This window comes from Bradyrhizobium manausense (assembly GCF_001440035.1).
Taxonomy (GTDB): domain Bacteria; phylum Pseudomonadota; class Alphaproteobacteria; order Rhizobiales; family Xanthobacteraceae; genus Bradyrhizobium; species Bradyrhizobium manausense.
Genome location: NZ_LJYG01000104.1, coordinates 54,495 through 112,165 on the forward strand (window position 1 = coordinate 54,495; position 57,671 = coordinate 112,165).

48 protein-coding genes and 5 pseudogenes (1 of these 53 only partly in view) are annotated in these 57,671 nt (G+C 64.5%); 21 read left to right on the plus strand and 32 right to left on the minus strand.

All coding sequences use genetic code 11. The annotated features are described in order from the left end of the window. From AOQ71_RS48625 to AOQ71_RS27410, 7 genes and pseudogenes are all read right to left on the minus strand, one after another. Positions 1–147: pseudogene (locus tag AOQ71_RS48625) on the minus strand (phenylacetic acid degradation operon negative regulatory protein PaaX); the annotation flags it as partial. 72 nt (positions 148–219) lie between these two features. Continuing rightward, positions 220–990, minus strand: a complete 771-nt coding sequence (locus tag AOQ71_RS27385) for an esterase/lipase family protein (protein WP_057753793.1) — start codon at positions 988–990, stop codon at positions 220–222. A 199-nt stretch (positions 991–1,189) separates the two neighbouring features. Continuing rightward, complete coding sequence (locus AOQ71_RS27390; protein WP_057753207.1) at positions 1,190–2,476, minus strand: DUF445 domain-containing protein; 1,287 nt, start codon at positions 2,474–2,476, stop codon at positions 1,190–1,192. A 189-nt stretch (positions 2,477–2,665) separates the two neighbouring features. Then, entirely contained in the window at positions 2,666–3,121 is a 456-nt protein-coding gene (locus tag AOQ71_RS27395) for a phasin (protein ID WP_057753209.1), read from the minus strand. 247 nt (positions 3,122–3,368) lie between these two features. Next, positions 3,369–3,962, minus strand: coding sequence for a GNAT family N-acetyltransferase (locus AOQ71_RS27400; protein ID WP_057753211.1), 594 nt, complete (start codon positions 3,960–3,962; stop codon positions 3,369–3,371). Further along, on the minus strand, positions 3,959–5,041 hold the full coding sequence (locus tag AOQ71_RS27405) for a PHA/PHB synthase family protein (RefSeq protein ID WP_057753213.1): 1,083 nt from the start codon (positions 5,039–5,041) through the stop codon (positions 3,959–3,961). Before AOQ71_RS27405 ends, AOQ71_RS27400 begins: the two co-directional genes overlap by 4 nt. Then, positions 5,038–5,418: a hypothetical protein gene (locus tag AOQ71_RS27410; protein ID WP_057753215.1), complete on the minus strand. Its 381-nt coding sequence runs from the start codon at positions 5,416–5,418 to the stop codon at positions 5,038–5,040. The genes AOQ71_RS27405 and AOQ71_RS27410 overlap by 4 nt, the downstream gene beginning before the upstream one ends. Before the next feature lie 126 nt (positions 5,419–5,544). Between AOQ71_RS27410 and AOQ71_RS27415 the strand changes: the two genes are divergently transcribed. After that, positions 5,545–6,504 carry an alpha/beta fold hydrolase gene (locus tag AOQ71_RS27415; RefSeq protein WP_083514521.1) on the plus strand — a complete coding sequence of 320 codons (960 nt, stop codon included), beginning with the start codon at positions 5,545–5,547 and terminating at the stop codon, positions 6,502–6,504. On the opposite strand, the gene AOQ71_RS27420 is transcribed toward AOQ71_RS27415, so the two are convergent. The 7 genes and pseudogenes from AOQ71_RS27420 to AOQ71_RS27445 all read right to left on the minus strand — a co-directional run bounded on the left by AOQ71_RS27420 (position 6,501) and on the right by AOQ71_RS27445 (position 14,246). Then, a complete protein-coding gene (locus AOQ71_RS27420) occupies positions 6,501–7,175 on the minus strand; it encodes a spermidine synthase (protein WP_057753217.1) in 675 nt (224 codons plus the stop codon). The two genes, AOQ71_RS27415 and AOQ71_RS27420, sit on opposite strands and share 4 nt — an antisense overlap. Before the next feature lie 30 nt (positions 7,176–7,205). Then, on the minus strand, positions 7,206–9,012 hold a 1,807-nt coding region (locus tag AOQ71_RS48630), incomplete at its 5' end, for a diflavin oxidoreductase (RefSeq protein ID WP_245317178.1). A 1-nt stretch (position 9,013) separates the two neighbouring features. Beyond that, positions 9,014–10,442: pseudogene (locus tag AOQ71_RS48635) on the minus strand (cytochrome P450); the annotation flags it as partial. Positions 10,443–10,594: 152 nt separating this feature from the next. Further along, positions 10,595–11,590, minus strand: a complete 996-nt coding sequence (locus tag AOQ71_RS27430) for an alpha/beta fold hydrolase (protein ID WP_057753797.1) — start codon at positions 11,588–11,590, stop codon at positions 10,595–10,597. A 10-nt stretch (positions 11,591–11,600) separates the two neighbouring features. After that, positions 11,601–13,151 (minus strand): WS/DGAT/MGAT family O-acyltransferase, encoded by a 1,551-nt coding sequence (locus tag AOQ71_RS27435; protein ID WP_057753221.1) that lies wholly within the window; start codon positions 13,149–13,151, stop codon positions 11,601–11,603. Between the two features lie 46 nt (positions 13,152–13,197). Then, the coding region (locus AOQ71_RS27440) for an esterase/lipase family protein (RefSeq protein WP_157083670.1) at positions 13,198–13,953 on the minus strand (756 nt) is incomplete at its 5' end. Between the two features lie 35 nt (positions 13,954–13,988). Continuing rightward, positions 13,989–14,246, minus strand: a complete 258-nt coding sequence (locus AOQ71_RS27445) for a DUF6489 family protein (RefSeq protein WP_057753225.1) — start codon at positions 14,244–14,246, stop codon at positions 13,989–13,991. A gap of 375 nt (positions 14,247–14,621) precedes the next feature. On the opposite strand from AOQ71_RS27445, the gene AOQ71_RS27450 reads away from it, so the two are divergent. From AOQ71_RS27450 to AOQ71_RS27505, 13 genes and pseudogenes are all read left to right on the plus strand, one after another. Then, positions 14,622–16,220, plus strand: coding sequence for an ABC transporter substrate-binding protein (locus AOQ71_RS27450; protein WP_057753227.1), 1,599 nt, complete (start codon positions 14,622–14,624; stop codon positions 16,218–16,220). A gap of 115 nt (positions 16,221–16,335) precedes the next feature. Beyond that, positions 16,336–17,316, plus strand: a complete 981-nt coding sequence (locus tag AOQ71_RS27455) for an ABC transporter permease (protein ID WP_057753229.1) — start codon at positions 16,336–16,338, stop codon at positions 17,314–17,316. 1 nt (position 17,317) lies between these two features. Next, positions 17,318–18,280: an ABC transporter permease gene (locus tag AOQ71_RS27460; protein WP_057753232.1), complete on the plus strand. Its 963-nt coding sequence runs from the start codon at positions 17,318–17,320 to the stop codon at positions 18,278–18,280. Positions 18,281–18,293: 13 nt separating this feature from the next. Beyond that, the gene (locus tag AOQ71_RS27465) at positions 18,294–19,280 is read left to right on the plus strand and encodes an ABC transporter ATP-binding protein (protein ID WP_057753234.1); all 987 of its coding nucleotides are present in this window, start codon (positions 18,294–18,296) and stop codon (positions 19,278–19,280) included. Next, positions 19,277–20,266: an ABC transporter ATP-binding protein gene (locus AOQ71_RS27470; RefSeq protein ID WP_057753236.1), complete on the plus strand. Its 990-nt coding sequence runs from the start codon at positions 19,277–19,279 to the stop codon at positions 20,264–20,266. Before AOQ71_RS27465 ends, AOQ71_RS27470 begins: the two co-directional genes overlap by 4 nt. 82 nt (positions 20,267–20,348) lie before the next feature. Continuing rightward, entirely contained in the window at positions 20,349–22,154 is a 1,806-nt protein-coding gene (locus tag AOQ71_RS27475; RefSeq protein ID WP_057753239.1) for a gamma-glutamyltransferase family protein, read from the plus strand. Between the two features lie 9 nt (positions 22,155–22,163). After that, positions 22,164–22,874 (plus strand): DUF1028 domain-containing protein, encoded by a 711-nt coding sequence (locus tag AOQ71_RS27480; RefSeq protein ID WP_057753241.1) that lies wholly within the window; start codon positions 22,164–22,166, stop codon positions 22,872–22,874. Continuing rightward, positions 22,871–23,854, plus strand: coding sequence for an ABC transporter ATP-binding protein (locus AOQ71_RS27485; protein ID WP_057753243.1), 984 nt, complete (start codon positions 22,871–22,873; stop codon positions 23,852–23,854). The genes AOQ71_RS27480 and AOQ71_RS27485 overlap by 4 nt, the downstream gene beginning before the upstream one ends. After that, positions 23,854–24,282: pseudogene (locus AOQ71_RS48640) on the plus strand (ATP-binding cassette domain-containing protein); the annotation flags it as partial. The gene AOQ71_RS27485 and the pseudogene AOQ71_RS48640, both read left to right, overlap by 1 nt. Position 24,283: 1 nt before the next feature. Next, positions 24,284–24,947: pseudogene (locus tag AOQ71_RS48645) on the plus strand (oligopeptide/dipeptide ABC transporter ATP-binding protein); the annotation flags it as partial. A 22-nt stretch (positions 24,948–24,969) separates the two neighbouring features. After that, positions 24,970–26,478: an ABC transporter substrate-binding protein gene (locus AOQ71_RS27495; protein WP_057753245.1), complete on the plus strand. Its 1,509-nt coding sequence runs from the start codon at positions 24,970–24,972 to the stop codon at positions 26,476–26,478. Between the two features lie 10 nt (positions 26,479–26,488). Continuing rightward, on the plus strand, positions 26,489–27,430 hold the full coding sequence (locus AOQ71_RS27500; protein ID WP_057753247.1) for an ABC transporter permease: 942 nt from the start codon (positions 26,489–26,491) through the stop codon (positions 27,428–27,430). 3 nt (positions 27,431–27,433) lie between these two features. Next, on the plus strand, positions 27,434–28,318 hold the full coding sequence (locus AOQ71_RS27505; RefSeq protein WP_057753248.1) for an ABC transporter permease: 885 nt from the start codon (positions 27,434–27,436) through the stop codon (positions 28,316–28,318). Here AOQ71_RS27505 and cnbZ read toward each other — a convergent pair. The 10 genes and pseudogenes from cnbZ to AOQ71_RS27555 all read right to left on the minus strand — a co-directional run bounded on the left by cnbZ (position 28,315) and on the right by AOQ71_RS27555 (position 40,751). Beyond that, complete coding sequence (cnbZ, locus tag AOQ71_RS27510; RefSeq protein WP_057753250.1) at positions 28,315–29,061, minus strand: 2-amino-5-chloromuconate deaminase CnbZ; 747 nt, start codon at positions 29,059–29,061, stop codon at positions 28,315–28,317. The genes AOQ71_RS27505 and cnbZ overlap by 4 nt on opposite strands. Positions 29,062–29,069: 8 nt before the next feature. After that, complete coding sequence (locus AOQ71_RS27515; RefSeq protein ID WP_057753251.1) at positions 29,070–30,320, minus strand: adenylate/guanylate cyclase domain-containing protein; 1,251 nt, start codon at positions 30,318–30,320, stop codon at positions 29,070–29,072. Further along, entirely contained in the window at positions 30,317–30,706 is a 390-nt protein-coding gene (locus AOQ71_RS27520; protein ID WP_057753253.1) for a response regulator, read from the minus strand. Before AOQ71_RS27520 ends, AOQ71_RS27515 begins: the two co-directional genes overlap by 4 nt. Beyond that, positions 30,703–33,270 carry a sensor histidine kinase gene (locus AOQ71_RS27525; protein ID WP_057753255.1) on the minus strand — a complete coding sequence of 856 codons (2,568 nt, stop codon included), beginning with the start codon at positions 33,268–33,270 and terminating at the stop codon, positions 30,703–30,705. Before AOQ71_RS27525 ends, AOQ71_RS27520 begins: the two co-directional genes overlap by 4 nt. 54 nt (positions 33,271–33,324) lie before the next feature. Beyond that, positions 33,325–34,305 carry an ABC transporter substrate-binding protein gene (locus AOQ71_RS27530; RefSeq protein WP_057753257.1) on the minus strand — a complete coding sequence of 327 codons (981 nt, stop codon included), beginning with the start codon at positions 34,303–34,305 and terminating at the stop codon, positions 33,325–33,327. Between the two features lie 114 nt (positions 34,306–34,419). Then, a complete protein-coding gene (locus tag AOQ71_RS27535; RefSeq protein WP_057753259.1) occupies positions 34,420–37,515 on the minus strand; it encodes a MexW/MexI family multidrug efflux RND transporter permease subunit in 3,096 nt (1,031 codons plus the stop codon). Between the two features lie 72 nt (positions 37,516–37,587). Continuing rightward, positions 37,588–38,781 (minus strand): efflux RND transporter periplasmic adaptor subunit, encoded by a 1,194-nt coding sequence (locus AOQ71_RS27540; RefSeq protein WP_057753261.1) that lies wholly within the window; start codon positions 38,779–38,781, stop codon positions 37,588–37,590. Between the two features lies 1 nt (position 38,782). Further along, entirely contained in the window at positions 38,783–39,484 is a 702-nt protein-coding gene (locus tag AOQ71_RS27545) for a TetR/AcrR family transcriptional regulator (protein ID WP_083514523.1), read from the minus strand. A 382-nt stretch (positions 39,485–39,866) separates the two neighbouring features. Further along, positions 39,867–40,212 (minus strand): annotated as a pseudogene (locus AOQ71_RS48655) (thiamine pyrophosphate-dependent enzyme); the annotation flags it as partial. After that, positions 40,209–40,751 (minus strand): phosphonopyruvate decarboxylase, encoded by a 543-nt coding sequence (locus AOQ71_RS27555; RefSeq protein WP_057753265.1) that lies wholly within the window; start codon positions 40,749–40,751, stop codon positions 40,209–40,211. The gene AOQ71_RS27555 and the pseudogene AOQ71_RS48655, both read right to left, overlap by 4 nt. Positions 40,752–40,856: 105 nt before the next feature. Between AOQ71_RS27555 and AOQ71_RS27560 the strand changes: the two genes are divergently transcribed. From AOQ71_RS27560 to AOQ71_RS27575, 4 genes are all read left to right on the plus strand, one after another. Beyond that, positions 40,857–42,089 (plus strand): cytochrome P450, encoded by a 1,233-nt coding sequence (locus AOQ71_RS27560; RefSeq protein ID WP_057753267.1) that lies wholly within the window; start codon positions 40,857–40,859, stop codon positions 42,087–42,089. 6 nt (positions 42,090–42,095) lie between these two features. Further along, positions 42,096–42,773, plus strand: coding sequence for a potassium channel family protein (locus AOQ71_RS27565; protein WP_057753270.1), 678 nt, complete (start codon positions 42,096–42,098; stop codon positions 42,771–42,773). A 166-nt stretch (positions 42,774–42,939) separates the two neighbouring features. Then, positions 42,940–44,154, plus strand: a complete 1,215-nt coding sequence (rocD, locus tag AOQ71_RS27570) for an ornithine--oxo-acid transaminase (protein ID WP_057753272.1) — start codon at positions 42,940–42,942, stop codon at positions 44,152–44,154. A gap of 475 nt (positions 44,155–44,629) precedes the next feature. Further along, positions 44,630–46,069: a Spy/CpxP family protein refolding chaperone gene (locus tag AOQ71_RS27575; RefSeq protein WP_057753275.1), complete on the plus strand. Its 1,440-nt coding sequence runs from the start codon at positions 44,630–44,632 to the stop codon at positions 46,067–46,069. 68 nt (positions 46,070–46,137) lie between these two features. On the opposite strand, the gene AOQ71_RS27580 is transcribed toward AOQ71_RS27575, so the two are convergent. From AOQ71_RS27580 to AOQ71_RS27605, 6 genes are all read right to left on the minus strand, one after another. After that, positions 46,138–46,560, minus strand: coding sequence for an SgcJ/EcaC family oxidoreductase (locus AOQ71_RS27580; protein WP_057753277.1), 423 nt, complete (start codon positions 46,558–46,560; stop codon positions 46,138–46,140). Positions 46,561–46,776: 216 nt separating this feature from the next. Continuing rightward, positions 46,777–47,640, minus strand: coding sequence for a sugar phosphate isomerase/epimerase family protein (locus AOQ71_RS27585; RefSeq protein WP_057753279.1), 864 nt, complete (start codon positions 47,638–47,640; stop codon positions 46,777–46,779). Next, a complete protein-coding gene (locus tag AOQ71_RS27590; protein ID WP_057753282.1) occupies positions 47,640–48,830 on the minus strand; it encodes a dihydrodipicolinate synthase family protein in 1,191 nt (396 codons plus the stop codon). Before AOQ71_RS27590 ends, AOQ71_RS27585 begins: the two co-directional genes overlap by 1 nt. A gap of 129 nt (positions 48,831–48,959) precedes the next feature. After that, positions 48,960–50,111 (minus strand): Gfo/Idh/MocA family protein, encoded by a 1,152-nt coding sequence (locus AOQ71_RS27595; RefSeq protein ID WP_057753284.1) that lies wholly within the window; start codon positions 50,109–50,111, stop codon positions 48,960–48,962. Positions 50,112–50,343: 232 nt separating this feature from the next. Next, the gene (locus tag AOQ71_RS27600) at positions 50,344–51,099 is read right to left on the minus strand and encodes a TetR/AcrR family transcriptional regulator (RefSeq protein ID WP_205668265.1); all 756 of its coding nucleotides are present in this window, start codon (positions 51,097–51,099) and stop codon (positions 50,344–50,346) included. Positions 51,100–51,254: 155 nt separating this feature from the next. Further along, the gene (locus AOQ71_RS27605; protein ID WP_057753286.1) at positions 51,255–52,103 is read right to left on the minus strand and encodes a VOC family protein; all 849 of its coding nucleotides are present in this window, start codon (positions 52,101–52,103) and stop codon (positions 51,255–51,257) included. A gap of 209 nt (positions 52,104–52,312) precedes the next feature. Between AOQ71_RS27605 and AOQ71_RS27610 the strand changes: the two genes are divergently transcribed. Beyond that, on the plus strand, positions 52,313–53,206 hold the full coding sequence (locus tag AOQ71_RS27610) for a sugar kinase (protein ID WP_057753288.1): 894 nt from the start codon (positions 52,313–52,315) through the stop codon (positions 53,204–53,206). Positions 53,207–53,216: 10 nt separating this feature from the next. Next, a complete protein-coding gene (rbsK, locus tag AOQ71_RS27615) occupies positions 53,217–54,122 on the plus strand; it encodes a ribokinase (RefSeq protein WP_057753290.1) in 906 nt (301 codons plus the stop codon). 96 nt (positions 54,123–54,218) lie between these two features. Here rbsK and AOQ71_RS27620 read toward each other — a convergent pair whose 3' ends face one another. After that, positions 54,219–55,439 (minus strand): NAD(P)/FAD-dependent oxidoreductase, encoded by a 1,221-nt coding sequence (locus tag AOQ71_RS27620; protein ID WP_057753292.1) that lies wholly within the window; start codon positions 55,437–55,439, stop codon positions 54,219–54,221. Positions 55,440–55,706: 267 nt separating this feature from the next. On the opposite strand from AOQ71_RS27620, the gene AOQ71_RS27625 reads away from it, so the two are divergent. After that, the gene (locus tag AOQ71_RS27625) at positions 55,707–56,501 is read left to right on the plus strand and encodes an enoyl-CoA hydratase/isomerase family protein (RefSeq protein WP_057753294.1); all 795 of its coding nucleotides are present in this window, start codon (positions 55,707–55,709) and stop codon (positions 56,499–56,501) included. Positions 56,502–56,504: 3 nt separating this feature from the next. Here the strand turns inward: AOQ71_RS27625 and AOQ71_RS27630 are convergent, their stop codons facing one another. Beyond that, positions 56,505–57,671, minus strand: partial view of a TRAP transporter large permease gene (locus AOQ71_RS27630; RefSeq protein ID WP_057753297.1) — the 3' portion only. It continues 174 nt past the right edge of the window; the window shows 1,167 of its 1,341 coding nt (coding positions 175–1,341); the start codon falls outside the window, past its right edge; the stop codon is at positions 56,505–56,507.

The window sequence follows — 57,671 nt, forward strand, 5'->3', positions numbered from 1 at the left end:
CCCCTCGAAGAACGCCAGCAGCGTGCCGAGCCACACCGAACCGCCGCGCGGCACAATGGCATCGCCAAACATGGTGATGACGATGGAGCCCGTCCGCGACGGCTCGCGCTTGAGCTGGTCGATGATACGAGAAAGCGGATGCGCCATGCGGCAGGCTTAGCGCGTTTGGTGCTATTCGCAAATTCCGGCCTCCCCCCGCAAGCGGGGAGAGGCGAAGAACTACCGATGCGGATCGGGGTAGACCACGCTGCGCCAGCCGCTGCGATCGAAGGGGCGCCATTGGCCTTCCTTCTGCGCGAGGCGGTCGGCCACCGCATAGACGACGGCGGGATGGTGGCCCATGCCGCAATGGCTGCTCTCGACCTCAATGCTCTCGGTCTGCGCGCCCGTCTTCTCCATGCAGCCCTGCCAGGCGCAGACGCCGTCGGTGCGGCTGAAGATGGCGGTGGTCGGGACCGGCGGCGGGGCGGCGAGGTCGCCGCCGAAGCGCGCGTCGACCTCGTCGGCGCGGCGGCCGCTGGCCCATTCATAGACGCGCCAGGCATTGGTCGATCGAGGATTGCCGGCGAAGGGGCTGCCGAGCGTGATCACCTGGCGCACACGGTCGGGCATCATCTTGGCGAGCTGGCGCGCATAGAGGCCGCCAAGGCTCCAGCCGACCAGGCTGATGTTGCGACCGTGCTTGTCGTTGAGCTCCTCGACCAGATCGACCATTGCATCCTGCACGCCCTCGCGCAGGCCGTAATTGCGGCCCTGGCGCCAGCCGCTCACGGCGTAGCCCTTGGCTGCCAGGAAGGTGCGTAGCGCGCGCGTGGACTCGTCGGACGCGACGAGGCCCGGCAGCACCAGCACCGGATGCCCGTCGCCGCGCGGCGCAAGGCTCAGCAGCGGCAACGCGCCGAGGAATGCGCCGAACTCGTGGATCGCCCGCCCTTCCAGAAACATCAGAGTACGGGACGGCGGACGCAGGGTCTGGGCGGTAGCGGTCATCATGGATCCCCTTGGGAAGAATTCCTGAACAGCCCGCCGGCCGTAAGCGGCAACGGACACGAATTCCAATACGCCGGCTTCTCGATCGTTCCGCAGCGCAACATGAATCAGCTAGGCGGCCGGTTCCCGATATTCAAGCGGGAGGGATGCCCGGCGACAATAGGCCGGCGCGTTAATGCTGTCAGGCGTGACGCAAAAGTCACAACAATCGAAGCAGGAATTCTCCGGAGTAGAGCGCAAGACCCGCGAGCCCGCCGATCAGCGAGCCGTTGAAACGGATGTATTGCAGGTCGCGGCCGATGTTGATTTCGATCAGCGAAATCAGCTGCGCCATGTCCCACGCCTTGACCTGATCGGAGATGAAGGTCGAGACGCCGCTCTTCTGGTCGGCGACGAAGCTGCGCAGCACCGTCACCAGGCCCCGGTTGATCTCGCCGCGTAGCTCGGCATCGCCGGCGAGCGCTTCGCCCGCCGAGACGAACATGCCGGCGAGATGATGCTGCAGCACCTGGGTCTCGCCGGATGCGCTGCGCTCGATGAAGGAGCGCGTGTTGGCCCAGACGGTGCGGGCGAGATCGGCAAGCTCGGGCCGCGCCAGGAAATCGCGCTTCAAGCCGTCAATGCGGTCGATATAGGCCCGGTCGGTGCCGAGCCGATCGACGAAGCTGAGCACCATGCGGTCGAACTCGCCGCGGAACGGATGCCTGGGATCGCTGCGCACCTCGTTGAAGAACGCGGTGGCGGAGGAGACGATCTTGTTCACGAGAAACTTGTCGGCGCGATAGAGCTTGAGCAGGGTCGGCAGTTCCGCGCGCACTTTCTCGCGGATCATCGCCATCGTTTCCTTCTGGTTCAGCGTCTCGTGCATCACGCGCAGGAGATCGTCGAACAGGATCTGGTGGCGTCCTTCTGCGACGAAGCCGCGCAGCGTTCCGGCCGCGAGCGGAGCGAGGTCGATCGCCTGCATTTGTGTCGACATGCGGCGGATGATGAAGGTCATCAGGCCGGAGCTTTCGGTCGCGGACACCGCCTCCGGCAGCAGCCGCAGCGCAAAGCGCGCGAGGTCATCGCTGCGCTTGCGGTCGCGCAGCCAGTCGGCGACGAAGGAGCCGAAATCGATCTCCTTCAGCTTGGCCTCGACGGGACCGGCCTCGAGGAAATGGACCTGAATGAACTCGCCGAGCTTGTCGGCGATGCGCGCCTGGTTGCTCTGGATGATCGCGGTGTGCGGAATCGGCAGGCCGAGTGGCCGCTTGAACAGCGCCACCACCGCATACCAGTCGGCGAGGCCGCCGATGGTCGCGGCCTCCGCAAAAGCGGCGATGAAGCCGAACACGGGATGCACCGGCAAGAGCCACTTCGCGACAATGAACAGCGCCAATGTCGAAGCCAGCACCAGCGTCGCCAGCGCCTTGACGCGGCGCAGCTCAGCCGCGCGTTCGGCATCGCCGGGGGAATCAAAAGAGAAACTGCTCGAGGGAGTCATCACTGCATCACAGTACTCGTCATTGCGAGCGAAGCGAAGCAATCCAGTCTGCCGCCGCGGAAAGACTCTGGATTGCTTCGCGGAGCCTGTCATCGGGCCGCGCGATGGCGGCAGCGCACAAACAAAAGGCCCGCCGAAGCGGGCCTCAAAACACAGTTTCAACTCAACGCAACAAACTCAACCACACAATCAGGCGGTCTTGCTATAAACCTTGGCGAAGTTGTCCTGAGCGGACTTCGCACCGTTGGCGGCGAGCTTGCCGAGATAGTCGGCGGTCGCCTTGGTGCGCGAGACGAACGCTTCGCCACGGGCGCGGAGCAGGCTCGACTGGATCTCGACGGCTTCGCTGAACGACTTGGCGGACGCGAGCTTGTCGATACCCGAGAAGAACGCCTCGGCGTCCTCGTAGATCGCCTGCTGGATGTTGCGGCTGATCTTGCCGGCTTCAGTGACGGACTCGGTCACCGCGTTCTCGACGGCGGCGGTCACGCGCTCGGAGCCAGCGAACACCTCGGCAGCACGGTCCTTGGCGGTGTTGGCGGTCTTCTTGACGAATTCGCGGGCAGCCTCGGGAACTTCCAGGTTCTGGATGTTCTTGAAAGCGTCTTTGAAGCCCTCGAAAGCGCTGTTGGTTTCGGTGGTCATGGGGGTTCTCTCCATCCTCATTAGGTCGAGCTATGGGCTCACCCCGTCCTCGATGGCCCGGGGCACTGGATATATGGCATTGTTAATTGTGCGACGCAATATCCATGTTGCAATGCGATATCACGAATTCGTGATCAGCCTAGTCCGGAGGCATTCCGATGCCTCCCCGTCCCGCCGCCCTACTGTGCATGGGGTTGTTTTGCGGTTTTGGTCGCCGGATGCCGCTCCTAGTGCTGGACCGCGCTCCTTAGTGCTGGACGGCGCCTGGCAGCCCATAGGCCTCCATCTGGGCCTGGACCTGCGCGATGTTGTGGCCGAGCACAACGATATCGTGGGTCTTGCCGTCGACATCCCGGACATGGTCCCGGAGCAACGCCTCAGCCTTGAAGCCGAGGCTTTCGAACAGCGCGATCGCCGCCTGCTGGTCGACCGTCATCTGGACCGAGAGCTTCTCCAGCCCCGCCCCGAGCGCGAGCGCGAAGGTCTCCTGCGACAGCGCCTTCCCCACCCCCTTCCCGCGCACGTCCTGCGACACCACCATGCGGATCTCGCCGACATGGGGCGACCAGGAATGCGGGTCGCGCACCAGGGTGCCGCAGCCGACGACCGTGCCACCCCTGACCGCGAGCAGGCTCTGAATGGCGCCGCGCTCGATCTCCTTGACCCAGGCCGACAGCACCTTCGGCTCGCTGATGTTGCGCGGCAGGAACAAGAGGTCATGGGTCGGCAGGCCTTTGCCGAAGGCGAGCACGGCGGCTTCATCGGCGGCCGACATCAGGCGGATCTCGATATCGCCGGCGTCGGTCTTGACGTGGCGCGGATAGGTACGCTGCTCACTCATGTCGATCGTGTCCCCAGCCAGGAATCCAGTTTCGGCCATAGCCGCTTGATGGCATTGGCGCCGGCGACCAGCGAGACGTGACCGCCTTTCAGCATCACCTCCTCCTTGTCCGCCGAGCCGATCTTCGCGATCAGATGTTTGGCCGCGTCATAGGGCACGATGTGATCGTGCTCGGCGACCGCGTGCAGGATCGGCACCTTGATGTTCGCGAGCTTCGCCGCGCGGCCGCCCACCGACATGGTGTCGTTGTAGAGCTTGTTGTCCCACATCAGGTCCTTGGTGATGGTGCGGAAATATTCGCCCGCCAGCGGCAGCGTGTCGGTCGCCCAGCGGTCGAACATCCGATACGACTTCACGAACTCGTCGTTCCAGATGTTTTCCCAGAGCTGGATCTGGCTCGCCGCGCGCGAGGCCGGACGCAGCATCTCGAACGACGACAGGATCATCTCCGGCGGGACGTTGCCGACGCTGTCGACGAGGCGGTCGACGTCGAAATAGCGGCGGTCGGAGAAATTGGAGAACAGCTTCATCTCGCGGAAGTCGATCGGCGTGGTGAAGCAGATCAGATTCTTCATCGGCCCGTCCGGAAAGATCGAGCCGTACAGCAGCGACAGCACGCCGCCGAAGCAATAGCCGATGACCGAGACGTCCTGCTCGCCGGAATCGGCCTGCACGCGGCGGACGCAATCCGGAATGAAGTCGAGGACATAATCCTCCATCCGCAGGCTTCGCTCCTCCGGCCGCGGCGCGCTCCAGTCCAGCATGTAGACGTCGTAGCCGCGCTTCAACAGGAACTCGATGAAACTCTGGCCAGGCACGAGGTCGAGGATGTAACCGCGATTGGTGGTCGCCATCACGATCAGCACCGGCACGCGGTAGATCTCGTCCGACATCGGCCGGTAGTGATAGAGGCTCATCGTGCCGCGCGAATGCAGCACGTCCTTCGGGGTCGATCCCAGCGTCGGACCAGAGGTCGAGAAATATTCGACGCCCTTGATGCTGCGCTGGATGGCGCGCTGCACCTCGGCCTGGATGCGCTCCGGGATGCTAGCGAAATCAAGTCCCGTCGGCGCGTTCATTTCGGCCCTCCGCCTTCGGATGGCGGACGTTTGGTACGCGGCGGCCGCGGCGCGGCATCGACCGGCGCTCCGCCCGACGCCGCCGACATCCGGCTGAGCATCGACTTGATCTCGCCGATCTGACCCTCGATGGCTTGCAGCCGCTCGGCGATGCCGGTCATCTGCTCGCGGCTCGGCAGGTTCATCGAGAGAAGATATTTCTCCATGAGATCGCCGAACTGCTTCTGAGCGCCCGCAGCAGCACCGCCGGCCCGATTCATGGCCTGCGAGAATTCAGGCGTCTCCATCGCCTTGGTGGCGAAGGAGTTGAAGCCCTTCTCCATCTCGCCGACCATCTTCTGCCACAGGGCGACAGGGTCGGTGATCTTGTCGGTCATCGGCGTCCTCCAGGTCACGAGGGCTTCTTGCGCCCCTCTTTTGCCGCCATACCACACCGTTGCGACGGGCCGGTCAACGGCTAAGCGACAGGCTGATGTCGTACGGCTTCTTTGCGGCGGCAAACCATGCGATACAATTCCGGCCTGCCACAGGGGAACAATCCGGTGAACGCTTCCGCCCATCAGCCGCCGCAGACCGTTCGCGCCAACGGCATCGACATCTGCTACGAGATTTTCGGCAACGACAATGCCGAGCCGCTTCTGCTGATCATGGGGCTCGGCGCGCAGATGATCCACTGGGACGATGGCTTCTGCGAGCAGCTTGCCGCGCGCGGCTTTCGCGTGATCCGCTTCGACAATCGCGACATCGGCAAGTCGAGCCATCTCACGGGCGGCAAGCGGCTGACGCCGCTCGAATTGATGAAGCTGCGCTTCCTCAGGATTCCCGTGGCCGCTCCTTACAAGCTGATCGACATGGCCAAGGACACGGTCGGGCTGATGGATGCGCTCGGCATCAAGGCTGCGCATCTGGTCGGAGCGTCCATGGGCGGCATGATCGCGCAGGAAGTGACGTTGTCGTTTCCCCAGCGCGTGCGCTCGTTGACGTCGATCATGTCGACGACGGGCAATCCGCGCGTGCCGCCGCCGACGCGGGAGGCTGCCGCGATGTTGATGGCGCCGCCCCCGCGCAGCAAGGAAGAGTTCATCACGCGCTTCGGCGAGACCTGGAAGATATTGCGGGCCGGCTCCTTTCCCGAGGAAGAAGCGCTCGATCCAGGTCGTGCCGAACGCGTCTTCGCCCGCGGGCTCAATCCCGCCGGCGTCGGCCGGCAACTCCGCGCCGTGCTGGCCTCCGGCAGCCGCAAGGAACGGCTGCATGGCGTGAAGACGCCGACGCTGGTGATCCATGGCTCCGTCGATCCGCTGGTGCGCCCCGAGGGCGGCAAGGACACGGCGGAGTCAATTCCGGGCGCAAAGCTGTTGATGATCGAGGGCATGGGCCACGCGCTGCCGATGCGGTTCTGGCCGGAGATCATCGGCGCGATCGACAAGCACGCGCATGGCGCCGCGACCAAAGCGGCTTAAGGCTTCTTCGCGATCCAGATCACGTGGCGCGCCCCGCCGCCTTTGCCGGTGGCGCGCACATTGATCTCGTTGACGTCGAAGTCGGCGCGGCCAAGTCGTTTGGTGAAAGCGGGATTGGGCCCCGATGACCAGACGGCGAGTACACCGCCGGGCCGCAGCGCCGCCTTTGCGGCCGTCAATCCGCTCGCACTGTACAGTGCATCGTTGCCCTTCCGCGTAAGCCCCTCCGGTCCGTTATCGACGTCGAGGAGAATGGCGTCGAAGGCCGAGCTCTTTGCTCGGATGATTTGGCCAACATCGATTTCGCGGATGCTCACCCTGGCATCATCGAGACTGTCGCCGAAGACCTCCGCCATCGGACCGCGCGCCCACGCCACCACCGCTGGCACCAGTTCGGAGACCACGATCTTCGCTTTGGCTCCAAGCACGGCCAGCGCCGCGCGCAGCGTAAAGCCCATACCGAGGCCGCCGATGAGGACGACGGGTCTTGTCACCTTCTCGATCTGCTTCGCTGCGAGCGTTGCGAGGGCGGCTTCGGAGCCCGACAGGCGGTTGTTCATCAGCTCGTTGGTGCCGAGCTTGATCGAAAACTCCTTGCCCCGCCGCATCAGGCGGAGCTCCTCGTCCGATCCGGGGATTTTGGCGGTGTCGATCTTTTCCCAGGGAATCATGGGAGACGTTTAGCACGATTGGGCTGGCGGTCACCCGCCGGCCCAGACGTCCAGCACGTAGCGGTTCTTCGTACCCATCTCCTCAATCCAGCGGGCGCCCGCGGCCGCATCGCTGCCGCTCCTCTCGCGGTAGATCGCAACCAGCGCCGCCTTCACGTCGGGCTCCATCCTGCTGCCGTCGCCGCAGACATAGATGATTGCGCCCTGCTCGATCAACGGCCAGACCTTGTCTTTCTGCGCGGCGAGGACGTGCTGCACATAGGTCTTCGGTCCGTCCGCCCGCGAGAACGCGGTGAACAGCTCGGTGATGCCGCTCGCAGCAAGCGCCTTGAGCTCATCCGCGTAGAGGAAGTCCTGGTCCGGATGGCGGCAGCCGAAAAACAACATGGACGGTCCGAGGCTGGCGCCCTTGGCCTTGCGCGCGGCGCGCTCCTGGAGGAAGCCGCGGAACGGCGCGAGCCCTGTGCCCGGACCGATCATGATGATCGGCACGGACGGATCGTCGGGAAGCCGGAAACCGGCCTTGGTCTCGCGCACGGTGGCGTAGACCGTGTCGCCCGCACGCCGGTTGGCAAGATAGTTCGAGCAGATGCCCTTGTACGTACCGCGCCCGGAGGCCGCCGGTCCTTCGACCACCCCCACGGTGACACTGCAACGCGCAGGATCGACCGACGGCGAGGACGAGATCGAGTAATAGCGCGGCGCCAGCAGCGAGAGCATTTCCAGATAGACGTGGAACGGCAACTCGCAGGCCGGATATTCAAGCAGCAGGTCGAACACTGATTTGCGCTTGCCCAGGATCTCAGTCCGGTAGCGCTCGAGCGTTTCAGCCTCCTCGCCGACAAAGGCCAGCAGCTTCGGCTTGGTGACCGGACAGCGGGTGTGCTCCGCCATGGTCTGGATCTGCTTCCGTGTCGCCACCTGCTGCAACTCGACAAACTCGCTGAGCAGGCGTCCGACCGACACGGCATTGCCAACGGGCAATTGCGCGCGGCGGCCTTCAGCCACCTGAAGCCTGATCTGGTCGGCCGGCAGGAAGCCGAAGCGGCGGGCAACGGAGTCCACCAGCGTCGGATCGTTGCGGGGAACGACGCTTAGGTGATCGCCAACCCGATAGCTGATGCTGGCCGGCAGCTGCACCTCGATATGGCGCGTCGATCGCTCCGACGGATTTGCACCGGACTTGTTCTGAAGCTCGTCATTGATAAGCACCTTCATCGCGACCGCGCCGCCCTGGGCGACAATGGTGTTGACGGCGGTCACCGCGACAGGCTCGATCGCGTAGAGCGGATCATCCTCCGCGGTGCGGGTGAAATTCCAGTCGATGCCGAATTCCTTGGTCGCGACCTGGGCAGCCGCCGGGAACCATTTCTGGAACTGGCCGTCGAGATCGCTGCGCGCATCGCCCTCGCCGCGCGGATAGACCGCGCGTGCGCCATGCTTGGACATCTGCTCGTCGATGAAGCGCGGCACCGATTGATAGGTTGCGGCCCAGTCGCTGTTGCCGCAGCCGAACACGGCATAGCGCACACCGGCAAAGGCATCCTTCGGCAAATCCTCGCCGAGCCATTTGACGAATTGCGTCGCATTATCGGGCGGAGCGCCGTTGTAGGATGCGCAGATGATCAGCACGCCACCCTGCTGCGGCAACTTCCCGACATACTCATCGAGCGGCCCGAGATGCACGGCAAAACCGTTGATCTCGGCAAGATCAGCCATGCGCGTCGCGAGCTCCTCCGCCGTCCCGAGATTGGAGCCGTAGAGCACCAGCATCGGGGTGTTATGGCCTGGCCGTGTCGTCGGCTGGCGTGGTGCCTTTGGCGCAGAAGCCGCAGCCNCGACCGGGCCGCCATAGGCGCCACGCTCGCGATCCGCACGCGGACGCACCTTGATCTTGAAGCCTTCCGGCTTGATCGTCAGCGTTTCCTTCAGGTGCATCTGATAGCGCTGGTGATCGATCAGCTTGAAGCGCTGGAGGATCATGCCGAGCGCCAGCGCCGCCTCGTGCATGGCGAAGCCGCGTCCGATGCAGGCGCGCTGGCCGTTGCCGAACGGCTTCCAGGCATTGATCGGCCGCTTGGCCTCGGCTTCCTTGCTGAAATTCTCAGGATCGAAGAGATCGGGATTGGGTCCCCAGACGCCGGGGTCGCGATGCAGCGCGGTCACCAGGATCGTGACGAACGTGCCCTTCCTGAGCTTGTACTTGCCGCCGCCGATGGTCTCGTCGTTCAGCGGCGAGATGCCGTAGGCCGGCGCCGGTGGCCACAGCCGCAGCGCCTCCTTCAGGATCTGTGTGATGTAGGTAAGCTGCGTCACCTGCTGATAGGTCGGCTTGGCGTTGACGTCGGGGCCGAAGACGCGATCGACCTCGTCATAGGCCTTCTTGAGAATGTCCGGATGCTTCAGCAGCGCATAGAGGGTGTAGGACAAAAGGCCGCTGGTGGTCTCGTGACCTGCGATCAGGAACGTGTTGATCTGGTAGCGAATGTTGACATCGTCGAGCTGCTCGCCGGTCGAGCGGTCGACGCCGGTCATCATCGCGGCGAGCATGTCCTTCTTGTCGTCAATGCCCTCCGCGCTCTTGCGGCGCTCGGCGATGATCTCGTCGACCATCTTATTCATGAAAGCGACGTCTTCGCCGAGCGTCTTCCGCCGCTTCTGCATCCAGAGCTGCTCGAACGGCAGGCCGCGCGTCATCATGATGGTTTCGAGCGAGCGAACCAGCGACTCGACGAAGGGATGGTAGTCGCGCCGGTAGAACGAGTTGAAGCGGTAGTCGAAGCCACAGAGGCCGATGGTGTCGAGCGTCAGCGCGGTCATGTCATGGACGACGTCGATCTCGTCGTCGGCGTTCAGACGCTCCCATTTCTGGACGAGCTGCTCGGCGATGTCGACCATGCTCGAATGATAGGACTGCATGGCGCGATTGCCGAAGGGCTGCAGCAGAATATTGTGCGCCTTGCTCCAGTTCGGCTCCTTGGTATCCGCCGTGAACAGGCCGTCGCCCCCGACCGCGCGCACGCGCCGCAACGCACCGCGCACCGTCTTGTCGAAGCGCTTCTCATCGGAGAGCTCGTCGACGAGATCGTGGCCGGACACGACGACGATCGGCGAGCCCATCATGTCGAGCCAGAAGATCGGGCCCAGCTCCTTGGCAAGTCGGGTCAAATGCTGCACGGGAGCGGCCGAGTCCAGCGACAGCATGTTGCCGACCACCGGCTTGGTCGGCGGCTGCGGAATCGGATCCAGACGGTTCTTCGATGACATAAAAAACGTTTCCCCCTGCCGCGATCGCCAACTTCGTCATTGCGAGGAGCTCGCGACAAAATTGCGGAGCAATTTCGCGCTGGCGACGAAGCAATCCAGACCGCCTCCGCCGATGCATTCCTGGATTGCTTCGCTTCGCTCGCAATGACGGATCAGCCAAACCGCCTTCTACGCCATTCGATCAGCTTGCTGCTGACCTCTTCCGGCTTCTCCTGCTGCGTCCAATGGCCGCTGTCCTTCACAAGGTACTTCTCGAGGTCAGTCACCAGTCTCTCCATGCCGTCGGCCGCAGAGGGCGGCAGTACCGCGTCGTTCTCGGCCATGATCATCAGCGAGGGCACGCCGATGTGGTGATCGAGCCCTTTCGAGCGTTCCCAATTGCGGGTGAAATTGCGATACCAGTTGATGCCGCCGGTGAAGCCGGTTCTTGTGAACGTGTCGACGAACACCTTCTTCTCGTCCGCCGACAGGATCGGCGTCCGCGGATCATGTCTGGCGTCGTAATTCGCGATCATCTGCGGGAACGCCAGGTTGATGCGGGGCGAAGCACCAATGCCGGCAATCGGCTGTTCCTCGGGCGCACCGGAAGGGCGCGCAGCCGGCTTGCGCATGAAGGCGTCAAACGTCTGCTCGACGCGGCTGCCAAAGATCCGGTCCGGCTCGCGCGCGGGATCCTGGAACTGGACGATATACATTTGGTCGCCGAAGCGCTGACGGAACAGCGCGATCGGATCCATCGGCGCGCGATCCCAATGCGGCGTGTTGACACCGACGACCCCGGCGACGCGTGACGGGTGCCGCAACGGCATCTGCCAGACGACGAAACCGCCCCAATCGTGGCCGACGAAGATGGCCTTCTCGATGTTGAGATGATCGAGCAATCCGACGAGATCGCCGGTCAAATGCTCCATGTCGTAGGCTTCGACCGGCTCGGGCCGGTCGGTCGCGCCATAACCGCGCTGATCGGGCGCGATCACGCGGATGCCAGCCTCGCTCAGCGCCTTGATCTGGTGGCGCCAGGAGAAGGCGAGCTCCGGCCAGCCATGGCACAGCACAACCGGCGGCTTGTCGGTCACTGGGCCCGCATCGTAATAGCCCATGCGGATTCCGTTCGTCTGCGCGAACTGGAGCGGCGGCATTTCAATCATCGCTTGTTCCTTATTCCGCGGCGCCCTTGATGTCGGACGCCGGCGGCCCATAGGCCGCTTCGAGCGCGGCGAACTCCTCCGGCAGCATGTCGCACATCACCTGCACATGCGGAATGATGTTGGCGCCGACGATGAAGCCGAAGTCGAGCTGGTCGCGATAGCTCTGCACGGTGATGTTGAGCGCCTGCCCGTGGGTCGAGATCGAGACCGGAAAGATGTGCAGCAGCTCGGCGCCGGCGGCGTAGAGCGTTTGACGCGGCCCCGGCACGTTGGACACGGTGATGTTGGCGGCCGGCGGCAACACGTCCGACAGATTTGAGCGGCTGTAGAGCAGCGCCAGGATCTGCACCATGATCGGCGCGCCCAGCATCGAGATATTGGAGACCTGCGGCATCAGCGCGCGCAAGGGATGCGACATCTCCTTGGACTTGGTCGACTGCGCGATGATGGCCTCGAGCCGTGCCTTGGGGTCGGCGACGTTGGTCGCGATCGAGCAGATCATGCCGAACACCTGGTTGTTCGCCTCGGTGTTGCCCTCCTCGCGCAGCGAGATCGGCACGGCCGCGGTCAGGGATTTCGCCGGCAGCGTACCGTATTGCAGCAGGTAGCGGCGGACCACTCCGGAGGCCAGCGCGAGCACGACGTCGTTGAGCTTGCCGCCGGCCTGCTTGGCCAGCGCCTTCGCGCGCGACAGCGAGATCGACACGCCGGCAAAGCTCCGCTCGGACGAGATGGTCTTGTTCAGCATGGTCGGCGGCGACACCATGCTGGCAAGACTCTCGCGCGACTTGGGATCGGCGATCTTGCCGAGTACATCGGACACGCTCTTGAGCACGGTCGGGATGTTGCCGGCGAAGCGCACCGCGCTTTCGATCTGGTACATCGCGTTGTCGAACAGGATCGAGCCAATATCGCTCTTGCCGGTGCGCGGCAGTTGCAGATTCTTCGCAGCCGTCGACGCTTCGAGCGGCTGGCTAAAGAGCTGCTGATAGGAATCGAGCAGGTTCGCAGCGATGTCGCGCGGCTCCTGCCCGGACTTCGACCCGCCCGTCGGCGGCTCGACCTTTCGCGGGATCGGCGAGATGTCGTAGATCATGTTGGTCAGCGCCGCACCGGCGCCGCCGTCGATGGCGGCATGGTGCATCTTGGAATAGAGCCCGACCTCGTTGTCCTTCATGCCCTCGAACACGTAGAACTCCCAGAGCGGGCGGGCACGATTCAAGAGCTTGGCATGCATCCAGCCGACGATGCGCTCGAGCGTGGCGCGGTCGCGCGGCGCCGGCAGGCTGGCGCGGAAGATGTGACGGTCGATGTCGAACTGGTCGTCCTCGACCCAGCTCGGATGATCGATGTCGAGCGGCGCCTTCTCCAGGCGCGCTTTGAGGATCGGCGCGATGTGCAGCCGCGAGACGATCATCGCCTTGAAGTCTTCGAAGAAGTCGCCCTTGTAGTCGTCAGGCAGGCGAAAGATCGCCATGCTGCCGACATGCATCGGCATCTCAGGCGTTTCCAGATAGAGAAACGATGCGTCCAGCGACGACAGTTTCTTACCGTCAGCCATAGTTTCCTCCCGAATATTCGACGGGCGCCTTTGACGGCGCTTCTCGTCAGGCCGATACTGCCCGCTCCGGCGGGGCATATGCAATGGCAAACGGCCCGCTCCGGTCAAATGGCCAGAACTCCCCCTCCGGTTGCGCCAGGCGATCCGCCACGGCCCACAATGCCGCCGGGTTCACTCCGAGGCCAATATGGCTGGCGAAATACACTTCAATATTCTCGGCCCGGTCCGAGGGGTGCAGCAGGCAAGTCCGCCAATTCACGACGCCGTCTGCGCGCGAATAAATCGACGTCGCCGGCACCTTGAGATCACCGGCGATCGCCTCGCGCAGTTCGGCAAAGCTTTCGACCCGCTCGCCGGACAACGCCTCATACAGCGCGGTCGCATTGGTCGCCCGCACATCATTGGCAAAGGGGCTGCCGAGTGTGATGACATAGCGGACCAACTCAGGTGCCTGAAGCGCGAGATCCCTGGCATAGACACCGCCGAGGCTCCATCCGACCAGGCTGACCTTGCGTCCACTTGCGGCGTGGATCTCGGTGAGACGGGCGCGCAAGGTTTCCCGCATCCGCGCGAGCCCGCCGAGATTGCGGCCCATGCGCCAGGCATGGGCCTCATAGCCGAGCTCGCGCAGATAGCGCCGCATCGGCGCCATCGACAGATCGCTGGCGAGAAAGCCCGGCAGCGCCAGCACCGGATGGCCGTCGCCCCTGCGCGCGCGCATCAGCAGCGGTGACAGCAGCACGCTGGCGTTGAATTCGAACAGGCCGCGCGCCTCCGCGAGCAGCAGGCCGAGGGCCGGCGGNCCCGAGCCTGGCCCCGCCTCGCGCGCGTCGGACATTACTTCTTCTTGTCGCCGCTGCGCGGGGCGCCGAGACCAGCCATGGTCACGAACATGTCCTGAAACCGTTCCGCCAGCTTGGGATCGAAGGTGAACCAACTCTGGATCAGCGATTCCGGCGAGACCTTGTCGATATTGCTCAGGACCTGCTGCTGCAGCTTATCCATGACGGCAATCTGCATCGGCGAGACATCCGGCAATCCGAAGAACTGGCGGGCCTCGAGGGGGGTACAGTCGATTTCGATATTAACTTTCATGTGCCCTCCGGATGAGATTCGAGCGGCGTCAGACAGTATCGCCGCGACATGGTGTGCGACGCAAGCGACCTGAGCCGGGGACGAGACACCGGCCTGCCGCGATCGGCGGATATGGTCAATCAAATTGTCGGCGCGAACGGGCGCCGGCGGGCCATTTCCACCTCATTTTCGAGGTCCGACCCGGCCGAAAGTTCAATGTCGCTCGCGCGCCTGTCTCCCTTAAAAGACTGGTCAGCATTGCTGCAAAGCGGTGCAACTTGGCGCGTTCCTTGCTGGAATGGCGCTTGCACGGGTCGAGAACTCTGGGCAACATGGATCGATCAGCCCCGCCGAACAATCAAAAATGACGGTCGGGGCGAGTGAAGAGGGTCAAGAATGTCAGTCGGACGAAGTCTGTTTGCGGCGACGCTCGCCGGTACGCTTGCGTTGGCGCTGTCGCCGGCGTCGAGCCAGACGCTGCGCTACGCCAACCAGGGTGAGCTCAAGTCGCTCGATCCCTACACGCTGAACGAATCGACCACCAGCGCGCATCTCGGCCATGTCTATGAGGGCCTGGTCGCCCGCGGCAAGGACCTGAAGATCATCCCGGCGCTGGCCGAAAGCTGGGAGACGCCGGAGCCGACGCGCTGGCGCTTCCACCTGCGCAAGGGCGTCAAATTCCACAATGGCGACCCCTTCACCGCTGACGACGTGGTGTTCTCGGCCGAGCGCGTGCGGGCAAAAGGTTCAAACTTCCTCAGCCGCGTCCCGGCCGATGCCAAGGTCGTCAAGGTCGACGATTACACGGTCGATTTCGTCCTGAGCTCGCCCAATCCCATCCTGACGGCGCTGTGGGCGACCTGGTACATCATGGACAAGAAATGGGCAGAGGCGAACGATGCGGTGGCACCGACGCCAGCCGCGGCAACGACCCCGAGCTATGCCTCGCTCCATGAGAACGGCACCGGTCCCTTTACCATCGAGAGCCACCAGCCGGGCGTGAAGACCGTCTTCAAGGCCAATCCGAACTGGTGGGGCAAGCCGGAGCATAATCTGAAGGAAATCGTCTTCACCCCGATCGCAAACCCGGCCACGCGTGTCGCAGCGCTGTTGTCGGGCGAGGTCGACGTGATCGAACCGGTTCCGGTCCAGGACATCGAGCGCGTCAAAGCGAGCCCCAACGCCACCGTGCTGACGGGACCCGAGCTCCGCACCCTCTTTGTCGGCATGGATCAGGCACGTGACGAACTGCTGTATTCCAACGTCAAGGGCAAAAACCCGTTCAAGGACGTTCGCGTCCGTGAAGCCGTTTACCGGGCGATCGACATCGAGCTGATCAAGAATCGCGTCATGCGCGGACTGTCCACGCCGTCCGCATTGATGGTGGCACCGGAGATCTTTCCCTCGAAGGATTTCACCCGGCCGAAGTTCGATCCCGACGCCGCCAAGAAGCTTCTGGCAGACGCAGGCTATGCTGACGGTTTCGAGGTGACGATGGATTGCCCGAACGATCGCTACGTCAATGACGCCGCGATCTGCCAGGCGATCGTCGGCATGCTCGCCCGCATCAACATCAAGGTGGACCTGCAGGCACAACCGAAGGCCCAGTATTTCGCCAAGGTGCTCAAGCCCGGCGGCTACAAAACTTCGCTGTACATGCTGGGCTGGACCCCGGATACGCTCGATTCCCAGAATGTGCTGCATGACATCATGGGCTGCCGCGACGATCCCAAGGATCCCAATCGCGGTGAAGCCAATCTCGCCGGCTATTGCAACAAGCAGTTCGACGAGCTCGCCGACAAGGTTCTCGTGGAATCCGATACGGCCAAGCGCGATCTCCTGATCAAGCAGGCTTTCGAGCTGTCGATGAAGGACTGGGCCTATATCCCGCTGCACCAGCAGGCGCTCGCCTGGGGCGTGTCGAAGAAGGTGAAGCTGACCCAAGGCGCGGACAACATGGTCAGGCTCTACTGGGCGACCATGCAAGGCGAGTAGGTGTCGACTAGTTGTGGAGTCCCGGAAGCCATCGCTTTCAAGATCTGGCTTCCGGGACTTGCTGTTTCGGGCTAACGCAATGATGCGTGCTGCTGAAGAGATGTGAAAGGAACAGATGCTCGCTTTCACACTACGCCGGGCCATCCAGGCCATCGGCGTCATGATCGCCGTTGGAATCATCGCGTTCTCGATGTTCCGCTTCGCCGGCGATCCCGTGAACCAGATGGTCGGGATGGATACGTCGGGCGCCGAACGCGCCGCGATCCGCAAATCGCTCGGCCTCGACGATCCCGTCATCGTGCAGTTCGGCCGCTATATCGGCAACGCTGCGCAGTTCAAGTTCGGGGTGTCCTACCAGTTCCGCCTGCCTGTCACCAATCTGCTGATGGAGCGGATGCCGGCGACGCTCGAGCTGGCCATCGTTGCCACGATCTTCGCGATGCTCAGCGGCATCCTGATGGGCGTTTATTCGGCGCTGCGCCGCGACAGCTGGCTCACGCATATATTCCAGGCCGTCTCGCTGATCGGCATTTCGCTGCCGACCTTCCTGATCGGCGTCCTCATGATCTACCTGTTCTCGGTGACGCTCGGCTGGCTGCCCTCGTTCGGGCGGGGAGACGTCGTGCATATCGGCTGGTGGACCACGGGCCTGCTGACCTTATCAGGATTGAAGGCGCTGATCATGCCCGCGATCACGCTTGGCCTGTTTCAGATGACGCTGATCATGCGGCTCGTCCGCGCCGAAATGCTGGAAGTGATGCGGACCGATTACATCCGTTTCGCCCGCGCCCGTGGCCTGACCACACGTGCGATCCATTTCGGGCACGCCCTGCGCAACACGATGGTTCCCGTGATCACGGTGGCCGGCCTGCAATTTGGCTCGGTCATTGCTTTCGCGATCATCACCGAGACCGTGTTCCAGTGGCCGGGGATGGGGCTCCTGTTCGTGCAAGCCGTTCAGAACGTCGATATCCCGATCATGGCGGCCTATTTGATGATGGTGTCCCTGATCTTCGTCACCATCAATCTCGTGGTTGATATCCTCTATACCATCGTCGATCCGCGGCTGCGCTCGACGGTCAGCCGGGCACACTGACATGAGCGAAGCCGTCGTTCCGCATACAACCGAGAAGCGCCCTGCGGCGTCGCCTGGCCGGTTCAGGCGCGCGCTCGACAGCGACGTGTTCTACTCGTTCCGCCGCTCCAAGATCACCATGATCGCGGCGGGTGTGACGCTGCTGTTCTTCCTGGTCGCGATCTTCGCTTCGGTGCTGTCGGTGCAGAATCCGTTCGACCCGGCGCAGCTCCAGCTGATGAATTCGCGCATCTCGCCGCTCTGGACCGCCGACGGTCAGAGCCCGTTCCTGCTTGGCACCGACGAGCAGGGCCGCGATGTGCTGTCCGCGATCCTTTACGGCCTGCGCATCTCGCTGCTGGTCGGGGTGCTCGGCGTGGTCTTGTCAGGCGCGATCGGCATCCTGCTCGGCTTGACGGCCGGCTATTTCGGCGGCGCGGTCGACGGTTTGATCATGCGCATCGCCGACGTGCAGCTCTCCTTCCCGGCCATCCTGATCGCGCTTCTGATCAACGGCATCGCCAAATCGGTCTTCGGCAACAAGCTCGACGAGATGAGCATGCTGGCGGTCCTGGTCTTTGCGATCGGGTTGAGCTTTTGGGTGCAATATGCCCGCACGGTGCGTGGCTCGGTCCTGGTCGAGAAGAACAAGGATTATGTCGCGGCCGCGCAATTGATCGGCCTGCCCGCCCCCGTGATCATGCTGCGCCACGTGCTGCCGAACACCACCGGGCCGATCCTCGTGATCGCCACCATCAACCTCGCGCTCGCCATCATTACCGAGGCGACGCTGTCGTTCCTCGGCTCGGGCATGCCGGAGACCATGCCGTCGCTCGGCACGCTGATCCGCATCGGCAACGGCTATCTGTTCGCAGGCGAATGGTGGATCGTGGCCTTCCCCGGAATTGCACTTGCGGCGTTGATCCTGTCGATCAATCTGCTCGGCGACTGGCTGCGCGACGCGCTCAACCCCAAACTCCGATGAGTCTACAGCGTTCATGACCGAACCCGTCCTCTCCGTCCGCAATCTCAAGGTCGAGTTCGCCTCGCGCCGCGGCACGCTGCGCGCCATCGACGGCGTCTCGTTCGACATCGCCAAGGGCGAAGTACTCGGCGTCGTCGGCGAATCCGGCGCCGGCAAGTCGGTGACCGGGCTTTCGGTGATCGGCCTGATCGACCCGCCCGGCCGCATTGCCGGCGGCGAGATTCGCCTCGCCGGCCTGCGCATCGACGATCTGCCGCCGGAGGAGATGCGACGCGTCCGCGGCAAGCGCATCGGCATGATCTTCCAGGATCCGCTGACCTCGCTCAATCCGCTGTACAAGGTCGGCGACCAGATCGTGGAGACGATCCGGACCCATCTCAATTTGTCCGAACAGGCCGCGCGCCGCCGCGCCATCGATCTGCTCGCCGAGGTCGGCATTCCCGCGCCCGAAAAGCGCATCGACGGCTATCCCCACGAATTCTCCGGCGGCATGCGCCAGCGCGTGGTGATTGCGCTCGCGATCTGTGCCGAGCCGGAGCTGATCATCGCGGACGAGCCGACCACCGCGCTCGACGTCTCCGTGCAGGCGCAGATCATCTCGCTGATCAAGCGGCTCGGCCGCGACCACGGCACCGCCGTGATGCTGGTGACCCACGACATGGGCGTGATCGCCGAGACCTCGGACCGCGTCGCGGTGATGTATGCCGGCCGTGTCGCCGAGATCGGTCCGGTGCAGGATGTCGTCAAGAACCCGCTGCATCCCTATGCCAAGGGCCTGATGGGCGCGATCCCGACGCTTGCCGGCGACGACAAGCGTCTGGTGCAGATCCCCGGCTCGATGCCGCGGCTCTCAGCCATCCCGCGCGGCTGTTCGTTCAACCCGCGCTGCGCATTCGCATTCGACCGCTGCCGCGTCGACCGGCCCGAGCCGCTGCCGCACGGCGCGCAATCGGTCGCCTGCCATCTCTATGACACCGTGCCGGCGGAGACCGCGGCATGAGCACGCCTTTCGTCCAGGGCACAAATCTGCGCCGCGTCTTCGACGTTTCCAAGCCCTGGCTCAACCGCGTGCTCGAAGGTGGGCATCTCGAATTTCTCAAAGCCGTCGATGGCGTCACCTTCGACATCAAGAAGGGCGAGACCTTTGCCCTCGTCGGCGAGTCCGGCTCGGGCAAGACCACGGTGGCCCGGATGGTCGTCGGCCTTTTGCCGCCGAGCTCCGGCGACGTCCTGATCGACGGCATCTCGATGACCGATCCAAGGCAGGCTCCCGCACGGCGAAAGCTGCGTCGCCGCATCCAGATGATCTTCCAGGATCCCTATGCGAGCCTGAACCCGCGCTTCCGGGTCGATGCCATCATCTCCGAGCCGATCCGCGCCTTCGACCTGATCCAGGGCGAACGCGACATCCAGGCCCGCGTCGGCGAGCTGCTCAGCCTCGTCGGCCTGCATCCTGATGACCGGCTGAAATTTCCGCACGAGTTCTCCGGCGGCCAGCGCCAGCGTATTGCGATCGCGCGGGCGCTCGCCTCCGACGCCGAGTTCATCGTCTGTGACGAGCCGACTTCGGCGCTCGATGTCTCCGTGCAGGCACAGATCCTGAACCTGATGCGCGACCTCCAGGACAAGTTCGGCCTGACCTACATGTTCATCAGCCACAACCTCGCCGTGGTCCGACACATGGCGAGCCGCGTCGGCGTGATGTATCTCGGCCGCATCGTCGAGATCGCGGAGGGACGCGAGCTGTTTTCGCGCCCGCGCATGCCCTACACCAAGATGCTGCTCGGCGCCGTGCCTGATCTCGCCATGAGTGGCCGCCAGCGCATTCCGGTGAAGGGCGAGATTCCGAACCCGATCAATCCGCCTGCTGGCTGCGCCTTCAATCCGCGCTGTCCGCTGGCGTTCGAGCTTTGCCGCAAGGAAGTTCCGAAACTTATCGACGGCGTCGCCTGCCATGCCGTGAACACCGCGCCGGTCCCGGCATAACGCGCGCGTGCCATGCGGCCTGTGCATTTGGCATCCCAGGGCCTGATGTGATCAATTGCGCGCGCCGTCAACGAGGTAGCCCATGGCCAGCATCGTCAATCCGGATCCCTTCACGACGCGTCCCGAGATCGAGGGCACGTTTGGGGTCGTCGCGTCAACGCACTGGATCGCGACCGCCGTCGGCATGGCCATCCTGGAAAAGGGCGGCAACGCGTTCGATGCTGGTGTCGCCACTGCTTTCACGCTTCAGGTCGTCGAGCCGCATCTGAATGGCCCCGGCGGCGATGTGCCTGTCATCGTCCACGACGTGAAGCGCGGCCGCACCGAGGTGATCTGCGGCCAGGGCCCGGCGCCGGCGCGCGCCACCATCGCGCATTACAAGAGCGAAGGCCTCGACATGGTGCCCGGCACCGGCCTGCTCGCGGCCTGTGTACCCGGCACCTTCGAATCCTGGATGATGCTGCTGCGCGACTACGGCACCATGCGCGTGCGCGACGTGCTGGAGCCCGCGATTTCTTACGCCCGCGACGGCTACCCGCTGGTCGAGCGCGCCTGCGCGACGATCCAGACGGTCGAGCAATTGTTCCGCAAGCACTGGCCAACCTCGGCCGCGGTCTATTTGCCGAACGGCGAGGTGCCGAAGCCCGGCACGATCTTCACCAACAAGACGCTGGCCGGGACTTACGCCCGCATCCTCAGCGAGGCCGAGAGCGGCGGCGGTGGTCGTGACGCCGAGATCGAGCGTGCGCGCAAGGCCTGGTCGCAAGGCTTCGTTGCGGAGGCCATCGACAAGTTCTGCCGGACGCAGGAGGTGATGGACGTCAGCGGCTCCCCGCATCGTGGGGTGCTCTCCGCCGACGACATGGCGCGCTGGCAGCCGACCGTCGAAGCGCCGCTGACTTACGATTACGGCCGTTACACCGTCTGCAAGGCCGGGGTCTGGAGCCAGGGCCCGGTGACGCTGCAGCAGCTCGCGCTGTTGAAGGGCTTTGCGCTCGACGGGCTCGATCCGACCGGACCGGAATTCATCCATCTCCAGATCGAATGCGCAAAGCTCGCCTTCGCCGACCGCGAAAAATTCTACGGCGATCCGAAGTTCTCGGACATCCCGATCGCGACGCTGCTGTCGGATGCGTACAACGACGAGCGCCGCAAGCTCGTCACCGACAGGGCCTCGCTCGACTTCCGGCCCGGTACCGTCGAAGGCTTCGGCGGCGTGGTCAAGCTGCGCCGCGCCGAAGGGCAGCGCGAGGCGGTTGGCGCGCTCGGCGCCGGCGAACCGACCGTGGGACGCTTCGGCGAGGTGCGCGGCGATACCGTGCATTTCGACATCATCGACAAGGCCGGCAACATGGTGTCCTCGACGCCGTCGGGTGGCTGGCTGCAATCCTCGCCTGTTATCCCCGAGCTTGGCTTCTGCCTCGGCAGCAGAGCCCAGATGTTCTGGCTTGAGGAAAACCATCCCGGCTCGCTCGCGCCCGGCAAGCGGCCGCGCACCACGCTGTCGCCGACCATGGCATTGCGCGACGGCGAGCCGTATCTGGCCTGGGGTTCGCCCGGCGGCGATCAGCAGGACCAATGGATCACGCAGTTCTTCCTGCGCCACGTCCATTGCAATCTCAATCTCCAGGAGTCGATCGACGCGCCGGCCTGGCACTCGGAACATTTCCCGATCTCGTTCTGGCCGCGCACCGCGCGACCCGGCGTGCTCGTGGTCGAGAACCGCGTGCCGAAGGCGACGATCGAGAATTTGCGCGAGCGCGGACATATCGTCGAGGTCGGCCCCGACTGGTCGGAAGGCCGCCTTACCGCGGCCTCGCGCGTCGGAGTGCGCCGGCGCGCCGCCGCCAATCCGCGCGGCATGCAGGGCTACGCCGCGGGACGCTGAAGGCAGCACATGACCTGGTCGATCATTGCGCGAGACCCTGCCACCGGCCAGTTCGGCATTGCAGTCGCGACCCGCTTCTTCGCTGTCGGCGCCCGCGTGCCCTACATTGCGGCCGGCCTCGGCGCGATCGCGACCCAGGCCTTCGTCAATCCCTATTACGGCATCGACGGCGTCAAGCTGCTGCGCGAAGGCCTCAACGCCCATGACGTGCTCGCCGCGCTGCTCGCGACAGACGACGGCCGCGAGAGCCGGCAAATCCATATCATGGATGCGAGCGGTGCGATCGCCGCGCATACCGGACGCGACTGCGTCGACTGGTGCGGCCACATCGCCGGCAGCGGGTTCTCGATCGCCGGCAACATGCTCGCCGGCGCCGATGTGCTCGCCGAGACGGCGAAGACCTACATCGCCAATGACAGCCTGCCCTTCCCGCGCCGTCTGCTCGCAGCAATGCGCGGAGGCGAAGCCGCCGGCGGCGACAAGCGCGGCAAGCAATCGGCTGCGCTGCTGATCCACGGCGAGGAGGAATGGCCGGCGCTGGACATCCGCGCCGACGACCATCCCGATCCACTCGGGGAGCTCGAACGGCTCGAACGGGTCAGTCACGAGCTCTGGGTCCATTTCCGCCCGTCCATGCCGACCCGGAAGAACCCGGCCGGCAACACCGATCGCAGCGTCATCGAGGCCAGCATCGCCGCGACGCGGGCGAGACAAGCATGAGCGCTCTCATCGAGATCAGGGACCTTCGTATCCGCTTTCATGGCGACGACGGCCGCATCACCCACGCCGTCGACAGCGTCGATCTCAGCGTCGCCAATGGCGCGACGCTCGGTCTCGTCGGCGAATCCGGCTGCGGCAAGAGTGTGACGTCGCTGGCGATCATGGGCCTGCTGCCGAAGCAGACGACCGAGATTACTGGCGCGATCCGCTTCGACGGTTTCGACCTGCTGAAGACCCCGGACCAGACCCTGCGGGATCTCCGCGGCAACCGGCTCGCGATGATCTTTCAGGAGCCGATGACGTCGCTCAACCCGAGCTTTACGATCGGCGACCAGATCATCGAGACGATCCTGCGCCATCGCGGCGGCTCGCGGAAAAGCGCGCGTGAACGGGCCATCGAGCTGCTGCGCCGCGTGCACATCCCCTCGCCCGAGCGACGCATCGACGAATATCCGCACAAGCTCTCCGGCGGCATGCGCCAGCGCGTGATGATCGCGATGGCGCTGGCCTGCGATCCGCAGCTCCTGATCGCGGACGAGCCGACCACCGCGCTGGACGTCACCTTGCAGGCGCAAATCCTGGAGCTGATGCGCGAGTTGAAGGCGGCCAGCGGCGCCGCCATCATCCTGATTACCCACGATCTCGGCGTCGTCGCAGAAGTCTGCGACGAGGTCGCGGTGATGTATGCCGGCGAGATCGTCGAGCGCGCGCCGGTCGACGAATTGTTTTCAGCGCCGCAGCATCCCTACACCGTGGGCCTGCTTGGCTCGATCCCGCGCCTCGACCATCGCGCCGAGCAGCTGGCGACCATCGAAGGCATGGTACCGAACATGGCGCAGCCGCCCGCCGGCTGCCGCTTCGCCGCGCGCTGTCCGTTCGTGTTGGAGGCCTGCACCAGGGCGCCGCCGCCGCTGACAAACGTCAGCCCGGACCACGTCTCGCGCTGCATCCGCGCACCGCTCGAACTCTTGGTGTCCTGATGGCGCTGCTCGAGGTCAACGGACTGGTCAAGCACTTCGTCGCAGAGCGCTCGCTGTTCGGCCGGGCGCGGGCGCATGTCAAAGCGGTCGATGGCGTGACGTTCTCCCTCGAGGCCGGCAAGACTCTCGCCCTGGTCGGTGAATCCGGTTGCGGCAAATCCACTGTCAGCCGCCTGGTGCTGCGGCTGATCGAGCCGGATGCAGGCAGCGTGCGGTTCGACGGCCGCGATCTGCTCTCGCTCGATGCCGATGCGCTGCGCAAATTCCGCCGCGAGGCGCAGATCATCTTTCAGGATCCTTACGCATCGCTCAATCCGCGCATGACGGTTGCGCAGATCCTGACCGAACCGCTGGCGCTGCACGATCTCGTTCCACCGGCGCAGCGGCCACAGCGCGTCGCGGAGCTGCTGCGGCTGGTCGGGCTCGAGNGCGCTATCCGCACGAATTCTCCGGCGGCCAGCGCCAGCGCATCGCCATCGCCCGCGCGCTTGCGGTCGAGCCGAAGCTGATCATCTGCGACGAGCCGGTCTCGGCGCTCGACGTCTCGATCCGTTCGCAGATCCTGAACCTGCTGCGCGAGCTACAGGACAGGCTTGGCCTCGCCTACATCTTCGTCTCGCATGACCTCGCCGTGGTCAAACACATCGCCGACCGCATCGCGGTGATGAATCTCGGCTGCATCGTCGAAGAGGCCGACGCAGACGAATTGTTCGCCCAGCCCCGCCACCCCTATAGCCGCGCTCTGCTGTCGGCGATCCCGCTGCCCCAGCCTCACGCCAAGCGGGCGAAGGTCGTGCTGCAAGGCGAGATCCCGAGCGCGCTCAATCCGCCGTCGGGTTGCCGCTTCCACGCCCGCTGCCCCTTCGTGATCGACCGCTGCCGCACCTCAGCGCCAGCGCTGGTGGCCGACGGCGCGGGCCACGCCACCGCCTGCCACCGCGTCAGCGAGCTACCCCCGGCCGACACGATACTGCCCGCAGCGGCCGGATTTTCGCCGGCACTGGCAAAATTAGTCGCGGCCTTCAGCCGAAAGACGGAAGGCGCGAACCCGGCCGGTGTTGGTATACAGAGTGCAAGGCCACCAACGACGTAGCCGGAGCAATGGGGACTGTCCGATGAAGATGTTTCGCCTGGCCGCGACGGCTGCCGTCGCCCTGCTGACCCTTGGAGCCGCGCAGGCTCAGACCACGCTGCGGATTGGGCTTGCCGAGGACCCTGACATTCTCGATCCCACCATGGCGCGGACCTATGTCGGCCGCATCGTGTTCGCCGCCTTCTGCGACAAGCTGTTCGACATCGACGAGAAGCTGAACATCGTGCCGCAGCTCGCGCTGTCGAGCGAGACCGTCGATGATGGCAAGGGCCTCATCATCAAACTCCGGCCCGGCGTGAAATTCCACGACGGCGAGCCACTCGATGCGGACGCCGCCAAATTCTCGCTGGAGCGTCACCTGACCCTATCAGGCTCGTTCCGCAAGCCGGAGCTCGCCTCGGTCGACCACATCGACGTCGTCGATCCCCTCACCATCAAGCTGGTGCTGAAGTCGCCGTTCTCGCCGCTGCTCGCCCAGCTCACGGACCGCGCCGGCATGATGGTGTCGCCAAAAGCGGCAAAGGAAGCCGGCGACAAGTTCGGCCTGCACCCGGTCTGCGCCGGCCCCTACAAATTCGTCGAACGCGTGCAGCAGGATCGCATCGTGTTCGAGAAGTTCGCCGACTACTGGAACAAGGACAACGTCTTTATCGATCGGATCGTGTTCCAACCCATCGTCGACGCCACCGTGCGGCTGGCGAATTTGAAATCAGGCGGCCTCGATCTGATCGAGCGCGTGCTCGCCACCGACCTCAAGGAGGTGCGTAGCGATTCACGCCTGAAGGTCGCGACCGCCATCGAGCTCGGCTATCAAGGCGTCACGCTGAACATCGGCAAGGACAAGGCCAAGGGCCCGCTCAGCCAGTCCGCCAAGGTGCGGCAGGCGCTCGACCTTGCCATCGACCGCGAGGCGATCAACCAGGTCGTCTTCAACGGCGAGTTCCAGGTCGGCAATCAATGGGTCAATCCTGATCACCGCTACTATCAGAAATCCCTTCCCGTCCGGGCCCGCGACGTAGAGAAGGCCAAGGCCCTGCTGAAGGAAGCCGGCGTGAAGCCGCCGGTCAGCGTCGATTTCCTGGTGCCGAAGGGCGCGGAAAACGAAACACCGGCGCAGATGATCCAGTCAATGGCCGCAGAAGCCGGCTTCGACATGAAGATCCGCGTGACCGAGTTCGCGACCGGGCTCAAGCAGGCCGAGACCGGCGATTATCAGGCCTTCTGGCTCGCCTGGAGCGGCCGCATCGATCCCGACGGCAACAGCTTTATCTTCCTGCACAGCAACGCGCCCCAGAATTACAGCGACTGGAACAATGCGCAGGCCGACAAGGCCCTGGAGGACGCGCGGCTCGTGACCGACCCGGCCAAGCGCAAGGCCAGCTACGAAATCCTGGCCAGGCTGGCCCAGGACGAAGAGCCCATCCTCTATCTCTACCATCGCCGCATCATCATTGCCCACACCACCAAGCTCGAGGGTTACAAGCAGATGCCCGACGGCCTCGTGCGCGTCGTCGGCCTCAGGCTGAAGTGACGCCAAGCGGATGCTGAACTTCCTCGCCCGCCGGCTTGCGCAGATCGTCCCGACGCTGTTCTTCGTGTCGGTGCTGATTTTCTCGCTGCAGCAATTGCTGCCGGGCGATCCTGCACTGGTGATGGCGGGCGAAGAACGCGATCCTGCCGTGATCGAACAGATCCGGCACCAATACCGGCTCGATCAACCCGTCCCCGTGCAATACATCTACTGGATCAAGGGCGTCCTTGTCGGCGACTTCGGAGAATCCCTTCGCAACAAGATGCCGGTGCGCGAGCTGATCGCGCAAAAGCTGCCGGTGACGCTGCAGCTCGGCGCCATGGCCATCATCATCGCCTTCCTGATCGGCATCCCCGCCGGCATCGTTGCGGCCGTGAAGAAGGGGACGGCCTGGGACTACGGTGCCAATTTCTTTGCGCTGTGGGGCATCTCGACGCCGAACTTCTGGCTCGGCATCATGCTGATCTTCCTGTTCTCGATCGAGCTCGGCTGGCTGCCTGCCTCCGGCTATGTGCCGCTGACCGAGAACTGGCGCGCGAGCCTTGCCGCCACCATCATGCCGGCTTTCGTGCTCGGCAACGCGATCGCCGCGATCCTGATGCGGCATACCCGTAGCGCCATGCTGCAGGTGCTGGAGAGCGATTATGTACGTACCGCGCGCGCCAAGGGCCTGTCCGAGCGCTCGGTGATTCTCAAGCATGCGATGCGCAATGCGCTCACGCCCATCATCACGCTCGGCGCGCTCGAACTCGGCACGCTCTTGTCCGGCGCCGTGCTGACCGAGCAGATCTTCTCCATTCCCGGCTTCGGCAAGCTGATCGTCGACGCCGTGTTCAACCGCGATTATGCCGTCGTGCAGGGCGTGGTGCTGGTGACCGCCACGGTCTACATCACGCTCAATCTGGTCGCCGACCTCGCCTATATCCTCGTCAATCCGCGGCTGAGGGGCTAGGCCATGACCGCCGTGCTCACGACCACCCCCATCACTGATACCGGCGAGCTGGACAGCCCGGCGCGCCGGGCGCGGCGTCGCCTGTTCAAGCGCAAGGCGGCGGTTGCGGGCCTTGTGGTCCTCATCGTTTTCATCCTGCTCGCGCTGCTGGCGCCTCTGCTCGTGCCCTATGATCCAATCGCAACGGGCTGGAGCCTGGTGCGCAAGCCGCCGACGACCGCGCACTGGTTCGGCACCGACGAGCTCGGCCGCGACATCCTGAGCCGCGTCATCTATGGCGCACGCGCCTCATTGCTGGCCGGCCTGATCTCGGTTGCGATCGCGCTCGGCATCGGCGTTCCTCTTGGCCTGGTCTCCGGCTATCGCGGCGGATTCGTCGATGCGCTGATCAGCCGGATCACCGATGCGATGCTCGCCTGTCCATTCCTGATCCTGGCCATTGCGCTGGCCGCGTTCCTCGGCCCGAGCCTCGGCAATGCCATGATCGCAATCGGCATCTCGGCGACGCCGGTCTTCATCCGCCTCACCCGTGGCCAGGTACTGAGCGTCAAGGCCGAGGACTATGTCGAGGCTGCTCGCGCGCTCGGCAATCCGGACTGGCGGATCGCGGTCTCCCACATCCTGCCGAACATCCTGCCCGCGCTGCTGGTCCAGGCGACCTTGTCGATCGCCGCAGCGATCATCGCGGAAGCCGCCCTGTCGTTCCTCGGGTTAGGCCAGCAGCCGCCATCGCCGTCCTGGGGCAGCATGCTGAATGCGGCGCAACGCTTCCTGACCCAGGCGCCCTGGATGGCGATCTGGCCGGGGCTTGCGATCTTCCTCGTGGTGCTGTCACTGAACCTGCTCGGCGACGGCTTGCGCGATGCGCTGGACCCACGGCAGCGTTAGATCACCACCTCACGCATCACGCGGCGACAATCCATCTCATATTCCAGGTCGACCACCGGCGGCCGCGCAAAGTGCCAGGTCAGGCCCGAGCGCAGCGCGCCGCGCCGGACCAGCTCGTCGACCAGCGCATGATGGAAGTCGTGCACGGAATAGGCCTGCACGCCGGTGGTGTGCTTCCAGCCGAAACCGAATGCCGCCATCCGGTTCTCCATCTGCGAGGTCGTCGTGAAGCGCACCTTCTCGCGCAGGCCTTCCGGGCTGAGGTCGCGATAGCGCACGGTACGTTCGACATAACTGCCGCTGCCTTCGCGCGCCTCGGCGCCACCGGCGATCACGAAGGACGGCGCCTTCGAAGTCGTCGGACGCGTGAACGAGAACGCATAGAACGACGGCTCCGCGGGCGGATCGATTTCCGGACAGACATTGCTGCGCGCCACCGGATTGGTGCTGCCGTCGAAGATGCCCCACTCCGACAGTGTCTTCACATAGTGCAGGTTGAAGGCGCGAAAGCCTTCCTCGCTGAAGGCGGCCGGCGAGCGCAGCTCGCAGGCGCAGAAAGCCGTCAGCGGACGTCCTTGCGCCTGGATGTAGTTTGCAGCCAGCGCAAACCCGTCGGCAAGCGGCACCAGGCGATCGAACCTGACGCGCTCGATCTCGTAGCCGTCGTCGGCAGCAGCACCAGCAGAATACTGGAACACGGAGGGGATGAACCGGTAATTTCCGGCAGAGAATTCACGCGTCATGTCTAACCCTAATCCAGCTGGATGCGAATGCCTTTGGCGCCGTTGAGCAGGCGTCTCAAGTGAAAGCCGGCGAGCGGATCGTCGGCGTGCATCCCGACCAGCGCGGCGAAGGCCGGCATCGCGGCGGCGTCGCCCGCCTCCATCCTTGCAAATGCCTCGGCATATTGTGCCGTCGCGGGCGCATCAAACTTGTCCTGCGGCAGCGGCTCGAACGCGCGCAGCGGCTCGCTGCGTCCGCGCAGCATCAGATCACCCACCGGGCGCCCCTGAAAGTTCGCCGCCGCCTCGGCGACACTGGAGCTGACGCAGATGCGGGTGCCGAGCTGCTTGTTGGCGGCCTCCAGCCGCGCCGCGATGTTGATGGTGTCCCCATAGGCGGTGTAGTCGAAGAAACGATTGCCGCCGAAATTGCCGACCAGCGCGGCCCCTGCGTGAATGCCGATACGGGTTGTGCCGAAATTCACGCCCCTGGCCTTCTGGCGCACGCAAAAATCCTGCGCCCAACGGTCGAGATCGTGCGCGCAGGCCACCGCGCGCGTCGCATAGTCGGGCTGATCGCCGGGCGCATTGAACAGCACGTGGATCGCATCGCCGATGATCTTGGCAACCGTCCCCTCATGCGCGAAGATCACTTCGGTCATCCCGCCGACATATTCGTTGAGGAGCCCGCCCAATGTCTCGGGCGCTGCGCTCTCGACCAGCGATGTGAAGCCGGTGATATCAGTGAATATGACGGCGACATCGCGCCATTGCACCTCGATACCCTCGCTGTCGCTGCCTGCCGCCAGGCGTTTGGCGAGCTCGGGCGAGAAGTGGCGCGACAGCGCGGCGTGGGCCCGTTCGGCTTCGGCCTGACGGCGCCGCACCTCGCGTAGCATCTCGATGTGGCGAAGCGTCTTCTCGATCGTCGTTTCGAGGTCGGCAAAGTCGATCGGCTTGGTGAGGAAATCGAACGCGCCGCGGTTCATGGCGGTGCGGATATTGCTCATATCGCCATAGGCCGAGACGATGATGGTCGACTTCTTGTCCTCGGCTTCCTGAAGCTTCTGCAACAGCGACAGCCCGTCCATCCTGGGCATGTTGATGTCCGAGACCACCATGTCGACATGCGGGTTCTGCTCGAGCGACTCGAGCGCCTCGATACCGTCGCGTGCGAACATGATGGCGAGAAGCCCGTCACGGATCTTCCTGCGGAATTTCTGCAGGATCAGCGCCTCGAGATCGGGCTCATCGTCGACGAACAGAATGGTCGGGGTCATGCCGCCTGCTCGAGCCTCGTGTCGATCTGCTGGCGCAGCTGCGCGAAGTCGATCGGCTTGGTGAGGAGCCCGCTGGCGCCGCGCTCGATCGCCTTGCGATGCGTCTCGGCATCACCGTAGGCCGTGATCATGATCACAGGAACATTCGGATGCTCGGCGCGCACCCTGGGCAGCATGTCAAGCCCGCTCATGCCGGGCATGTTGATGTCGGACAGGATCAGGATCAGCGAGGGATCGCGCACCTCGGCGGCACGCTTCAGCGCATCGGGCGCAGAGGGTGCGAACTCCATCTGGAAACGGCCGGCTCGCAGGTCGCGCCGGAATTGCTGCCGGAACAGCGCCTCGACATCGGGCTCGTCATCGACGACCAGGATGTAAACGTTCACGTCTTGCCTCCCGAAGTGCCGCTTGCCGCCATTGCGCGCGGCAGGGTGATGATGAATTCGGTGAAGGCACCGGGTGTGGTGTTCACGTCGATCGTGCCGCCGTGCTGCTTCACGACGATGTCGTGGCTCATGGACAGGCCAAGCCCGGTGCCCTCGCCTGCCGGCTTGGTGGTGAAGAAGGGATTGAACATCTTCTCCTTCACGTCCTGCGGAATACCCGTGCCGTTGTCGCGTATCCGGATCTCGACCTTGTCGCCGAGATTTTTCGTCGATGCGCTCAGGGTCGGCTCGAAGCCGTCGGCTCCGCTCTCCTTGCGCTTGGCCGCCGCATAGAACCCGTTCGAGATCAGATTGAGGAAGACGCGGGTGATTTCCTGCGGGTAAATATCGACCATGCCGGCTGCGGGGTCGAAGTCGCGCTTGAGCGTGACGTTGAAGTTGGACTTCTCGGCCCGCGCGCCGTGATAGGCCAGATTGAGGCTTTCCTCCAAGATCGCGTTGATGTCGGCGGGGCGATGCTCGCCAGAGCCTTCGCGCGAATGAAGCAGCATGTTCTTCACGATGGAATCGGCACGCCTGCCGTGCTGCACCACCTTATCGAGATTGCCCTTGAGCATGTGGGTCAGCTCGTCGACCTCTTCCTTCGCCTTGCTGTCGAGCTGCGCCGATTGCAGAACGTCGTTCAGCTCGTCGATCAACTCCATCGAGAGAGACGAGAAATTATTGACAAAGTTGAGTGGGTTCTTGATCTCGTGCGCGATGCCGGCGGTGAGTTGGCCGAGCGAGGCAAGCTTCTCGGTCTGGACCAGACGGTCCTGGGCGGTGCGCAGATCGTCGAGGGATCGCGATAGCTCTCTGGTGCGCTCCTGGACTTCCTCGAACAGGCGCACATTCTCAATCGCAATTAGGGCCTGATCCGCAAAGGTCGTGGCGAGCTCGATCTGCTTTTCACTGAACGGACGCACGACGTGCCGCGTCAAGACGAAGACGCCGATAGGCGCCCCCTCCCGCAGCAACGGGACACCCAGCATCGTACGCACGTTGGAGCGTCTTCGCGCAGACGAAGGTGCATACTCCGGATCGGCCTGCACATCGGGAATATGGACTGTCCTGCAATCGAGCAGGGTGCGTCCGACGACACTTCCCCGCTCCGGCACGGAAGCAAATGTCCGAAGCTTGTTCTCCTGCTCCGCATCGAGGCCGCAGCTCGCTGCCAGATAAAAGGCGCCATCGCGGGGCCGGAAGATCGTTCCTTCGTCGGCATCGCACAGGCGGGCAGCCGATCCCACCAGCGTGTCAAGCACGGTCTGTAGATCAAACGTCGAACGGCTGATCACCTTCAGCACATCGGCGGTCGCGGTCTGCTGCTGTAGCGCTTCCCGCAATTCAGCCGTCCTCTGCTCGACCTTGTTTTCCAGGTCGGCGTAGGATTCCTGCAGCCGCGAGCCCATGTCGTTGAACTGGTCCGCGAGCCCTTCCAGCTCGTCGCCGGTCTTGATCGAGATGCGCTGGGAGAAATCGCCGCCGCCCATCCGCTCGGCGCCGCTGCGCAGTGCCTGGATCGGGCCGACCATGCGGCGCGCCAGGAAAATCCCCGCCAGCACTGCGAAGATCGAGGCAGCGAGCAGCACGATCGCGAGCCGCTGCAATGAGGCATAGAGCGAGGCATAGGCCTCCTCGACCGGCAGCTCGACGAACATGGTCCAGTGCAGCGGCTCGATCGGGGCCGAGGCGGTCAGAACCTTCTGGCCCTGGATGTTGATCGCCTCCTGAAGCGCATCGGGCATGACGCCGCCGCCGGCCTGCGCTGCGCGGACCTGTGCGAGGCCGGACATGTCGGTATTGCGCAGCACCAGGCTGATGTCGGGATGGGCGATCAGCCGCCCCTCGGGGCCGACCACATAGGCGTGCCCATGCTGGCCGACTTTGATCTGGGAGACGACGTCCCAGATGAGCTTCAAATTGACTTCCGCGATGCTGACCCCGGCATCCTTCCTGGCCCCGGCCAGCGCCAGTGTCATGTAGGGCTCGGACTCGCGGCGAAAATACACCGGTCCGTAATAGACCTTGTGCGCGACGGCTTCGGTGAACTTCGGATCCCCAGACAGATCGATGCCGCTGTCGATCGCGTCCATCGCCAGTCGCGAGACGCGCAGCCGCTCTTTGCCGGTCGAATCCAGCTGGGCGAGCTCGGTGATCGCAGGCACCTGACGCAGCAGCCGCAGCGCATCGAACCGGCGCGGCTCGATCGAACCCCCAGACCAGGGCAGCTGCGTGGTCCAGCCGAGCTGGCTCTCGATCTCCTTGATGAACTGGCTGATTTTGGCGGCGGCCGCCTCGGCCTGCTCGTGCTGGACCCGGATCAGGGCGGCCTTGTGTTCCCTATAGTAGAACAACACCTCGAACAGGCCATTGGTCAGCAGGGCGACCGCGACCACGGCCACGAACAGCGCGACATATTTGGTGAACAGGCGGGTCCTGATCCCTCGCCCCGTCGTGGCGGACCCGGCCGCGCTCGGCAGGGTCCTGGTCTGCGGGGTGTCGGGATGGACGGAAATGCTCATTTCCCCGAGCCTAGCAAGAAGGCCGCAGCTTGTCTCTCGCCACGGCGGGCAAGGTTACTCGATGACCTCGTCGGCAAGTGCAAGCAAGGTCGGGGGAATTTCAAGGCCGGTGGCCTTGGCCGTCTTCAGATTGATCACCAGGGGATAGCGGGTCGGCTGCTCGAATGGCAGATCGCCGGGATTGGCACCGTTGAAAATGCGGGCGACGAGGGCGGCCGCCCGCTCGAAGGATTCCAGCACATCCGCTCCGTAAGACATCAGCCCTCCGTCGCGAGCGAGATCGGCATTTTCGTAGATCGCCGGCAGTTTCCGCTGGACGGCGAATTCGTACACGCGCTTGCGATTGAGAATGGTGAGTGCGTCGGCCACCATCAGGATGCCGTCCGGCGGATCGGCATTCATCACGGAGAAAGCCTCCTCGAAATCATCGGGTTCGCGGACACCTAACGCCTGCACGGACAGCCCGAGCGCCTGGGCAGCCTTCGCGGACGCCTGGTAGCGCATTGTCATGCCGAGGTCGTCCTTGTTCCAGAGCATTGCGACCTTGGTCAATTTCGGCGACATGTCCTTGAGCAGCGACAGCCGCTTGGCGCTGAGTGTCGCTGCGACGTCCGAAATCCCGGTGATTTTGCCGCCTGGATGCGCCAGGCTCTCGATCAGCCTGGTCTCGACGGGATCACCGATGCCACTGGCCGCCACGGTGGGAATGTCGGCCGCTTTGGCCGCCATTGCGGTCGGATAGCCGATGATCACAACGGCATCGACTTTCGCAGCCTTCAGCTCTGCCATCAGCGCGGGGAGCTTCGCGACGTCGCCCGCCGCCCCGCGCGCTTCAATGGCCAGGTTCTGGCCAAGCTTGAAACTGCGCTCGCCGAGCACCTTGATCAGGATCTTGCCGCCAGGACTGGTCTCCGTGATCGGCGCGATCGGCGTCAGCGTGCCCAGACGAAACGTCCTGTCGCTCTGAGCCGCGGCCGAGCACGGCCCCAACAGCGAGACACAGCCGAGCCCTGCCAGGAATTCGCGCCGCCTCATCACGCCTCCCTTGCCCCTGGCGCAATAGCGCGCCGCTCAAGTCTAGCACGGGACAAGAAAAAAGCGGCAATGGCGATGGCCATTGCCGCCTTGCAATCTTCGATTCGGCCGGCCTCAGGTCGGCCGTAGCGCCTTGGCGTTGAGGTCGAGCTCGTTGACCTGCTTGGTACGCTCGGAATCGGCGGCCGCACGATGGTCGGTCGCCAGCACGACGTAAACCGCGGGTAGGACGAAGAGCGTGAACAGCGTGCCGATCGACATGCCGGCGACGACCACGAGGCCGATCGAGAATCGGCTGGCTGCGCCGGCGCCGCTCGCAGTCAGCAACGGGATCAGGCCGGTCACCATCGCAGCCGTCGTCATCAAGATCGGCCGCAGACGGATGCGGGCCGACATTTCGATGGCCGATCGGCGGTCCAGCCGCTCGTTCACCTGGAGCTCGTTGGCGAACTCCACCATCAGGATGCCGTGCTTGGTGATCAGGCCGACCAGGGTGAGCAGGCCGACCTGGGTGTAGATGTTCATGGTCGCCACGCCGAAGAACAGCGGGATCAATGCACCGACGATCGCCATCGGCACCGAGATCATGATCACCAGCGGATCACGCAAGCTCTCGAACTGGGCCGCCAGCACCAGGAAGATGATGATCAGCGCGAAACCGAAGGTGATCGCGAGCTGATTGCCTTCCTGCACATACTGTCTGGAATCCGCGAGATAGTCGTGGCTGAAGCCTTGCGGCAGTTTCTTGGCCTCGCTCTCGAGGAAGTCAACCGCGGCGCCGACGGTCACGCCGGGCATCGGCACGGCCGAGAACGTCGCCGAGTTGAGCTGATTGTAGTGCGTCAGCGAGTTCGGGTCGGTCTTGGTGTTGATCGAGACCACGGTCGACAGCGGGAGCTGCTGGCCGGTGCTGGTCGTCACATAGTAACCGCCAAGCGATTCCGGTGACAGTCTGTTGGCGCGCGGCACCTGCGGGATCACCTGGTAGGAGCGCCCCTCGAGATTGAAGCGATTGATGTAGTTGCCGCCCAGCAGAACCGCGAGCGTACTGCCGAGGTTCTGCATGTTGACGCCGAGATCCTGCGCCTTGTTACGGTCGATCGTGACCACAACGCTGGGCTGGTTAAAGGCGAGATCGCTGTCGGAAACGATGAACATGCCGCTCTTGCGCGCAGCGTCCTTCAGCTTCTCCATCTGCTCAAAGACGGTCTGGTAGCTCGCGGTGGAATTGATGACCATCTGCACCGGCAGACCGCCCGGACCACCCGGCAGCGGCGGCAGATTGAACGCGAACGCCTGCACGCCCTCGATCTTGGAGAGCTCGGCCTGCACCAGCGGCTTCAGCGCGATCGACGATCGCTTGCGCTCTTCCCAGGGCTTGAGCAGCATGCCGGCGATGCCGCCCTGCGGGCCATTGATGCCGTTCAGCACGAAGCGCAGATCGGTCTCCGGGAAGCTCTGAAACTTCTTGTCGAGCTTGTCGCCGTAGAAATCGACATAGTCGATATTGGCGTATTTCGGCGCCTTGGTCACTGCGAACACGATGCCCTGGTCTTCCTCAGGTGCCAGCTCCTTCGAGGTGTGCATATAGAGGAAGCCCACGAGCCCGAGGATCGTGATTGCGAACAGGCCGGTAATCGCCTTGTAATCGAGCGACCGGTCGAGCCTGCGGCCGTACCAGCGCGTCAGTGCGCCGAACACCTTGTTGACCAGCTTGGCGAAGCGGCCTTCTTCGGTGTTCTTGAGCAGCACCGAGCACATCATCGGCGACAGGGTCAGCGCGATCACGCCGGATACGATCACGGAGCCGGCGAGCGTGAAGGCGAATTCCCGGAACAGCGAACCGGTGAGACCACCGAGAAAGCCGATCGGGGCATAGACCGCTGCCAGCGTGATGGTCATCGACACGACGGGACCGACGATCTCGCGTGCGCCTTCGAGCGCCGACTGCACCGGTGTCTTTCCCTCCTCGAGATGCCGGTGGATGTTCTCCACCACCACGATGGCGTCGTCGACCACGAGGCCGATCGCGAGCACCATCGCGAGCAAGGTCAGCAGATTGAAGCTGAATCCCAGCGCCAGCATCAGGGTGCAGACGCCGATCATCGACAACGGGATGGTGACGACTGGAATGATGACCGAACGCAGCGAGGCCAGGAACAGGAAGATCACCACGATCACGATGATCACGGCTTCGCCAAGCGTCTTCTCCACCTCGTCGATCGAGGATTGGATGAACTTGGTCGAGTCATAGGCGACCTTCATCTTCATCGACGGCGGCAGGTTGCGCTCAAGCTCCGGGAACAGCGCCCTTACACCCTTGACCAGCGTCAGCGGATTGCCCTGCGGCGTCGCGTTCACACCGATGAAGATCGCATGCTCCCCGTTGAAGGCAACACTCGCGTCGGTGCTCTGCGCCGCAAGCTCGACCGTGGCGATGTCCTCCATCCGGACGAAGCCACCGTCCTTGGCCTTCACGATCATCTTCCTGAACTGGTTGACGTCCGTCAGGCTGGTGTTCGTCGAGATGTTGGAAACGATGAGATAGCCCTTGGTCTGGCCCGCCGCGGATTGGAAGTTGTTGGCCGTGATTGCGGCCGCAACATCCGCCGGCGACACACTGCGGCCGGCCATCTTCACGGGATCAAGCCAGAGCCGCATCGCAAAGGTCTGGCCACCAAGAATGTCGGCCGAGGCGACGCCGTCGACGGTCGACAGCACCGGCTGCACCACGCGCGTCAGATAGTCCGAGATCGCCGAGCCTGACAGTTCCTCCGAGGAGAAGCCGAGATACATCACGGCCGTGGTCTGGCCCGTGGTCTTGGTGACGATCGGGTCGTTCGATTCCTTCGGAATCAGGTACTTGACCGAGTTCGTCTTGGCCAGCACCTCGGTAAGCGCCTGGTTCGGGTCGAAGTTCAGCTTGATGTAGACCTGGATGGTCGAGGTGCCGAGCACCGAGGACGAGGTCATGTAGTCCACGCCCTCGGCCGAGGCGACCGCCTGCTCGATCGGCGTCGTGATGAAGCCCTGGATCAAATCCGCGGACGCGCCGGGATAGACGGTCGTGATATTGATGACCGTGTTCGACAGCTTCGGATACTGCCGGATCGGCAGCACCATCGCCGCGCGCAGGCCGATCAGCAGGATCAACAGACTGACGACGACCGACAGAACCGGGCGCTTGATGAAAATATCGGTAAAGGCCATCGCGGCGATCTCGACTTCTATGTCTCAAGAGACGTGATCCGGCCGGGNGGGCCGGATCACGCGAATGTATTGTCAGTAGCGCGGGGGCTGCGCCGGGATCGGCGGAGCCGGGTCGGTCGAAATTGCGACAGCGGCGCCCGACTGCAGCTTGAGCTGGCCGACGGCGACGACCTTGTCGCCCGCCTTCACGCCCTTGATGATCTCGACGCGACCGTTGACCCGATTGCCGGTCTGCACGAAGGTGCGCACTGCGCTCAGCGTCGTCTTGCCGTCCTCGCCCTGCTTCTCGGTGATCATGAACACGGAGTCGCCGTACAGCGTATAGTCGACGGCCGTTTCCGGAACGGTGATCACGGCCGGCTTGTCCGGCAGCACCACCGTGGTGGTCACGAACATGCCCGGCTTCAGGATCTTTTCCGGGTTGGCGATCGTGGCCTGCACGCGAATGTTGCGGGTGTCGGCGGCGATCTGCGGCTCGATCGTGGTGATCTTGCCGTCGAAGGTGCGCCCCGGATAGGCATCGACCTTCAGCCGGACCGGCTGCCCAACCTTGAGGTTGCCCGAGTCCTTTTCCGTCACCGTAAAGTTGGCCCACAGCTCCGACAGATCGGTCAGCGACACGATCGCGGTGCCAGCTGTGAGATATTGTCCGACCTCGACCTTGCGCACGCCGAGCTCGCCGGAGAACGGTGCACGGACCAGCTTCTGCGAGATCAGGGCCTCGGTCTTGGCGATGCCGGCCATTGCCTGGTCGTAGGCGGCCTGAGCTTGGTCCACCGTGGCCTGCGGGCCGAACTGGCGCGATGCCAGCTGCTTGGCGCGGTCCAGCGACAGCTGCGCGACGGTTGCCTGCGCCTTGTAGTTGGCGAGATCGCCCTGCTCGGGCGCGTCGAACAGCTGCACCAGCGGCGTGCCGGCTTCGACATGGGCGCCCGGCTCGAATTTGATCTCGGTGACGCGTCCATTGACATCGGCAGTGACGTCGACCTGGTGGACTGCGGCGAGGCCGCCGACCGCAATGAGCAGGTTCGGTACCACCTCGGACTTCGCTTCGGCCGCGCTGACCATGGTCGGCGGCGGCTTGTTGTTGGCGAAGAACTGCTTGATCATCTGGCCCCGGAAATAATTGAACCAGACGAGACCACCGACGAGCACGCCGAGAAGCGTGCCGACGATGATGAACCAGAGCACCGGCCGAACCGGGCGCTTGGGGGCCTTGCTGTCGATCGGTTCGCCCGAAATCTTGTGTTCGGCTACGATGTTCATGTCATGCACTCTCTGCAATCGCCGTCTTGTCCACACCCGGGGCCAATTGATGGCCCAGATGCGAAGCAATTGCGGCGTCGTTAAGTCCGATGCCTCTCAGGAGAAACTCACAAAGCTGCCGCTCCAGATCGTTCGCCGCGCTATAGGCGAGACAATGCACCGAAGGCAGCCTGGTCAGTGCGGCGGTCATCACCGTATGATGCGCAAACCAGAACAGGTTGAGCGGTTCGCCACCACAGGCCCGCGCATCCCCGGCGGCGACGGCGCGTTCGAGCGAGGCGACGAAAACCGCTCCGATCAGCGTCTTGATCTTTGCATAGAGCAAACGAGCGAATTCGCCATCATCCAGATGACTAGTGGCCATCAGTCGCAGCCGCTGGGCGTCTTCCTGGTCGGGGCCGTCGGCGATCTCCAGGAAATGCCGGACCATGCCGCGGATCACCTCGACCAGGGTGGCCGTCGATGGCTCCCGCTCGAGCAGGTCCATCAGCGCCGGGTCCGCCTCGCACTCGTCGCTGAGGATTTCGGCATACAGCGCCGCCTTGGACGGGAAATGCTTGAAGAGCAGTGCCTCGGAAATGGCAGCGGCGGCCGCCACGCTCTTGGTCGTGGTGCCGTTATAGCCGTGTCGGGCAAAGCAGCGCTTTGCGGCTCCGAGGATCAATTGACGCCTCAGGTCGCTCGTCATACGCAATGTGCTCATGCTAGTGAGTAAGCACTCACCCACGCAAAAGTCAAGCCGAATGGTGCGGCGCAACCTAAATGGGCGGGGAACTGTTGGAAACTGGTCACAGATTACCTCCGCGGGGAGAGCATCGCCCCACGGGGGACCAGATTTAGGGCCGGGGTCAGATCGGCTGGAAGCCGAGCTCGCCACGGATCCGATTGACGATGTAAGTCCCGTCCCGGCTCGGCAGGATCCGTTCGACGTTGGCGCTGTCGATCTTCACATTGGCAAAGCGCGGCCCTGCCGAGAGGTCGTGGATGGCTTTGGCGAAGGCTTCGACCTCAGCCATGGTCGAGATTGCCCGGCTATCGGCGATGCCACAGGCCCTGGCGACGCCGACAAGGTCGGCGGTAGCCGNTGGTCTGGCCGCCGGTCTCGCCATAGGCTTCGTTGTCGAGCACGACGATTGAGAGATTGGACGGCTTCTGCACCCCGATGGTGGCAAGGCTGCCCATGCCCATCAGCATCTCGCCGTCGCCGGTAATGACCAGCACCGGCAGTTTCGGTTGCGCCAGCGCGAGCCCCAGCCCGATCATCGCAGCGCCGCCCATGCCGCCCCAGAGATAGAAGTTGCGGGCATGATCGCCCGCCGCAGTGATGTCGTTGGTGGAGGCACCGAGGCCCCCAATTGCGACCACGTCCTTGCGATCAGCCAGCAGCGCGGAAACCACCTTTCGGCGGTCGAGGAGATTAGCCTTGCTCATTTGGTGAAGACCTTGGCGCCGATCAGGCGCTGCGACAGCAGGACGGCGGTGGGCGTGAGCGCGTTGTACGCCTGCGCCGCGGCGGCTTCGAGCACAGCCGGCACCTCGGCTGCGTTCGAGGCACGCAGCACCTTGATGCCGGAGAGTTCGAGCACGCCCTGCGTGGTCGAGCCCATCGGCACCTGCCACGGATTGAACTCGCCCCACTCGCCGCGCATGGTCACGAGGCTGAGGAACGGAAAGCGCAGGATCGGGATCAGCGACAGCATGTTGATGCAATTGCCGACGCCGCTCGACTGCATCAGCAGCACGCCGCGCTGGCCGCCGGTCCAGGCGCCGGCAAGGAGAGCGATGCCCTCCTCCTCGGTCGTCAGCGGGATGCCGCGCATCGTCGGTGAAGCCAGCACGCGCTGGATCAACTTGGAATGTCCGGCATCGGGCACGTAAGGCACCTGCCGGACGTCGAAGCGTTGCAGGGTCGCGAAAATATCGTCAGGCCAACTCGGGGCCGTGTCGGAAGCGTCAGCGCGGGCGTGCATTTTTCTGTCCAGTCGGCTAGCAAGGTGCCAAGACTGTAGACGCATGCATGCGCCGATCAGAACAACAAAAACGGCATAACGGGTTTAACCGGCGAGTATAACGGGATGAACGCAGATGCGAAGGCGCTGGCGGCAAGCTTCAACCTCGAGAAGCTGACGCCTGAATTCCACGACGACCCCTACCCGATCTATCGTGCATTGCGGGAGAACGAACCGGTCAAGCGGCTTGCGAGCGGCACCGTATTCCTGACGCGCTATGACGACCTCGTCACCACCTACAAGAACACAAGATCGTTCAGCTCGGACAAGAAGCGCGAGTTCGCGCCGAAATACGGCGACACGCCGCTCTACGAGCATCACACCACCAGCCTCGTCTTCAACGATCCGCCCGCCCACACCCGCGTGCGGCGCCTGATCATGGGCGCGCTGTCGCCGCGCGCGATCGCCGGCATGGAGGGCGACCTCGTCAAGCTGGTCGACGGCCTGCTCGATGCCATCGCCGCCAAGGGCCATTGCGAGCTGATCGAGGATTTCGCGGCCTCGATCCCGATCGAGGTGATCGGCAATCTGCTCGACGTGCCCCGTGACGAACGCGCGCCGCTGCGCGACTGGTCGCTGGCAATCCTGGGCGCGCTCGAGCCGGTCGTGTCAGCCGAGGCGGCCGCACGCGGCAACAAGGCGGTGACGGATTTCCTCGCCTATCTCGAAACGCTGGTCGCGCGGCGGCGGCAAAAGCCGGGCAATCCCGACCGTGACGTGCTGACACGCCTGATCCAAGGAGAAGGCAACGCCGAGGAGAACGGCGAGCGGCTGACCGAGAAGGAGCTGCTGCACAATTGCATCTTCCTGCTCAATGCCGGCCACGAGACTACGACCAATCTGATCGGCAACGGCCTCGTCGCGCTCGACCGGTATCCCGACCAGAAGCAGCGGCTGACCGATAATCCTGACATGATCAAGACCGCCGTCGAAGAAATCCTCCGCTACGAAAGCTCGAACCAACTCGGCAATCGCATGACCACCGAGAAGGTCGAGCTCGGCGGCGTCATGCTCGAAGCCGGCACGTCGGTGACGCTGTGCATTGGCGCGGCCAACCGCGACCCCGCGCAGTTTCCCGATCCTGAGCGCTTCGACGTCGCGCGCACGCCGAACCGGCACCTTGCCTTCGCCACCGGTGCGCATCAATGCGCCGGCATGGCGCTGGCGCGGCTCGAAGGCGCGATCGCGATCTCGCGTTTCCTGGCGCGCTTCCCGAACTATGCCGTGAGCGGCCAGCCGGTGCGCGGCGGCCGGGTGCGGTTCCGTGGCTTCCTGAGCGTCCCCTGCTCGATCGGCTGAGGCGTCATGACCATCGATCAATTGCGCGAACGCTGGGCCGATCCTGCCCTCACGGTGCTGACCGTGCTGATGGTGGTCATGATGTTCGTGATCGCGCCGTTGCAGGCGCTGGGGCTGTTCGCATTCCAGGTGTCCGAACTCGTGCTGGCGCTGCTGCTCGTCGTCGGCATCTTCGTGATCTCAGGCAGCCCCGTCGCAGTGGTCGGCATGCTGATCGCGCTCGGCATGATCGTGACAGGCGCGATCTTGCGGATCAGATCGCCATCCATCATCGACCTCAATCTGTTTGCCGGCTCCTGGTTCATCGTGGGAACGACGATGGCCTGGGCGGTGGCGCGGCAGACCTTTGCGCCGGGGCGCGTCACCTATCATCGGGTGATCGGTGCCGTGCTGCTCTATCTCACGGTCGCCGTGATCTTCGCGGCGCTCTACACTTTCATCGGCTCGCTCGATCCGGCCGCCTTTGTCAGCATGAAGGTGGAGGACAGTCCGAGCCTTGCGAGCGAGGTGATCTATTTCAGCTTCGCGACGATGACCACGACCGGCTATGGCGACGTCGCGCCGCTGCACCCCGTCGCGCGCAGCCTGTGCAACATGGAAGCCATTTTCGGCCAGCTCTATCCGGCGACACTGCTGGCGCGCCTGGTCACGCTCGAGATCGAGCATCGCAGGCAGGACTCCTGAATCACCACTCCTGAAGCCTTCGCCGACCAAAAATCGAAAACAACCCCATGCACAGTAGGACGCCGCTTGGTCGAAATTAGCAGGTGGATGCGCAGAACTATTTGACACGCCGGGGCAAATCGGCAGCATCGCGCACATCCCAGGCCGCCCAATGGGAGTGACGAAAATGAGCAGGTCGGTCATTGATCTCCTCGCAACGGAAGCACGCTTTGGCGCCCAGAATTACCAGCCCATCGGGGTCGTCCTGACCCGCGGCGAAGGTGTCTGGGTCTGGGATACCGAGGGCAAACGTTACCTCGATTGCCTCTCCGCCTATTCCGCAGTAAGCCAGGGCCACTGCCACCCGAAGATCCTGGCGGCGATGGTGGAACAGGCGCAGCGGCTGACGCTCACCTCGCGCGCCTTCCACAACGACCAGCTCGCCCCGTTCTACGAGGAGATCGCGGCGCTGACCGGCTCCCACAAGGTGCTGCCGATGAACAGCGGTGCCGAGGCGGTTGAAAGTGCGATCAAGTCGGTGCGCAAATGGGGCTATGAGGTCAAGGGCGTGCCGGACGGCCAGGCCGAGATCATCGTCTGCGCCAACAATTTCCACGGACGCACGCTGGGCATCGTCGGCTTTTCGACCGACCCCGAGACACACGGGCACTTCGGGCCGTTCGCGCCGGGCTTCAGGATCATCCCTTTCGGCGATGCCACCGCCCTCGAGGCAGCGATCACGCCAAACACCGTCGCCTTCCTGGTCGAGCCGATCCAGGGCGAAGCCGGCGTCATCATTCCCCCTTCAGGCTATTTCACTGAAGTGCGCGAGCTCTGCACCGCCAACAACATCATGCTGGTGCTCGACGAGATCCAGACCGGGCTCGGCCGCACCGGCAAGCTGCTCGCCGAGCAGCACGAGGGCATCGAGGCGGACGTGACGCTGCTCGGCAAGGCCCTGTCCGGCGGCTTCTATCCGGTGTCGGCCGTGCTCTCGAACAACGACGTCCTGGGGACACTCCGACCCGGGCAGCACGGTTCGACCTTCGGCGGCAATCCGCTTGCCTGCGCGGTGGCCCGCGCCGCGATGCGCGTGCTGGTCGAGGAAGGCATGATCGAGAACGCGGCACTTCAGGGCGCGCGCTTTCTGGACGGCCTGAAGGACATTCGCGCCAACACGATCCGCGAGGTGCGCGGGCGCGGCCTGATGCTGGCGGTCGAGCTTTATCCCGAAGCCGGCCCCGCCCGCCGCTATTGCGAGGCGCTCCAGGGCAAGGGCATCCTCGCCAAGGATACCCATGAGCACACCATCCGGATCGCCCCGCCGCTGGTGATCACCAGCGAACAGGTCGACTGGGCGCTGGAGCGGTTCGCCAGCACCCTAACGCAGGATTTCTCTTGAGGCTGCCTGCGTCGGAAGATCGCAACCCCGGCCGTCGCCGGCAACGAACGATTCCGCCACCTGCGCGTTGAAAGTTGTGGGCGATTAGAAGCTGGGAGCTACGATCATGCTTCCGCATGGCGTTCGCCTTAGGGCTGTTTTGGTTGGTGTCTCGATGCTGGCGGTAAGCGTCGGCGCGTCTGCCCAAAATCATGGAAAGGGTGGACCACCGGCACCGGCTGCCCATCCAGCGGCGCCACCTGCGATGGCCCGTCCGGCGGCACCGCCGGCCATGGCGCGTCCTGCTGCGCCGGCGTTCCATCCGCCTGCCATGCCGCAGCGACCGGCCATGGCACCTCATCCGGCGCCGCACATCGCCGCACCGCCACCGCGTCCGGCCCCACACTTCGCTGCTCCGGCACCGCGCGCTGCCCCGCACATCGCGGCGCCGCGGCCTGAATTCCATCGGGCCCCGGCAGCGCCGCAACGCCCGGCCATGGCACCGCGGCCGACGCCGCATATCGCCGCCCCCTCCCACCCGAGCGCACCGCCAGCCGTGAGCGAGCGGCTGTCGCGACGGGATCAGATCGAACAGCGCGCGCAACAGCGTCAGCAGCAGATTCAGCAGCGCCAGCACGACATGCTGTCGCGCCAGACCGCAGAGCGCCAGACCCGCATCGATCGCCTGCAGCAGCGCATGCAGCAACTCCAGTCGCAGAAGCCGGAGGGCGCGCGGGCATTGCGCGCACAGCAACGAACGCTCCAGGCGCAGAACCGCTTGCTCGCGCGTGAGCAGCGCGCGCAGCAAAACGACCTGGCGCGCCAGCAGCGCCTTGGGCTGCAGGCGCCAGCCGGCACGGCAGCTACTGCGGCCGCTATGCAAGCCGCCACGCGCGGACGGTTTACCGAGCGATTCCGCGAGCAGGGCACTCCGCTAGGCCAGGCGGCGCTCGTCACCCGCCAAAGCGGCTGGGCTCCCCGAGAGGCCTGGCGGCACCGCCATCCTGCGATCTTCGTGGCGTGGCTCGGGCCCGTGTTCTGGCCTTACGCCTATTCCGACATCTTTGACTACACGTTCTGGTCCTATGCCTATGACCCCGGCTATTGGGCGTACGCATATGACGACTTCGTCGACACCGTGTATTGGGGCGGTGACAGCCCCTATTCTGCCTATGCCAGCATCAGCCCGTATGACACTCCGCAAGCCGGCGGCGGCTATCCCGCACGCCGGCGCGCGAGCGTGAGCCCGCAAGCGCTACAGCAATTGTGCGGCACCCCGGACAAGGGCGTCACCGCGTGGCCGCTTGCCGACATTGCGCGGGCGGTGCGGCCGACGCCAGAGCAGCGCGCGCTGCTCGACGAGTTGAAGACCGCGGCGGCCAACGCCGCTCGTGTGTTCAAGGACTCCTGCGCAGAGACCTATGCGCTGACCCCGCCCGGCCGCTTGCGGGCGATGGAAAACCGCATCAGTGCGACGCTGGAAGCGGTCAAGATCGTGCGACCGGCACTGGAGAACTTCTACAACTCGCTCAGTGACGAACAGCAGGCCCGCTTCAACGCGCTCGGCCCCAATGTCGGCGACCGCTCGCCGCCGCAGCAGCAAGCGAGTGCCGAGGGCTGCGGCGATCCGAAGTCCGGCTTGACACAATTGCCGATCCAAAGGATCGAGGCCGTGCTCCACCCCGCAGGCAAGCAGAAGGAGGCGCTCGCCCGCCTCAGCGAAGCGACGGCAAAGGGCGTCGAGGGCCTCCAGGCGGCCTGTCCGAACGATGCGCCGCTGACGCCGGTCGGACGGCTGGAGGCGATGCAGCACCGGCTCGAGGCCATGCTGTCGGCCGCCAAGCTGGTCGAACCGGCCCTGGACGAATTCTATGCCACGCTGAGCAGCGAGCAGAAGGCGCGCTTCAACACGCTGCAACGGGTCGCAGGCCCGTAAGGTGGCGCGCCCCAGAGCACACGCATCGCGGAGAGCTCATAGATGAAGTGGCAGCCTTAATTCCGGGCTTACTTCGGCACGGGTGAGCCGTGATGCTGCGCCACCAGCCATTTGCCGTCCACCTTCACCCAGGCCAGGGTCAGGCGGAAGGGCAACACGGTGCCATTGGGCAGCGTGAAGTCGGCGAAGCCGGAGCTCAACAACGCGTCGGGCCCTGCCGCAATCGCCTGCTGGTCGCCCATTTTCACCTTGATGCCCGGCGGCAGCTTGCTGAAATAGCTGCGTACGCCGTCCGTGCCGGTGAACAGCTGAGCCGTCGAGCCGAACAGCATGGCGTCCTTGGTGTAGATCGCGGCAAACTTCTCCGCATCACCTGAATTATAGACCTGCTCCCACTGCGCGCGCGCCGCCACCGCGTCTTCGTTTGGTCCGGCCTTCGCCGCGGATATGGATAGCAGCACGACCAGGATTGCCAAGGAGCGATAAATCATTGTTTCAATTTCCCCCTGCGAACTCCAATCCGGGCAGCGTAGCACGGCCGGTAGGCGGTGGAAAAGAAACAGACCGGCGTTCTACCGACGAAAGCGGGAGCAGGTTCAGAAGGGACCCATGCTCATCTCCGCCAAGCCGGTCGAAACCGCCGTGGGGAAGGCTCGCTTCAACGCGCTGCAACAGGTCGCAAGCCCCTGAGGGCTGCACGTGTGGACCTACACCACCGTCCGGTGTCGCGCGATGCAGGTGCGCAGCACCTCGTCCATCGGCCTGGCCCACCAGTCGTTGGAGAAAATCTCGATCTCCGAATAGCCGGCAAAGCCCTGCGCCTCGACCGCCGTGCGCACCGATTTGATGTCGATGACGCCGTCGCCCATCATGCCGCGGTCGTTGAGGATGTCCCTGGTCGGCACCAGCCAGTCGCAGACGTGGAACGCGAGCAGGCGGTCTTGCCCCGCGCGCGCGATCTGGTCCATGAGTTCCGGGTCCCACCAGATGTGATAGACATCGAGCGCGACGCCGAGCATGCCGGTGCGAGCAGGGTCGAGCCGGTCGCAGATGTCGAGTGCCTGTCTTGTGGTGTTCACGCAGGCGCGGTCGGCGGCATAGGCCGGATGCAGCGGCTCGATCGCCAGCGGCAGGTTTGCCTGCCTGGCATAGTCGAGCATGTCGGCGAGTGCCTCCTCGACCTGCCCGCGGGCGGCCGCGATGTCCTTTGACGCCTCGCTGCCGGGCCGCGAATATTGCGGCAGGCCACCGACGACCAGCACCACGCAGGACGCGCCCAGCGCCTTGGCTTCGTCGACGCAGCGGCGGTTGTCGTCGCGCACCTCTCCCCGGCGCGATGCGTCAGAGGTGAACATGCCGCCGCGGCAATAGCCCGAGAGATCGAGGCCGGCATCACGCACGGCGCGCACCGCACGTTCGAGACCGACAGAAGCGACCTGATCGCGCCAGGGATCGATGGCGCGGATGCCGTGCCTGCCGCAGGCCTCGATGATTTGAACAAGGTCACCCTGCTTGCGGACGGTCGCCGTGTTGAGCGACAGCCAGCGATGGTCGGATGAAAAATCGCGCATCACTGTTCCAGTCCGTGCGAGGCCAGCACGGTCTTCATCCGCCGCGTCGCGAGTTCGGGGTCGGCAAGCAGGCCGGCCTGATCGGCGAGCCGGAACAGCTCCGCCAGATGCAGCATCGAGCGCGCGCTCTCCTGCCCGCCGACCATGGTGAAATGGTCCTGATGGCCGTTGAGATACGCCATGAAGACGACGCCGGTCTTGTAGAAGCGCGTCGGCGCCTTGAAGATGTGACGCGACAGCGGCACCGTCGGCCCGAGGACGTCGTGGAAGCCGGCTTCGTCGCCGGCCGCCAGCCTCGACAGCGCGTAGGATGCCGCCGGTGCGATCGCGTCGAAGATGCCGAGCAGCGCGTGGGAAAAGCCCTTTTCGTCGCCGGCAATCAGTTCCGCATAGTTGAAATCGTCGCCGGTGTACATCTTGATGCGCTTGTCGAGGCGCCGGCGCATGTCGATCTCGCGCTGCTGGTCGAGCAGCGAGACCTTGACGCCATCGACCTTGGCCGCGTTGTTGTTGATGATGGCGACCGCGATGTCCATCGCCCTGTCGAGATTGCTGGTCCCCCAATATCCGGCCAGGGCCGGATCGAACATGTCGCCGAGCCAATGGATGATCACGGGCTGCGCCACCCCCGACAGCACGCGGTTATAGACCTTGGCATAGTCGTCGGCGCCGCGGCCGAGCCTCGCCAGCGCGCGCGAGGCCATCAGGATGATGCGGCCGCCGACCTTCTCGACTGCCGAGATCTGCTCCTCATACGCGCGGATCACGTCGTCGAGACTCCGGGCATCCTCCACAGCAAGATGATCAGTGCCCGCACCGGAGAACACCAGCGCGTTGCGCCGCTTGGCGGCCGCGACCGAACGCGTGATCAGCTCCAGCGAGGTCGGCCAGTCCAGCCCCATGCCGCGCTGCGCCGTGTCCATGGCTTCGGCAACGCCGAGGCCGAGATCCCAGACATGCTCGCGGAAGGCGATGGTCTTGTCCCAGTCGACCGCCACGGAGAGCCACGGATCGTTGTCGGCAAAGGGATCGGCGACCGTGTGCACGGCCGAGAAGGCGATGCGGTTGAGCGGACCCTCGAGCTTTGCGGGAAACGTGCGCGAGGCAGCTAACCGGTAGGTCTCGATCGAGCGATCGGCCTTCGGCAGCTTGAGCGACAGGGATGACATGGGCTGGACAGACTTGTTCATTGCTTCGAACCTCTCCCCGTCATTGCGAGCGCAGCGAAGCAATCCAGACTGCCTCTCCGGAAAGGCTCTGGATTGCTTCGCTGCGCTCGCAATGACGCTGTGGCAGACATCGGGGCTTAGCGCCAAATCTCACGCCTTGATCGGCGCGACGTCGATCCAGCGCCGCTCCTTCCAGCTCTTCAGCGCGCATTCGGCGAGCTGCACGCCCTTGGCGCCTTCGAGCAGCGTGAACTTGTAGGGCGCATCCTCGTAGACATGGCGGATGAACATCTCCCACTGCTCCTTGAAGCCGTTGTCATAGGTGACGTTGTCAGGCAGCTTCTGCCAGTCGCCGTAGAAATCGTGCAGCCGCTTCTCGTCGGGATTCCAAACGGGGCGCGGCGTCGCCTGCCGCGCCTGGATCATGCAATCGGTGAGGCCTGCGACGGCCGAGCCGTGAGTGCCGTCGACCTGGAAGGTGACGAGGTCGTCGCGATAGACACGCGTGACCCAGGACATGTTGATGTGAGCGATCACGCCGCCCTCGAGCTGGAAGGTGGCGTAGGCGGAATCATCCGCGGTCGCCTTGTACTTTGTGCCCTGCTCGTCAAAGCGCTCGGGAATGTCGGTGTTGCCGATGCAGACCACGCTCTGGACGTTGCCGAACAAATTGTCGAGCACGTAGCGCCAATGGCAGACCATATCGAGGATGATGCCGCCGCCGTCCTCGCTGCGGTAGTTCCAGGACGGCCGTTGCGCCTCCTGCCAGCCGCCCTCGAACACCCAATAACCGAACTCGCCGCGCACCGAGAGGATGCGGCCGAAGAAACCGCTGTCACGCAGGAAGGCGATCTTCTTCAGGCCGGGCAGGAACAGCTTGTCCTGCACCGTGCCGTGCCTGACGCCCTTGGCATTGGCGAGCTTGACGACCGCGAGCGCCTCCTCAAAATTCGTCGCGATCGGCTTCTCGCAATAGACGTGCTTGCCTGAAGTGATGGCCTGGGTCAGCAGGCCGGGGCGCGCCTGCGTGGTCGCGGCATCGAAGAACATGGTGTCGTTGATGTCGGCGAGCGCGGCATCGAGGTCGGTGGTCCAGCGCGTGATGTTGTAGCGCCTGGCGAGCGCCTCGACCTTCTCGGCGCTGCGGCCGACCAGGATCGGATCCGGCATGACGCGATCGCCGTTCTTCAGGCGGACGCCACCCTGGTCGCGGATCGCGACGATCGAGCGGATCAGATGCTGGTTGAGCCCCATGCGGCCGGTGACGCCGTTCATGATGAGGCCGAGGCGTTGGGTGGTCATGGTGCGTGCTCCCTTCGCGGCGCGGTCTTCGCCTCGCTCGCGGTTTCTCGATCGGGCAGAAATTAACCCGTTGGATAAATACTGTCCAGAAGAGTTCGCTGGGATGGTATGTGGCGGGGTTCCACACGCCAGTGTCATTCCGGGCGATGCAAAGCATCGAACCCGGAATCTCGAGATTCCGGGTTCGGTCACTACGGACCGCCCCGGAATGACGGGAGAGAGATCGGGGAAACTAAACCGTCTGCGCCATCGCAGTGCGCGACTTCGGCGCCTTCGCGATCCCGAACAGTGCGGCCGACTTTCCCGTCAGCGCCGCCAGCACCAGGCCGACCATGTGTGCGAGGCGCTCGTCCTTGGCGTCCTTGGCGAGCAGGTCGCGGCCGAAGATCACGCTGAGCGTCGCCGAGTTGGAGAGATAGAAGAAGCTGAGCGCCGCGATCGAGATGTAGAGCTGCACCGGGTCGACGGCGACCTGGAAATCACGGGAGGCGACGCCGCGCCGCACCACGGTGCGGATCATCTCGACGAAGGGCGAGTGCATCGACTTGACCTTGGTCGAGCGCTTCAAATGCTTGGCGCGGGCGAGGTTCTCGGTCTGGAGCAGCGACAGGAATTCGGGGTTGCGCAGGAAGTAGTTCCAGGTGAACTCGATCAGCCGCCTGATCGCCTCGGGCGGATCGAGGTGCTCGAGATCGAGCCCCCGCTCCTCGCTGCGGATCTTGTCGTAGGCGCCTTCGAGCACGGCGAGGTAAAGCTCGTCCTTGTTGCCGACGTGATAGTACAGCATGCGCTTGTTGGCGCCGGCCTTGGCGGCGATGCGGTCGACGCGTGCGCCGGCGAGCCCGTGGGCGGAGAATTCCTGCTTGGCCGCCTCGAGAATGCGCAGCCGCATCCCCTCGGGGTCGCGCTGCCATTTCAGAGTTCGCTTTGCGGTTGCCTTCGCCAAACCGGGTGCTCGCTGGGTGGTCGTCCAGATCGCATGTATCATGCGGGCGGCCGGTCGCATAGGAGAGAGGCGCGCAACTGCCTCAACACCGTCATTGCGAGCGCAGCGAAGCAATCCAGACTGCCGCCGCGGAGACGGCCTGGATTGCTTCGTCGCAAGGGCTCCTCGCAATGACGGAGGCGAGAGTGTCGCCCGCCCTACTCCACCGGCCTCAGTGAGCGCTCCAAGAGCACGGTCTGGATCCCGCAGGTGCCGCTTCGCACCGTCATGATGCGGGTGCCGGGCTTGCGGCCGTTGCGCACTTCGCTGACATCGAGGCCGGCGGCGATGAGGCGGGCGCGGGTGGCGTCGATGTCGGCGACGCGCCAGCTCAGGCCCCAGAGCCGGTCATGCCGGGAGTCTCCGCCCGCGACGGGGCGGCGCACCACTTCGACGATGAGATCGCCGCAGCGGAAGAACATCAGCTGGCCCCAATCATGATGGGAGCGGTCGAGCGCGAGATCGAGCCCCAGCCGCGCGCCGTAGAGCGCGGCGGCGCGATCGGAATCCTCGGTGGTGATGACGACGTGATCGAGCCCGTCGATCGGCGCAACGTCTGAGGCCACCGACTTCGGACGCTCCTCGGCAAGCTCGAGGAAGAACATGCGCACGCCGCGCGTCAGCTCGGTCGCGGCCCGCGTGCGCTTCCAGTGCAGCGCCGCGCCCGAGGCGTCGTCGCTGCTCTCGACCTCGGCGACGGGATCCGGCTTCAGTGCCACCCGGTCCAGCCGCCGGTGCATCTTGCCGATGTCGGCGACACGAAAGCACAGGCTGGCGAGCACGCCCTCCTGCTCGTCGAGCAGCGCACGCATCCGGTCCGCGGTCGCGGTAAAGCCGCTCGGCGCCATCAATTCGAGCGTCATGTTGTCGAGGGTGAAGAGCACGCGGTCGGCGCCCTCGCCGGAATTCTGCCAGGCCGGCGCGCGCGCGAGCAGCGTCTGATAGGCCGCCTTGGCCGCACCGATATCCTTGACCAGAACAACGATATGATCGAGGCCGGTGATCATGCTTGTCCCTTTTGATCGGCCTGGAACCATGGGGCCGGGCAACGGCAAATGTCCGGGCTTGGCACGGGCCTGACATGGTCGTATTCCGGCCCTGGGCCGACCTCAAGCGCTTCGGGCCGGTTTTGTGAATAATTTCCGCGTCTTTCGCGCGGAACCGGTGCTAGAGTAAGTGCGCCGGCCGGGACCACCCAGCGCATCACGGACAAGCAATGCAGGCTCTCTTTATCGGACAGACCTATATCGACGTCGTCTTCATCACCGACCACATGCCGACCGGCGACGAAAAGCACGTGGCCCGGGACTACGCGGTCTCCTTCGGCGGCAACGCGGTGACGGCGGCGTTCTGCTGCGCCAAGCTCGGCATCGTGCCCGACCTGATCGCCACCGCCGCCAATGACTGGCTGGGACGCATGTTCCAGGACATGTGCGCGAAATACGCGATCTCGCTGCATCCGCGCAAGGTGAACCAGTCCTCGCTGTCCTTCATCATGCCCAAGGACGGCAAGCGCGCCATCGTCCGCTGCCGCGACGACGAGCACATCCACCCGTTCCCGATGCTCAATCTCGGCGGCTGCCGCGCGCTGCATGTCGACGGCCACCAGCCGGATGCGGCGATCCACTATGCCAAGGTGTGCCGCGAGGCCGGTATCCTGACCTCGCTCGACGGCGGCGGCCTGCGCACCAACACGCATGAGCTGCTTGAATTCATCGACGTCGCCATCGTCGCCGAGCGCCTGTGCGAGCAGATGGACCTGACGCCGGAGAAGATGCTCGACTACCTCAAGAGCCGCGGCTGCAAGATCGGCGGCGTCACCATGGGCGAGAAGGGCCTGCTCTGGTACGACGAAACCGGAACGGTGCAGGTGATGCCGGCGATGCCGATCCCGCGCGAGCGCGTGATCGACACCAACGGCGCCGGCGACGTGTTCCACGGCGCCTATGTCTATTCCTACCTCGCCCATCCCGGCAAAAGCTGGCGCGAGCATTTCGACTTCGCCCGCGCCGCCTCAACCTACAAGATCCAGCGGCTCGGCAACGAGGCGGGCCTGCCGACCCTTGTCGACATCGCCAAGGTCAGGCACGAGTTCGAAGTCAGGGTCTAGGGATTTTGCAATGGGGCGCGTCTTCGTCGCCGGCAGCATCAACATGGATGTGGTGGCGACCGCCGATCGCCACCCCAAAGTCGGCGAGACCGTCGCCGGCCGCGAGGTGCTGTATTTTCCGGGCGGCAAGGGCGCGAACCAGGCGGTGGCGGCATCCAGGCTCGGCGCGAGGACGACGCTGATCGGGCGGCTGGGCAAGGATGCATTCGGGGCCGAGCTGCGGGCGTTCCTCGCTGCGCAGGGCGTCGATCTCGGTTGGTTGCGCGATGCCGACACGCATAGCGGCACCGCGATCATCACGGTCGCGGCCTCCGACAACACCATCGTCGTGATTCCCGGCAGCAATGCGCTGGTCAGCGCCGAGGACGTCGCGGACGTCCCGCTGGCGAAGGATGACGTCGCGGTCAGCCAGTTCGAGATCCCGCTGCCGACGATTGCCGCGTTCTTCGCGCGGGCGCGTAGCGCCGGCGCGACGACGCTGCTTAATCCGGCCCCGGCGCAAAAGATGTCGGGCGAGCTGCTCGCGCTGGTCGACATTCTCGTGCTGAACGAGACCGAGCTCGGCTTCCTCGCCGGCGTGGAACTTGCCGATAGCGACCAGGCGGCGAAGATCATCGCCGTCGCGCGACAACTTCAGGCGCGGGCGGACCAGACCATCTGCGTCACGCTGGGAAAACGCGGCGTGCTCGCGCTCGCTGCCAGCGAGGAATTCGCGGTGCCGGGCCGCGAGGTGAAGGCGGTCGACACGACGGGCGCCGGCGATTGCTTCGTTGGCGCGCTCGCCTCGCAGCTTGCCGATGGCGCGCCTCTGCGCGCCGCCCTCGCCTTCGCCAACGCTGCCGCCTCGATCTCAGTGCAGCGCATGGGTGCCGGGCCGTCGATGCCGACGGCTGCGGAGGTCAAGGCGGTGCTTTAGGCAATACTCCGGTCATTGCGAGCGCAGCGAAGCAATCCAGACTGCCGCCGCGGAAAGACTCTGGATTGCTTCGCTGCGCTCGCAATGACGGGGAGATCAAGCCAGCGCGCTCTTCAGGTCGAAGCTTTCATCGGCGGCCTGCTCCGGCGTGATCGAGCGGTCCATGGCCTGCAATCTGCGACCGAACATGTGATCGCCGGCGCGGTTGATGGATTCGATGCCGAGCAGTCTGTCGCCGTGATAGCAGAACGCCGAAAACGCCTTCTTGGCGGGATCGCCGCGCAGCACGACGCGGTCGTAGCCGGTGGTGAGTCCGGCGATCTGGAGCTTGTCGTCGCCCTGGTCGCTCCAGAACCAGGGATGGCCGTCGTAAGGCTTTTTATCGCCGGTCAGCCGTGCCGCAAGGCAGCGCGCGTGATCGGTGGCGTTCTGCACCGATTCCAGCCGCAGCGAGCCGCCAAAGCGCGGGCTCGCGAACAGCGCGCAGTCGCCGATCGCGGAAATGTCGGGATCAGCCGTCGACAGATATTCATCGACGATGATACCGGCGGCAACCGGCAAGCCCGCCTCAGCCGCAAGCTCGATATTCGGCAGCACGCCGACACCGACCACCACGAGGTCGGCGGGCAGATGGCGGCCGTCACTGAGACTGACGCCGGTGACCTTGCCGTTCTCGGCCTCGATCGAGGTGGCCTGCACGCCGAGATGAATGCGGATGCCGGCCTCGCGATGGCGGGCCTGGAAATATTCCGAGACCTCCGCCGTCACCGCGCGCGCCATCACGCGCGGGGCGAGCTCGAGCACGTCCACGTCCAGGCCCTTGATGCGCGCGGTGGCGGCGAATTCGAGGCCGATGAAACCGGCACCGATCACCACCACCCGCGACTTTGACGGAATGATGGCTCGCAGCGCCTCGCTCTCGTCGAGGATGCGGAGGTATTTCACGTCGGGCAGATTGGCGTTGGGCAGATCGAGCAAGCGGTTGCGCGCGCCTGTGGCAAGCACGAGATGGCCGTAAGGCAGCGTCTCGCTAGATGCGAGCAGCAGTTTTCGCGCCGCCCGGTCGATCGACACGGCGCGCCCCGAGATCAGCTCGATCTTCTGGTCCTGATAGAATTTTTCGGGGCGGAACATCAGGCTCTCGGGCCCGGCCGAGCCCTTGATGTAGGCCTTGGACAGCGGCGGCCGCTGATAGGGCAGATGCGCCTCGTCATTGATCAGGCAGATGCGCTCGGCAAACCCCGCCTGTCGCAGCGATGCCGCGACCTGGTAGCCGCCATGGCCGGCACCGACAATGATGACAGGACCCTCAGTCATTGGACAGCTCTTTTCCGCAAGACACGAGCATGACCCATGTCGTCTCCTCTCGCTAAGAATGGCTTGGCTAGCCTTGCGAGGAGCCGGCGCTCGTGTCCGTCCCTTTGGCGAAGGCGGCCCCATTTGAGCCGATCATTCCGCGCGGCGCAAGGGCCGGGGCACTGGCGGCCGGGGCACTGGCGGCCGGGGCACTGGCGGCCGGGGATTGTCACCCCTGCCCTTCTGCGATTTAGTTGCAGCAACGGACCTCCAGCCGGGGATTTCAAAATGCCAGCTCCCGTCTCAAAGCCTGACGATCCCGCGCTGCTGCGGATCGAGGGCGCGATCGCGACCATCACGCTCAACCGCCCCGCCGCGTTCAACTCGGTCAACCTCGCGATCGCGCAGAAGCTCGAGCAACTCGCGGCCTATATCGAGGGCGATGATGCCATCAAGGTCGTGGTCATCGAAGGCGAAGGCCGTGCCTTCTCGGCCGGCGGCGATCTGCAGACGATCGGCGCTGCGGCCGAGGCCAACACTGTGACGCCTGTGGTCGGCGAACTCTTGAAGCACTATCATGCCTTCATCGAGATCCTCAGGCGGATGCCAAAAATCTCGCTATCGAGCGTGCACGGCTCGGCCGCCGGCGCCGGCATGGGCCTCGCCTTCGTCACCGACCTCTGCATCGCCGCTGACGACGCCAAGTTCACGCCCGCCTATGCCAAGATCGGCGTGTCGCCGGATGGCGGCTCGACGGTCGGGATCGTCGGCACGGTCGGCTCGCGCCGCGCGCTGCAAATCTTCCTCGCCGAGGACAATTTTACCGCACAGCAGGCCTATGAATGGGGCCTTGTCGTCAAGACTGTTCCTGCAACCGAGCTGAAAGCCGAAACGCGGCAGCTCGCCGAGCGCCTCGCGCAGAACCCGCCAGCGGCCATCGCCGGCACGAAATCGCTGGTCTATGCAGCCGCGAACACGCCGGTGAAGCAGCAGTTAGATGCCGAGGAGCACAAGATCATCATGGCGATGAACACGGAGGAGTTTCGGCTCGCCGTGAAGAAGTTCACGAGCAAAAGCAAATGAGGTCTAGTGCGGGCAGATGTAGCCCGTCCCCGCCGGCGACTTGAAGCAGCCGACTGATTCCGGCAGCACGTGCTGCGGCAGCCACAGCACGACGCTCGGGAAGTAGATGGCGAACGCGATGGTGGCAAAGAAGACGACGTAGATCGGCAGCGCCGCGCGTAGCGCCCTGGCAAAGCTGATCCCGACGAATTTCGAGGCCATCAGCAGCACCAGACCATAAGGCGGCGTGATCAGGCCGAAGGCGAGCGTCGCGATCAGCACCACGCCCATGTGCACGCCGTTGATGTCGCCGGCCTCCGTCAGTGCGTTCACCAGCGGCATGAAGATGATGATGGTCGGCACCGGCTCGATGAAGTCGCCGACCACGGTGAACAGCAGCACCATCAGCAGCATGATCAGATGCGGATCGTTGCCGGCGATCGAGGTGATCATGTCGGCGATGTAGCTGGCGCCGCGCAAATAGGCGAGCATCCAGCCGAAGGCGTTGGCGGCGCCGATGGTGATCAGCGGCAGTGAGAAGATGAGTCCGGCGAGGCAGAAATCGTACGGGATCTTTCTGAAATGCCCGCGGTTCAGCGCGGGGATCACCACCAGGATGATCCAGACCACGGCGACGACGCCGGCCTCCGTCGGCGTGAACCAGCCGGTGAGGATGCCCCCTAACAGAATCACCGGGATCATCAGCGGCAGGGCCGCATCGCCGGCCGCGAACACCACCTGCCGCAGCGGCGCGCGGGGCTTACGCAGGCCCGAGGGGCCGAAGAAATAGCAGTAGATCATCAGCCCGAAGCCGATCATCAGGCCGGGCACCACGCCGGCCATGAACAGGCCCGCGATCGAGACGTTGCCGACGGCGCCGTACACCACGGCCGTGATGCTCGGCGGCACCAGCGCGGCGATGGTCGAGGCCGAGGCGATGATCGCGGCGATGAAGGCAGGCTCGTAGCCTTCGCGCTTCATCGGGCCGCCCAATGCGCGGCTCATCACGGCGACGTCGGCCGTGGTCGAGCCGGACATTTCCGAGAAGAACATGCTGAAGACGACCACGACCTGCGACAGCCCACCCCTGATATGCCCGACCAGCGACACCGAGAGGTTGGCTATTCGCACCACCACATTGGCCGAACTCATGAGCTCGCCGACCAGCAGGAAGAAGGGGATCGCCAGCAG

Coding starts and splice junctions, on each gene's coding strand:
- AOQ71_RS27385 (WP_057753793.1), bottom strand. CDS start 990: ATGACCGCTACCGCCCAGACCCTGCGTCCGCCGTCCCGTACTCTGATG.
- AOQ71_RS27390 (WP_057753207.1), bottom strand. CDS start 2,476: ATGACTCCCTCGAGCAGTTTCTCTTTTGATTCCCCCGGCGATGCCGAA.
- AOQ71_RS27395 (WP_057753209.1), bottom strand. CDS start 3,121: ATGACCACCGAAACCAACAGCGCTTTCGAGGGCTTCAAAGACGCTTTC.
- AOQ71_RS27400 (WP_057753211.1), bottom strand. CDS start 3,962: ATGAGTGAGCAGCGTACCTATCCGCGCCACGTCAAGACCGACGCCGGC.
- AOQ71_RS27405 (WP_057753213.1), bottom strand. CDS start 5,041: ATGAACGCGCCGACGGGACTTGATTTCGCTAGCATCCCGGAGCGCATC.
- AOQ71_RS27410 (WP_057753215.1), bottom strand. CDS start 5,418: ATGACCGACAAGATCACCGACCCTGTCGCCCTGTGGCAGAAGATGGTC.
- AOQ71_RS27415 (WP_083514521.1), top strand. CDS start 5,545: ATGCGATACAATTCCGGCCTGCCACAGGGGAACAATCCGGTGAACGCT.
- AOQ71_RS27420 (WP_057753217.1), bottom strand. CDS start 7,175: ATGATTCCCTGGGAAAAGATCGACACCGCCAAAATCCCCGGATCGGAC.
- AOQ71_RS27430 (WP_057753797.1), bottom strand. CDS start 11,590: ATGATTGAAATGCCGCCGCTCCAGTTCGCGCAGACGAACGGAATCCGC.
- AOQ71_RS27435 (WP_057753221.1), bottom strand. CDS start 13,151: ATGGCTGACGGTAAGAAACTGTCGTCGCTGGACGCATCGTTTCTCTAT.
- AOQ71_RS27445 (WP_057753225.1), bottom strand. CDS start 14,246: ATGAAAGTTAATATCGAAATCGACTGTACCCCCCTCGAGGCCCGCCAG.
- AOQ71_RS27450 (WP_057753227.1), top strand. CDS start 14,622: ATGTCAGTCGGACGAAGTCTGTTTGCGGCGACGCTCGCCGGTACGCTT.
- AOQ71_RS27455 (WP_057753229.1), top strand. CDS start 16,336: ATGCTCGCTTTCACACTACGCCGGGCCATCCAGGCCATCGGCGTCATG.
- AOQ71_RS27460 (WP_057753232.1), top strand. CDS start 17,318: ATGAGCGAAGCCGTCGTTCCGCATACAACCGAGAAGCGCCCTGCGGCG.
- AOQ71_RS27465 (WP_057753234.1), top strand. CDS start 18,294: ATGACCGAACCCGTCCTCTCCGTCCGCAATCTCAAGGTCGAGTTCGCC.
- AOQ71_RS27470 (WP_057753236.1), top strand. CDS start 19,277: ATGAGCACGCCTTTCGTCCAGGGCACAAATCTGCGCCGCGTCTTCGAC.
- AOQ71_RS27475 (WP_057753239.1), top strand. CDS start 20,349: ATGGCCAGCATCGTCAATCCGGATCCCTTCACGACGCGTCCCGAGATC.
- AOQ71_RS27480 (WP_057753241.1), top strand. CDS start 22,164: ATGACCTGGTCGATCATTGCGCGAGACCCTGCCACCGGCCAGTTCGGC.
- AOQ71_RS27485 (WP_057753243.1), top strand. CDS start 22,871: ATGAGCGCTCTCATCGAGATCAGGGACCTTCGTATCCGCTTTCATGGC.
- AOQ71_RS27495 (WP_057753245.1), top strand. CDS start 24,970: ATGAAGATGTTTCGCCTGGCCGCGACGGCTGCCGTCGCCCTGCTGACC.
- AOQ71_RS27500 (WP_057753247.1), top strand. CDS start 26,489: ATGCTGAACTTCCTCGCCCGCCGGCTTGCGCAGATCGTCCCGACGCTG.
- AOQ71_RS27505 (WP_057753248.1), top strand. CDS start 27,434: ATGACCGCCGTGCTCACGACCACCCCCATCACTGATACCGGCGAGCTG.
- cnbZ (WP_057753250.1), bottom strand. CDS start 29,061: ATGACGCGTGAATTCTCTGCCGGAAATTACCGGTTCATCCCCTCCGTG.
- AOQ71_RS27515 (WP_057753251.1), bottom strand. CDS start 30,320: ATGACCCCGACCATTCTGTTCGTCGACGATGAGCCCGATCTCGAGGCG.
- AOQ71_RS27525 (WP_057753255.1), bottom strand. CDS start 33,270: ATGAGCATTTCCGTCCATCCCGACACCCCGCAGACCAGGACCCTGCCG.
- AOQ71_RS27530 (WP_057753257.1), bottom strand. CDS start 34,305: ATGAGGCGGCGCGAATTCCTGGCAGGGCTCGGCTGTGTCTCGCTGTTG.
- AOQ71_RS27535 (WP_057753259.1), bottom strand. CDS start 37,515: ATGGCCTTTACCGATATTTTCATCAAGCGCCCGGTTCTGTCGGTCGTC.
- AOQ71_RS27540 (WP_057753261.1), bottom strand. CDS start 38,781: ATGAACATCGTAGCCGAACACAAGATTTCGGGCGAACCGATCGACAGC.
- AOQ71_RS27545 (WP_083514523.1), bottom strand. CDS start 39,484: ATGAGCACATTGCGTATGACGAGCGACCTGAGGCGTCAATTGATCCTC.
- AOQ71_RS27555 (WP_057753265.1), bottom strand. CDS start 40,751: ATGCACGCCCGCGCTGACGCTTCCGACACGGCCCCGAGTTGGCCTGAC.
- AOQ71_RS27560 (WP_057753267.1), top strand. CDS start 40,857: ATGAACGCAGATGCGAAGGCGCTGGCGGCAAGCTTCAACCTCGAGAAG.
- AOQ71_RS27565 (WP_057753270.1), top strand. CDS start 42,096: ATGACCATCGATCAATTGCGCGAACGCTGGGCCGATCCTGCCCTCACG.
- rocD (WP_057753272.1), top strand. CDS start 42,940: ATGAGCAGGTCGGTCATTGATCTCCTCGCAACGGAAGCACGCTTTGGC.
- AOQ71_RS27575 (WP_057753275.1), top strand. CDS start 44,630: ATGGCACCGCGGCCGACGCCGCATATCGCCGCCCCCTCCCACCCGAGC.
- AOQ71_RS27580 (WP_057753277.1), bottom strand. CDS start 46,560: ATGATTTATCGCTCCTTGGCAATCCTGGTCGTGCTGCTATCCATATCC.
- AOQ71_RS27585 (WP_057753279.1), bottom strand. CDS start 47,640: ATGCGCGATTTTTCATCCGACCATCGCTGGCTGTCGCTCAACACGGCG.
- AOQ71_RS27590 (WP_057753282.1), bottom strand. CDS start 48,830: ATGAACAAGTCTGTCCAGCCCATGTCATCCCTGTCGCTCAAGCTGCCG.
- AOQ71_RS27595 (WP_057753284.1), bottom strand. CDS start 50,111: ATGACCACCCAACGCCTCGGCCTCATCATGAACGGCGTCACCGGCCGC.
- AOQ71_RS27600 (WP_205668265.1), bottom strand. CDS start 51,099: ATGATACATGCGATCTGGACGACCACCCAGCGAGCACCCGGTTTGGCG.
- AOQ71_RS27605 (WP_057753286.1), bottom strand. CDS start 52,103: ATGATCACCGGCCTCGATCATATCGTTGTTCTGGTCAAGGATATCGGT.
- AOQ71_RS27610 (WP_057753288.1), top strand. CDS start 52,313: ATGCAGGCTCTCTTTATCGGACAGACCTATATCGACGTCGTCTTCATC.
- rbsK (WP_057753290.1), top strand. CDS start 53,217: ATGGGGCGCGTCTTCGTCGCCGGCAGCATCAACATGGATGTGGTGGCG.
- AOQ71_RS27620 (WP_057753292.1), bottom strand. CDS start 55,439: ATGACTGAGGGTCCTGTCATCATTGTCGGTGCCGGCCATGGCGGCTAC.
- AOQ71_RS27625 (WP_057753294.1), top strand. CDS start 55,707: ATGCCAGCTCCCGTCTCAAAGCCTGACGATCCCGCGCTGCTGCGGATC.